The sequence below is a fragment of the Isoptericola hypogeus genome (genome assembly GCF_039531145.1).
GTDB lineage: Bacteria > Actinomycetota > Actinomycetes > Actinomycetales > Cellulomonadaceae > Isoptericola > Isoptericola hypogeus.
In genome coordinates this window covers 1-54,426 of record NZ_BAAAPM010000005.1, presented here as the reverse complement: position 1 = coordinate 54,426, position 54,426 = coordinate 1, and the positions used below count along the sequence as shown (strand labels likewise).

The following is a 54,426-nucleotide window of genomic DNA, read 5'->3' as shown; positions in this document are numbered from 1 at the left end:
GACATGAGCACCTGGCGACGGAGGAAGTCGACGTCGGCGTCGGCGGGGACGATGGGCATCCCCTTGTGGTTCGGGGCGAACGCGCCACCCAGCAGCACGCCGAACACGGCGAGCTGCACGGCGAGGAACGCGCCGGCGACGGCGGGCGGCAGCAGGAGAGCCAGCGCTGCGACGTAGAGGACGAGGCGCGTCAGGAGGAGTGTGACCTCCACTCCGCGGCGGGGCACCGGCCCTCGGCCGAGCACCGTGCGCACGCTCGCCACGTGGAGGTTCAGCCCTTCGAGCGTCAGGAGCGGGAAGAAGAACCAGCCCTGCCGCCGGGCGAACCACCGTCGCCACCCGTGGCGGCTCGCCAGGACGGCGGGCGTGAACGCGATGATCCCGGGCGAGACGTCCGGGTCGTGACCTTCCTGGTTCGGTGCCGTGTGGTGGGCGTCGTGCTTGGCGGTCCACCACCGGTAGCTGAAGCCGACGAAGACGTTCGCCAGGATGCGCGCCGTCCAGTCGTTCCAGGCCCGGGAGCGGAAGATCTGGCGGTGCGCCCCGTCGTGCCCGAGGAACGCCAGCTGGGCCAGGACCACCGCGAGGGCCGCGGCCAGCAGCAGCTGCCACCACGAGTCGCCGACCAGCACGATCCCCGCCCAGACGGCCGCGAACGCGGCGACCGTGGCCAGGAGCCGCACCCAGTAGTACGTGTAGCGCCGCCGGTGCAGACCCGACTCGCGCACGACCTTCGCCAGGACCGAGTAGTCGCGCGTCACCGGGCGGGCGGACGACCGCCCGGAGGCGGACACGGGAGGAACGGGACTGTCGTTCGGAACGGACATGGTCGGCCTCGACCTTCACCGGAGCCCGGGACCTCCGTCGGGCCCGTCGCTCACCTACACCTCGACGGTACGCCCGCAGGCCGTGCTCGGCCGACCGGGCCGCGCGGACTCAGCCGGCCGAGCGCGACGCGGCGTAGTCCGCGTCGGTGACGTGCTCGAGCCAGGTCGTGGTGGCGGCGAGGTCGTCGGCTCCCTCGAGCATCGCGAGGTGCTCCATGAAGGCGTCCGGCGCGGCGCCGTGCCAGTGCTCCTCGCCCGGCGGGCAGTAGACCGTCTCACCGGGGTGCGCCTCGATGACGCTCCCGCCGCGGCTGCCGAACAGCGCGACCCCGGACGTCACGTGCAGCGTCTGGCCGCGGGCGTGCGAGTGCCACGCCGTGCGGGCGCCGGGAGCGAACCGCACCAGAGCGACGGTCATGCGCTGGTCGCCGTCCTGCGGCGCCGCGATCGGGTCGAGCCACACGTCGCCGGTGAACATCTCCGGCGGGTTCTTGGTGGTGGCGGCCCTGGGAAGCTTCTGCATCAGCGCTCTTCTCCTCGGTTCGTCGTGCTTGCGGCCGTCTCTTCGGCCCGTGTGGCGGCCCACGACGCGAGCAGCTTGAGCCCGTCGTCGGACGGAGACCCGGGCACGGCGGTGTACACGTTCAGCTGCAGACCGGGGTCGGCGGGCAGCACGAGCGCCTCGTAGTCGAGCTCGAGCGCGCCCACGGCCGGGTGGTGGAAGACTTTGGTGCCCGTGCGGTGCAGCCGCACGTCGTGCGAGGCCCACAGCCGGCGGAAGTCCTCGCTGCGGGTCGAGAGTTCCCCGACGAGGGCGGTGAGGTGCTTGTCGTACGGGTTCCTGCCCGCCGCGGCGCGGAGGATCGCGACGGCGTCGTGCGCCAGCCGGTCCGTCTTCTCGCCCCAGAACGCCCGTGCCGCGTCCGGGTCCAGGAACTGGAACCGGGCCGTGTTGACCGGCTTGTTCGCGATCCGCTCGGGCGAGTCGTACAGCGGCGCGTACAGGGCACGGCCCATGAGGTTCGCGCCCAGCACGTCGAGCCGGCCGTTGCGCACGAAGGCGGGTGCGCCGTCCATCGCGTCGAGGATCCGCTGCACCGCCGGCCGCAGCGTGGGCGCGGGCGCGCGACGGGCGCGGGACCGGGCCGCCCCGGAGGCGTTCGCCGCGCGGGCGAGGTCGAACAGGTGCACGCGCTCCGCCTCGTCGAGCTGCAACGCCTCCGCGAGCGCCTCGAGCACCTCCTCGGACACGCCGCCGAGGTTCCCGCGCTCCAGGCACGTGTAGTAGTCGACGCTCACGCCCGCGAGCATCGCCACCTCCTCGCGCCGCAGCCCCGGCACGCGCCGGTTGCCGCCGTACGCGGGCAGGCCGGCCTTGTCGGGCGTGATCCGCGCCCGGCGGGTGGCCAGGAACTCTCGCGTCTCCGCCTTCAGGTCCATGTCCTCGACCGTACGTCCGGCGCCGGAGGCGTGGGAGGTCCTGGCAGTACCCGGGACACGGCGGCCCGGGACGGCCGGGACTCCCGCGACGCGCGGACGGCGCCGATGACGGCGAGGGTGAGGCAGGGCCCCGCGAACGGGGTACCAGCAGGGCCTCCCGAACCCGCCGAACCGTTCCTACCGTGAAGGACATGACGATGAGCGCGAACTCCGACCAGGTCCCCACCCTCACCCTGAACCACGGCGTCGAGATGCCGGCCCTCGGGTACGGCGTCTTCCAGACCCCGCCGGACGAGACCGTCACCGCGGTCGAGGCCGCGCTGGCCACCGGCTACCGGCACATCGACACCGCCGCCGCCTACGGCAACGAGCGCGAGGTCGGCGAGGCGATCCGCCGCTCCGGCGTCGACCGGGCCGACGTCTTCCTCGAGACGAAGATCTGGATCAGCGACTACGGCTACGACGCCACCCTGCACGCGTTCGACAAGTCCGCCGGCAAGCTCGGCGTCGAGGTCATCGACCTGCTGATCCTGCACCAGGCGCTGCCCAGCCGCTTCGACCTCACGGTCGACGCCTACAAGGCCCTCGAGACGCTCCTCGCCGACGGGAAGGTCCGCGCGATCGGCGTCAGCAACTTCATGCCCGAGCACCTCGACGCGCTGCTGGCCAAGACCACCGTCGTGCCCGCCGTCAACCAGGTCGAGATGCACCCCTACTTCCGCCAGCCCGACGTGCTGGCCGCCGATGCCGCCCACGGCATCCTCACCCAGGCGTGGTCGCCCATCGGCGGCATCACGTTCTACCGCGACGGCGAGCACACCAGCACGCTGCAGGACCCGACGATCCTCGGGATCGGCTCGACGCACGGCAAGAGCGCGGCCCAGGTCATGCTGCGCTGGCACCTGCAGCAGGGCCGCTCCGCCATCCCCAAGTCCGTCACCCCCCACCGCATCGCCGAGAACTTCGACGTGCTCGACTTCGAGCTCACCACCGACGAGCTCGCCGCGATCGACGCCCTCGACACCGGCGTGCGCGGCGGCCCCGAGCCCGATGCCATCACGCTCGAGACCTTCGGCCGCGACATCCCCGAGGCCTGAGCCGTGGACTACCGCCCGCTCGGACGTACCGGCGTCCAGGTCAGCCCGCTCACCCTCGGCGCCATGATGTTCGGCCCGTGGGGCAACGACGACCGCCAGGACGCGACGCGGATCATCCACCGCGCCCTCGACGCCGGGATCAACGTCATCGACACCGCGGACGTGTACTCCGCCGGGGTCTCGGAGGAGATCGTCGGCGAGGCGATCGCCGGGCGTCGTGACGACGTGTTCCTCGCGACCAAGTTCTTCATGCCGATGGGTGACGACCCGAACCACCGCGGCGGCTCCCGCCGCTGGGTCGTGCGCGCGGTCGAGGACTCGCTGCGGCGGCTGAAGACCGACCACCTCGACCTGTACCAGGTGCACCGGCCGTCGCCGGACACCGACGTGACCGAGACGCTCGGCGCGCTGACCGACCTCGTGCGGCAGGGCAAGGTCCGCTACATCGGCTCGTCCTCGTACTCGGGGTCGCAGATCGTCGAGGCGCAGTGGGCGTCGCGGGAGCGGAACCTCGAGCGGTTCGTCACCGAGCAGCCGCCGTACTCGATCCTCGTGCGCGGCATCGAGGAGGACGTGCTGCCGGCCGTGCAGCGGCACGGCATGGGCACGTTCACCTACAGCCCGCTCAGCGGCGGCTGGCTGTCGGGCCGGTGGCGCAAGGACTCCGCTGCCGCGCCGACGTCGAGCGCCCGGCCGAGCGCCCGGTTCGACATGAGCAGCCCCGCGAACCAGCGCAAGCTCGACGTCGTCGAGGAGCTCGCCCTGCTCGCCGAGCAGGCGGGGATGACGCTCATCGAGCTGGCGATCGCGTTCGTCATCGACCACCCGGGCGTCACGTCCGCGATCGTCGGGCCGCGCACGATGGCGCAGCTCGAGTCGTACCTGCCCGCCACGGACGTCACGCTCACCCCCGACGTCCTCGACCGGATCGACGAGCTCGTCGCCCCGGGCGTCACCGTCAACCCCGACGACAACAGCTACGGCGCGCACGAGCTGACCCCGGCCGCGCGGCGCCGCTGAACCCACCACGTTCACCAGCACCATCGAGAGGCAACACCCTTCATGCGAGCCACTGTCATGTACGGCGCCGGCGACGTCCGGGTCGAGAACGTCCCGGACCCTGTCCTCGTCGAGCCGACCGACGCGGTCGTCCGCGTCACCCTCGCCTGCGTCTGCGGGTCCGACCTGCACCCCTACCGGTCCATGCCCGCCTCCCAGGACGGTGCGCCGATGGGCCACGAGTTCCTCGGCGTCGTCGAGGAGGTCGGGTCCGAGGTCACCGGCCTCGCCGTGGGCGACCTCGTGATCTCTCCCTTCGCGTACTCCGACAACACGTGCCCGTTCTGCCGCGAGGGCTTCCAGACCGCCTGCCAGCACGGCGGGTGGTACGGCGCGGGCGGCGTCGGCGGCGCGCAGGCGGAGAAGATCCGCGTGCCGCAGGCGTCCGGCACCCTGGTGCCGGTCCCGTCCGACGTCGACGAGGCGCTGCTGCCCTCGCTGCTCACGCTGTCCGACGTGTACCTCACCGGGTACCACGCGGCCTTCATGGGCAAGGTCTCCCCGGGCGAGACCGTCACCGTGATCGGCGACGGCGCCGTGGGCCTGTCCGCCGTCCTCGCCGCCCACCAGATGGGCGCGGACAAGATCATCCTCATGGGCCGGCACGCCGCCCGCACCGACCTCGGCAAGAAGTTCGGCGCGACCGACGTCGTCGCCGAGCGCGGCGCCGACGGCGTCGCCCAGGTGCTCGAGCTCACCGGCGGCGAGGGCTCGCACGTCGTGCTCGAGGCCGTGGGCCACATGCCCGCCTACGAGCAGGCGTACGGCATCGTGCGGCCCGGCGGCGTCATCTCGCGCGTCGGCGTGCCGCAGTACGAGGACGCTCCCGTCGGCTTCGGGTCGCTGTTCGGCAAGAACGCCACCCTCAACGGCGGCCCCGCCCCGGTGCGGGCCTACATCGAGGCGGCGATCCCGCAGGTGCTGAGCGGCGAGATCGACCCCGGCCAGGTGTTCGACGCCGAGGTCTCGCTCGACGACGTCGCCGAGGGCTACCGCCTCATGGACTCCCGCGAGGCCCTCAAGGTGCTGGTGCGGCCGTGACCGCGCCGTCCCGCGACCTGGCGGCCACCGACCCGGAGGTCGTGGCGATCCTCGAGGGCCTCCGCGCCGACGTGCGTCGTGACGCCCCGCTCGACGCCCGCACCGGGCACCTGGTGCGGCTCGCCGCGCTCGTCGCGACGGGCGGACGCCGGATGTTCCGGGAGGCGCTTGGCGGCGCGCTCGCCGACGGCATCACGCCGGTCGAGGTCAAGGAGGTCGTCTACCAGGCGGTCCCGTACGTCGGGACCGGGCGGGCGCTCGACGCCCTGGACCTGGCGAACGACATCCTCGCGGATCGCGGCGTGCAGCTCCCGCTGCGCGCCCAGGCGACGGTGTCGCCGGAGTCGCGGGCCGCCGACGGCCTGGCCGTGCAGAAGGAGATCGTCGGCGGCGACACCGTCGACGCCATGTACGGAGGCGCCCCGGCGGACGAGCAGCACGTGCAGCGGTACCTGTCCGCGCACTGCTTCGGCGACCACTACACGCGCGGCGGCATCGACGTGCCCGCCCGCGAGCTGGTGACCCTCGCCCTGCTCGTCGCGCTCGGCGGCGCGGACCCCCAGGTCGCCGGGCACGTGCGGGCCAACCTGCGGGTCGGCAACGACCGGGGGACGCTGATCGCCGTGCTCACGCACCTGCTGCCCGACGTCGGCTACCCGCGCACGCTCAACGCGCTGCGCGCCCTGGACGAGCTCGCCCCCGCACCGTCCTGACGGCGGCTACGCTGCGGGCCCACGCCCGGGCGAACCTTCCGGCGTGCCGCGCCGCCCGCGCCGTCGGACGATGGCAGCACCCGTCGGAGGTGGCCCGTGATCGGACTCGAGCTGGTGGTCGTCATCGGTGCGGTCATCGTCGTGTGCGGGGTGATCTCGCGCCGCACCGGCGTCGCCGGCCCGATCCTGCTGCTGCTCTCGGGGGCCGCCCTCGGGTTCGCGCCCGCGCTGCGGGACGTGCACCTGCCGTCCGAGCTGGTGCTGCTGGTGCTGCTCCCCCTGCTGCTGTACTGGGAGGCCCTGAACACCTCCTTGCGCGAGATCCGCGCGACGTTCCGCGGGGTGGTGCTGGCCAGCACGCTGCTCGTCGTGGCGACGGCCGCGGCGGTGGCCGCCACCGCGCACGCCCTCGGGATGCCCTGGGGCCCCGCCTGGGTGCTCGGCGCGGCCGTCGCGCCGACGGACGCCACGGCCGTGAGCGCGCTCGCCCGCTCGCTGCCGCGGCGCAACGTCACCGTGCTGCGCGCCGAGTGCCTCGTCAACGACGGCACGGCCCTGGTCGTGTACGGGCTCGCGGTGGGCGTCACGCTCGGCGAGGAGACGCTGACCGCGGGGCACGTGGCCGGGCTCGTGGCCGTCTCCTACTTCGGGGGCATCGCCATCGGCGCGCTCGTCGCCTGGCTCGCCATCCAGGCCCGCCGCGGCGTCCAGGACACGATCCTGACCAACGTGCTGCTGCTGCTCACACCGTTCAGCGCCTACCTGGCCGCGGAGCTCGTCGACGCGTCCGGAGTCCTGGCCGTCGTCGTGGCGGGACTCATCATGAGCCAGGCCGCGCCCCGGGTCGTCAGCGCGGCCACCCGCCGACTGGGGTTCTCGTTCCTCACGCTGTCCACGTACCTCATCAACGCCGCCCTGTTCGTGCTGGTCGGCCTGGAGGCGCACTCGTCGGTCCGCAGCCTGCACAGCACCGATCTCGTCACCGCCCTCGTGGCGATCGTGGTGGTCTACGCCGTGCTCGTCGTGGTGCGGTTCGCGTTCCTCGTGGTGTCGGCCTACACGATCCGGCTCCTGGACCGGCGGCCCTCCCAGCGGCTGCGCCGCGTCTCGAACCGCGCCCGCGTCGTGTCCACGATGGCGGGGTTCCGCGGCGCCGTCTCGCTGGCCGTGGCCCTGTCGGTGCCCGCCACCCTCGACTCCGGCGCCCCGTTCCCCGACCGGGACCTCATCGTCCTCGTCACCGCCGGCGTCGTCGCCATGACGCTCGTCGTGCAGGGTCTGCTGCTGGGCCGGACCGTACGGTGGGCGGCCCTGCCGGACGACGGCGGCGTCGAGCGGGAACTGAACCTCGCCCTGATCACGGCGACTCAGGACGCGTTGGACCACCTTCCCGAGATCGCCGCCACCCTCGGCACGGACCCCCGGGTCGCCGAACGGGTCCGCGGCGAGTACACGGAGCGCCTCGACCTGATGCGCTCCGAGGACGACGCCGACCCTGCCGTCCTGCTCGACGAGCAGAACAGCGAGCTCCGGCTCGCTCTGCTGGCCCGCAAACGGGCCAGCGTCATCCGGCTGCGCGACGCGCAGACGATCGACGACACCGTGCTGCGCCAGATCCAGGCGCACCTCGACGTCGAGGAGCTCCGGCTCTCCCGCGAGGGCCTCGACGAGGAATAGCCCGCCCGCACCCACCTCAACCCCTGGAGACGTCATGACCAGCTGGAACCCTGCCGACCTCGCCGCGATCGACGCCGACGGCGAGCTGCACGTCGCCGCGCACCGCCCCGACGGCACGCTGCGCACGCCGCGCATCGTGTGGCACGTCGTCGTGGACGACGCCCTGTACCTGCGTTCGGTCCGCGGCACCGACGGCGCCTGGTACCGCGGCGTGCAGCGCACGGGCACCGGCGAGATCGACGCCGGCGGCGTCCGCTCCGAGGTGACGTTCACCCGCGACGACGCCCACGACGACGCCATCGACCGCGCCTACCACGCCAAGTACGGCGGCGGCTCGGCCGTGCAGGCGATCACCAGCCCCGCCGCGACGGCGACCACCCTGCGGGTCGAGCCCCGCTGACCTGCCCACGCCAGGAGGCACCACCATGCACACACGCACCCTCGGACAGGGGCTCGAGGTCTCGGCGATCGGCCTCGGGGCCATGGGCATGTCCCAGTCCTACGGCCCGAACCCCGGCGACCGTGACGACATGATCGCCGTCCTGCGCGGGGCGGTCGACCGCGGTGTGACCTTCGTCGACACCGCCGAGGTCTACGGCCCGTACGTCAACGAGGAGCTCGTGGGCGAGGCGTTCGAGCCCGTCCGCGACCAGGTCGTCATCGCCACGAAGTTCGGCTTCGACATCGAGGGCGGGCAGGGCGGCCTCGACAGCCGGCCCGAGCAGATCCGACGCGTCGCGGACGCGTCGCTGCGGCGACTGCGCACCGACCGGATCGACCTGTTCTACCAGCACCGCGTCGACCCCGACGTGCCCATCGAGGACGTCGCCGGCACGGTCGGCGAGCTGGTCGCGGAGGGCAAGGTACGCCACCTGGGCCTGTCGGAGCCGTCCGCCGCGACGATCCGGAGGTGCTGCCCGCGCTCGCCGAGCTCGGCATCGGGTTCGTCCCGTTCAGCCCGCTGGGCAAGGGGTTCCTCACGGGGACCGTCGACACCACGACGGCGTTCGCCGAGGGCGATATCCGCGCCACCATCCCTCGGTTCACGGAGCAGAACCGGGCCGCGAACCAGGCCCTCGTCGACCACGTCCGAGCGCTCGCCGCGTCCAAGGGTGCGACGCCCGGTCAGGTGGCGCTCGCATGGCTGCTCGCCCAGCAGCCGTGGGTCGTGCCGATTCCCGGGACCCGACGGATCGAGCGGGTCGAGGAGAACGCCGACGCGACGGCGGTGCCGCTGTCCGCCGACGAGCTCGCCGACCTCGACGCGCTCACCACCCGCGTGGGCGTGCACGGCGACCGGTACGGCGACCGGCACATGCGGCTCGTCGGGCGCTGACTACGATCGCCGGGTGCCCGACGCCCTGGAACGCCTGTCCGCGCGTCAGCGCGACCTGCTCGGTTGCTGGCTCCCGGGCGTCGGCGTCGTCGAGGACATGAGCTGGGGTCTCGTCGAGACGACGGTGCTGCAGGTCGTCGCCGACGGCGAGCGGTTCGTCGTGAAGGCGGGCGGGGCATCGGACCACCACATCGCCCGCGAGGTCCACGCCCACCGCGAATGGACCGGTCCCTGGCTCGCCCAGGGCCGGGCCGCCCGGCTCCGGTACGCCGACGTCGACGCCAAGCTCCTGGTCACGTCCTACCTGCCGGGCCGGCTGGTGCAGGACCACCCGGCGGCGGCCGGCCCGGACACCTACGCCCAGGCCGGACTCCTGCTCGCCGCCCTTCATGGGCAGAGCGCCGTCGAGGACGCCGGGTACGAGGCGCGGGCGAACGCGAAGGCCGAGCGCTGGCTCGCCGGCGACCACCGCATCACTCCCGACGACGTGGCGCAGCTGCGCGCGCTGATCCGCTCCTGGCCGACCCCGCCCGCCGTCCTCGTCCCCACCCATGGGGACTGGCAGGGCCGCAACTGGCTGGTCGACGACGACGGCACGGTGCGGGTCATCGACCTCGGCCGCGCCGAGCTCCGTCCCGCGATGACGGACCTCGCCCGGCTCGCCGAGCGCGAGTTCCGCCGGTACCCGGGCGCCGAGGAAGCCTTCCTGGCCGGGTACGGGCTCGACCCGCGGACGCCCGAGGAGTGGTTCCGCTCCCGCGTGCGCGAGGCGATCGGCACCGCCGCCTGGGCCCACCGGGTCGGCGACGAGCCCTTCGAGGCCCAGGGTCACCGCATGATCGCGGAGGTGCTGGCCGACGCGTCGCGAGAACGTCGGATGTCCGGGGCCGTCGAGGGCCGAGACGACGACGCCTGAGCTGTCGGCCAAACCGCCTCGGCCTGATGCTCCGGCCCTACGTCGCTCCCGTCTTCCGCCCGGCCTCCGTGCCGGGGCGGCCCACCTCGATGCCACCGTGCAGCGGCTACGTCGGCAACGGCAGACCCCGCAGGCCCCGCCCCAAGACCCCCGAACCGTCACCGAGGTCCTGACGCATCAACCGTCACCGATGTCCTGATGCAGAACTGTCACCGATGTCCTGGGACATCACCAACGTAGGCGGCACCGGGAGCCGCGAGAGCGGCCACCGGAGTCACTGCCGCGACGACGTTCCATCGGGCCCGCGCTCGAGCCGGAAGATCCGCACCACGCGACCGGAGTCTCGCTCGTACGACCGGTACCCCGGCCACTGTGCCTCGATGCTGCGCCACGCGGCCTCGCGCTCGTCGTCGCGGCTGACGAGAACGGCCCGCACGGGGAAGGTGCGACCCCGGACACTGACGGCCGCGTCCGGGTGCGCGAGCAGGTTGTACGTCCACGCCGGGTGCCGGCCCTGCGCGAACGCCGTCCCCGCGACGAGCGCCGAGCCCGCACCCGAGCCCGAGCCCGAGCCCGAGCCCGGACCGACGGGCGTGTACATGAGGTAGGTCGCGCGCGGTTCCCCCGACCGCGCTCCGGTCGTGTGCAGGACCAGCGACGGCACGAGGATCGCGCTGAGCTGCAGGCGGCCGCGGGTGAGCCGGGCGAGCACGCGCTCGACCGGCGGCAGCACGACAGGCCCCGCGGCCCGGAACGCGCGGGTGCGCGTCACCGGCGCGACGACCGAGCGGACGAGCTGCAGCGCCGTGACCATGCTCCATTCTGCGCCGAACCCGGACGGCACCTCAGGAGGCGAGCGGCCACCCCTCGGCGGCCGGGGGCTGCCCGGGGGCGACCGGCGGCGGGGACGGGCGGTCGGCCCGGTGGAGCGTGAACGACAGGACCGCGGCGCGCAGGTCCGCCCACTCGGCGTCGTCCTCGGCCACGCCCCCCGGCGTGCGCTGCGCGACCTCGAGGATCCGCACCAGCAGCGGGATCGCCTGCGACATCGCGCGACGCCGACCCGCGCCGTCCCGCGTGGCCTCCCGGACGACCTGGGTGGCGAGGACCGCCCCGCGCGAGCCCGCGGCGAGGGGCGACGAGTCCGCGAGCCGCAGGGGGACCGGCCCGGCGCGGAGCGACCACCGCGCCCCCGACGGGTCGTGGGCCATGACCACGCGGGGGCCGCGGAGCAGCGACGCGGCGATCACGGTGATGGCGAGCAGCACGGCCGCGCCGCCGAGCGCGAGCGTCCAGCCGAGAGCATCGGGCCGCGACAACCCCTCGGACATCAGCAGACCAGCGCCGATCGCCCACGCCATGGCGCAGCCGCACGCCACCAGGCCGAAGATCAGGGCAGGAGGGCTGTCGCCGGGACGTCGGGCTCTCATACCCCTCATATGTCCGGCGGGCCCCCGATCACTACCCGCGCCGGGGAAGTTTCTGCGTCAGGAGGCCGCCCAGACCCCCAGCTCGTTGCCGCTGGGGTCGAGGAAGTGGAACCGCCGCCCGCCGGGGAACTCGTAGGGACCGCTCACCACCTCGCCGCCCGCGGCGCCGACCGCCGCGAGCGTCGCGTCGAGGTCGTCGGAGAACAGCAGGACGAACGGGCCGCCGCGGCCGAGCTCTGCGGCCTTTGCCAGCCGCAGCCCGCCCGCCTCGGCGGGCGCGGTCTCCGCGCCGGTCCGGATGCCCGCGTACTCGGGGCCGTACGGGACGAACTCCCAGCCGAACGCGGCGGCGTAGAACTCCTGCGCCGCCGCGAGGTCGGTCACCGGAAGCTCGACGTAGTCGATGGTGTGGTGGATGCCGTGCGAGTGCTCGCTCATCCCGCCACGGTGCCACGCCCCTCCGACACCGGCGGTCGGTCGCGCGCGATGACCGCCAGGCGCCCTCCGCCTGCACCGACCACGCCGATCACTGCCAGGACGGCCACCACTCCGGGCGCCTCCGAGAGACCGAGCGCCGCCGACGCCACGACCGCCAACAGCCCTCCGACACCTGCCAGGACTGCGGCCCGGGCACCCGGCGCGACGCCCCTCCTCGCGAGCAGTCGCTCGACGACGAGACCCACGGGCCAGCCGAGCACCCAGAGCACCACCACGATGACCACCCAGGCCACGAAGCACACGTAGGCGGCGGAGAGCGAGTCGTGCCCGGGATCGCCCCGTCCCGACATGGCCACGATGCCCGCGACGACGGCGACCACGGGGATCACCGCGAAGAGGATGGCGCAGGCCCACCCGCACGTGCGGGCGGTCACGGCGGCGGCACGCGACCAGGGCCCGCGGTGTCCGTCGACGGACACCGCCGTCACGTCCGGATCGGCGCTCATGCGCGTACCTGCCGCGCGAGGCCGACGACGTCGTCGACGACCGACCGCACGCCCGGGAGCCCCGCGATCCGCACCAGCCGCGCGACCAGCGGCGCCGCGCGGTCGACGAGCGCCCGGGTCCGCCGCTGCTCCGGTGAGCCGTCGTGCACCCAGAACAGGGTCACGCCCAGCCAGGCCGACCAGAGGAGGTCCGGCAGCTCCTCTCGCAGCGCGGCGGGGACCCGGACGCCCGGACCCTGCACGACCTGCGCGTGCAGGTCCCGGCTGAGGCGCGCGGTCGCCGAGGAGGCGGAGGAGAACGGGCTCTCGGACGCGCCGGGCCGGATCGCGGCGGCGACGAGCTCCGAGCCGAGGTCGTGCGAGGGGTCGAACGCGTCGAGGCCGGCGTGCCACAGGGCGCGCAGCCGCGGCCCGAGGCCGGAGACGCCGTCGAGGGCGGTCGCCGCGCGCCGGGCATGGTCCTCGTTGACCTCGAGGTAGAGCTCCTGGATCAGGTCGCTCTTGGACCCGAACCAGTAGTACGCGACACCGGTCGCGACGCCCGCCTCGGCGGCGATCGCCCGCATCGTCGTCGCCGCGTAGCCGCGGTCACGAAACATCCGCAGGGCGGTGCCGCGCACGAGCTCCCGGGTCGCCCCTTCCGGGCCCGTCACGACACCCGCGCCGTTCTGCCTTCGCCGAATCTGAACATGTTCAGATTCCATCACACCACGGGGCCCGACCGGTAGAGTCGCCCGATGCTCAAGACCCTGCGGCGCGCCCTCGCCGGCCTCTACTGGCGGCTCAGCCGCTGGACGCTGCGCACCGAGCCGGTGCCGCCGCAGGCCGGCGTCCTCGTCGGCGCGCCGCACACGTCCAACTGGGACTTCGTGATCATGCTCGCGATCTCGTGGCGGCTCGGGCTGGACGTGCGCTGGCTGGGCAAGCACACGCTCTTCGCCGGCTGGCGCGGGCCCCTGATGCGGGCGCTCGGCGGCATCCCGGTCGACCGTCGCGACCCGAGCCGCGTCGTCGACGACGTCCTCGCCCGCGTCCGGGCCGGGGAGGTCTTCCATCTGGTCGTCACGCCCGAGGGCACCCGTTCCGGCGACGGCTGGAAGTCCGGCTTCTACCGCATCGCCCGCGCCGCCGACCTGCCCGTGACCCTGGGGTACGTCGACCGCACGACCATGACGACCGGCCTCGGCCCCACGGTCAGCCTCACCGGCGACGTGCGCGCCGACATGGACGTCGTCCGCGCGTTCTACGCCGACAAGGCGGGCCTGCGACCCGAGCTGCGCACCGAGCCGCGCCTGCGCGACGAGGACGCCGGCAGCTGAGGCCTCCCACGGCGGCCGGCTCCCTTTGCGCCTGGTCCACGGCCTCCTAGGCTGCGAACATGCGATGGAACCTCCAGCGCGCCATCGGGCTCGTGGTCCTCGCGGTCTGCTTGATCGCCGGCGGACTGATCTGGCTGGGGATCTCGCTGTCGGAGCCGGTGGAGCCGCACACCGAGGAGGGCGTCCTCTTCGGCGTGTGGCAGGTCATGTACGACACGACGGCGCCGACGCGCCTCCAGCTGGCGATCGCGGTCGCGGCCGCCCTCCTGCTGGCCGCCGTGGTGACGATCGTGGAGTCGCGCATCGCCACCCGGAACCGCCGCACGCTCGACAGCACGCACAAGCCGCTGTCGCCCCACGTCGTCATGGCCGAGACGCGCGGCGTCTTCGCCGGACCCGTGACGATCACCGTGCTCGTGCCGGCGCACAACGAGGAGGCGTCGCTGCCGGAGACGCTGCGCTCCCTCTGGGCGCAGTCCCGGCCGCCGGACCGCGTGATCGTCGTCGCCGACAACTGCACCGACGCCACGCCCGAGCTGGCCGTGACCGGCGGGGCGGAGATCTTCGAGACGGTCGACAACGACAAGAAGAAAGCCGGCGGGCTGAACCAGGTCCTCAGGCAGGTCCTGCCGGGCCTGGGCGACAACGACTGCGTCATGATCATGGACGCCGACACCGTGCTCGACGACGGGTTCCTCGAGGCGGCGGACCACCGCTTCACGAACGACCGCGGGCTGATGGCCGTCGGCGGCCTGTTCTACGGCGAGGAGGGGCACGGCTTCATCGGCCAGTGCCAGCGCAGCGAGTACGTCCGGTACAGCCGCGAGCTGAAGCGGCTGCGCGGGCAGGTCTTCGTCCTCACCGGGACGGCGTCGATCTTCCGGCCGCGCGGCCTGCGCACCGTCGCCGCCAGCCGCGGCGACAGCATCCCCGGCGTGCACGGCGACGTGTACGACACCCTCGCCCTCACGGAGGACAACGAGCTCACGATCGCGCTCAAGTCGCTGGGGGCGCTCCTGGTCTCGCCGCAGGAGTGCACCGTCGTCACGGAGCTCATGCCCTCGTGGGGGACGCTGTGGAACCAGCGCTTGCGCTGGCAGCGCGGCGCCCTGGAGAACATCGGCGCCTACGGCGTCACCCGCGAGACGTTCCGCTACTGGGCCCAGCAGATCGGCATCGGGTACGGCGTCGTCGCGCTGTTCGCCTACCTCCTCGCCATGATCGTCCTGATCCTCGCCACGGACACCTGGGTGTGGTTCACGTTCTGGCTGGTCATCGGCTTCGTCTTCACCCTCGAGCGCGTCGTCACCGTGTGGAGGGGCGGCTGGCGGGCACGGATCCTGGCCGCGCTGCTGCTGCCCGAGCTCGTCTACGCGCTGTTCCTCGACCTGGTCTACGTGCGGAGCATCGTCGACATCTCGCTCGGCCGGCAGGCGGCGTGGAAGCACGTCGAGCACCAGGCCTCCGAGCCCGCGACGGGAGGTGCGTCGTGATCACCGGGATCCTGCTGCCGGCGTCGGTGCTCCAGAGCGACTGGTTCATGGTGCTGTCCACGTTCGTCGCGGTGAACACCGTGATGTACGTGACCCTGGCCATCGCCAAGCTCGTCCCGCGGATGCATCCGTCGTCGTGGTTCCGCAGCCGCAACCAGCGCAGGGAGACCCGCAGCATCCACCCGGACGCGCCGGTCTGACGCCCGTCGGCGGAAGACCCGCCCGTCGACGACGTCTACTCGGCGCCGCCGTCCAGCTCGGCCAGCACCTCCGCGGCGCCCCGCGGCCGGGCGAACCAGTGCCCCTGCCCGATGTCGATGCCGAGGGACTCGGCCAGCTCCACCTGCCGCTCGTCCTCGAGCCCCTCGAGGACCACCGGCTGCCCGAGCTCGTGCAGCGCGCGCACGTTGTGCTCCAGGAGCTTCAGGCCGGGTGCGTGCGTGGTGAGGAAGTCGCGGTCCATCTTCACCCAGTGCCAGCGTCGGCGGGCGACGGCCCGCAGCCGCGACTGGCCGGCCCCGTAGTCGTCGAGCGCGACACCGATGCCGTGGCGCTCCAGGTCGTCGACGACCTCGTACCTCTCGTCCCCCCACGCGTCGTCCCCGCGCTCCGTGACCTCGAGCACGATCTCGGCCTCCGCCGAGCGGGAGCGCTGCACGATCCACTCGAGCGCGCTGCTCTCCCAGGTCAGCTGGTCGGACTCCAGGTTGATCGACACGACGACGCGACGACGCAGGCGGCGGCATGCCTCGTCCGCCATGTCGATCGCCTGTTCCGCGACCTTCCGCGTGACGGCATCCAGCGCGCCGACCCGGCGCGCGGCGGCCACCAGGTCCGGGGGCGGGACGGCGCCCCGCCCCGGGATGTCGCCGCGCAGCAGGGCCTCCCATCCCTGGACGGTGCGCGCGGGCAACGCGACCAGGGGGTGGAAGACCACTGACAGACCGCCGGCGAGGAGTGCCTGGACCGACTCGGAGTCCGTCGGCTCCACCGTGCCCTGCGGGCGCTGCGACTTGCGCTGCCGCACGTCCCGCTCGGCACGGGCCACGATGCGGCCGAGGGACTCGTCCCGGTCCACGGACAGGGTCCGGCCTACGGTCACGCCGAGCACGATCTCCTGCCCGTCGGCGTTCACGGGCTCGCCCAGCAGCTGCTGGAGGGACGCGCACTGCTCGTCGAGGTCCGCCTCGTCACGGACGTCGTGACACACCCCGACGAACTCGTCGCCGCCGAACCGGGCAAACCTCCACCGCCCCGAGAAGGCGTTGAGGCGCTTGCCGACCGCCGCCAGCGCGATGTCCGCCCGCAGGTGGCCATAGGTCTCGTTGATCTGCTTGAAGTAGTCCAGGTCGAAGAAGACGATCCCGAGGATCTCCCCGGGCATCCGGTCCCGGGACTTCCCGGCGAGGATCGACCGCCAGTACTTGTACTCCCACAGGCCCGTGAGGTCGTCGGTGACCGACTCCATGTGGAGCCGGCGCTCCGTGGCGGAGCGCAGGAACGACTCCTTGCCCAGGGCGGCGACGCCGGCGGCGAGCTCCTCGTCGTGCCGGTTGAACCCCGCGTCGCGCGGACGCCGCCGGGCGACCAGCCACCGGTCGGGCAGCACCTGCGCGGACAGCGCCCGTCGCCCCCCGGGCGAGGCCTCCACGGCGACCCCGTCCACGCGGACGTGCTCGGAGACGAGGCGGAGCATCGTGTCCTCGATCTCGTCCTCGGGCCACGGCGTCTCGCTCGCGGCGCGCGTGAGCGCGTCCGCGAGACGGCGCAGGGAGGCGGCCCGGCTGTACTGCCACAGGGCGAGCGCGGCGAACGTCCCGGACAGCAGGACCGCGACGGCCGCCCACGGGTCGCCCGGGTCGTTGTAGAGGATGTTCAGCCCGGCGACCAGGGCGACCGCGTACCCCACGCCCGAGAGGGCCGCCGGGAGCACGCTGGAGGTGATGTCGATCGGCGCCCGTCCCCCACGGTCGAGCAGCGCACGGAGACCCTTCAGCACCACGGCGGCCACGAGGTACTCGAGCAAGCCGGACGCGACCGACCAGCCGAGCGTCCCGGGAGTCCACGGCAGGTCCAGGGTCACGGCGAACTGCCCCGCGACCACCACCATGGCGGCGTGCGGGAGCATCTCCCAGGCGCGGACCCGGAGCGCCACCGGGTAGGACACCACGACCGTCACGGCCCACAGCGGCAGGACCGCGGATGCGTCGTCGTGGACGAACGGGCTGGTGACCACCGCCAGCGAGACGCCCGCCACGACCATGCTGAGCACCCGCGCGACCGCGGGCTTGTCGCTCACCAGAGACATGCCGAGCACGCCCACGGTGCTGAGCAGGGCGAAGACGGTGTACAGGCCGATGTACGGCGGTTCGCCGATCCACCCGACGAATCCCATGACGACGACAGCCGCCGCGGCGGCCATCAAGACCCAGTCGTAGACGCGGGCGGTGAGCCGCCGGTCCCCCCTCATGGCACTCGACCCTAGTGTCCGAGCGGCCTTCCGGCCGGGCGAGCGCAGACCGCGATCCCGGGCGCCCCCTGCGCGACGCCGCTAGGTTCTTCGCATGGATCCCGCGCCCACCCCCTCGCCGCCGGCCACCATCGCCGGGTGGGAGCGCGCCGGTCGCCGGGCCTGGGCGTTCGTCGGCATCGTGCTGGCGTCGCTCGCGGTGTACGTCGGTCTGTCGCTGCTGTCCGGGATCGTGGTGCCGCTGATCGTCGCGGTCGTGGTCGGTGCGCTGTTCGCCCCGCTGGTCGACCGGCTGGCACGGAGGATGCCGCGCGCCGTCGGGGCGGGGATCGTGCTGCTCGCCCTCCTGGCGCTCGCCGCCGTCGTGATCGGCCTCGCGATCGACGGCGTCGTCGACCAGGCCGACGAGATCGGCGAGCAGCTCGCCCGCGGGTTCGACGAGGCGATCGGATGGTTCCAGGGCCTCGGCGTCGGCGGCCTCGACGCCGGACGGGCGACCGAGGGCACCCAGGAGCTCGGCACGTCGCTCATCGGCGGCCTCGCCGCCGGGATCGGCAGCGTCTTCTCCAGCACGGCGGCCTTCGTCGTCGGCCTCTTCGTCGGCGTGTTCCTGCTCTACTTCGTCCTCGCCGACTGGCACGAGCTGTCCGCGTGGACGGCCCGGCACCTCGGCGTCCCCCGGACCGTGGGCACCGACCTGGTCGAGGACACGACGTGGGCGCTACGCCAGTACTTCCTCGCCCTGTCGATCACCAGCCTCGTCGTGTCGGCCCTCGTGGGGATCACCGCGGCCGTGCTGGGGCTTCCGCTCGCGCTGACCATCGCCGTGGTCACGTTCGTGACCTCCTACGTGCCGTTCCTGGGGGCGATCCTCTCCGGCGCGTTCGCCGTGCTCATCGCCCTCGGCTCCGGCGGGCTCACCGACGCGGTCGTCATGCTCGCCGTCGTGCTGATCGCCCAGAACGCCGTGCAGACGCTGCTGCAGACCAAGCTCACGCAGGGCCGGTTGCAGATGCACCCGATCGTCATCCTCGGCTCCACGATCGCCGGCGCCGCCGCGTTCGGTCTGCTCGGCGCCGCGCTGTCCACACCGGTCGTGGCGATCGTCGTGAAGGCGGTCGAGCGGCTCCGGGGCGCCCCCGACGCCAACCCCGGCACCGAGCCGGACGGCGCCGGACACGACCCAGCGCCCGCCGGCGCCTGACCCACGAAGGGCCGGGCGCCGACGGGCGCTGGTCACCGGTCGACCGGGTCGGTCAGCGGCCGTTCAGGCAGAGCTGACGCGGCCCCGCCCGCATCGCCAGGGTCGTCGTGCCGTACGAGCCGTCGAGCCAGAGGGCCTTCGTGCCCTCGTCGGCGGCGACCTGGTACTGCATGCCCGCCGCGCACGTCATCGGGCGGATCTTCCCGCCGGAGGTCGGCACCTGGAAGATGTGCGGGACCGTGACGCCCGGCCAGTCCTCGAAGGTGATGGCCTTGTCGGTGGCGTCGAACTCCCCGAGCAGGGGCGCGTCGTCCGCCTGCTCGTCGACGACGACCTTGGTCCCCGTCCCCTGGAGGTTCGTGGTCCACAGCCCCATCGGGCCGCCGGGGTACTGGTCGACGCCGAGCACCAGCTTGTCGTCCAGCACCACCGGCGCGTACAGCCCCGCGAACGGCACCGGCGAGTTCTCCGGGTCCTCCGACATGATCTCCGGGAGCATCGTCTCGGCCCCGGTCTTCACGTCCCGGACCACGACGTTCTGGTGGTAGGTCACGCCGTCCGGCCACTGCTGCAGGTAGTACAGCTTGCCGTCCTGCACCGAGCCGAAGCCGCTCATCTTGTGGTACGTGTTGTCGACCTGCTGCGCGCTGCCCGGCACGCTCGCGTCGGCGTAGAACTGCTTCGAGCCGAACAACCAGTGCGTCGCGGTCCAGGAGACGAGGTCTCCGTCGACGGAGAGGTTCGTCGGTTCGACGCCCGTCGCCGCGATCCGCTCGGGCTCCCCGCTGCCGTCCACCGGCGCGCGCATGATCGACCTGGCGTTGCCGCCCCACGCCACCCAGACGACCCACTCGCCGTCCGTCTGGGGGTACACGTGGAACTCGCGCTCGCCGGAGTTCACACCCTGCGCGATCTTGATCGGCTCGATGGACCCGTCCGTGCGCCCCGCGTACAGCGAGTACGGCTCGCCCGGCGCGTCGGCCTGCGACATGACCCACCAGCCGCCGCCGGCCGCGGGGCCGGTGCGCTCGACCTGGATGTCGTCCATCAGCCGCTGGGCGTCGCCCTTGGGGAACTTCTCCCACAGGAGCGTGATGCCGTGCGCGGCGAACGACGTGGCGACGGCGAGCCGGTCGCGGGCGCTCAGCCCCAGGTCGCGAGCGGCCTGGACGACGGCCTCGCGGCCCGCGTAGAACCCGTCGGTCGGGGTCATGTACTGCGACAGCGCCGTGTAGACCAGGCGGTCGGCCTTGGCCGCGCCCAGCTTCTCCCGGATGTCCCACAGGGCCCCTGAGAAGATGGTCGAGTCGTAGTGCACGCCGCCGCTGTCGTACTCCCACGTGGCGCCCATGATGTCGGCGGTCGTGCGCCCGTCGTTGAGGTCGCGCAGGGCGCAGTCGCGCGGCGCGGCCGTACGGCACAGGTCCTCGCCCAGCAGCCCGGCCTGCGGGTCGTCCATCGACGTGCCCGAGACGTCGACGTCGACCGCGTTGCCGAAGTAGTCGGCGATCGCCTCGTTCATCGCCCCCGACTGGTACGCGTAGATCAGTCCCGCCGTGTGCTCGATGACGCCGTGCGTCATCTCGTGGCCCACCACGTCGAGGTCCGCCGACAGCGTGCGGTACTCGCTGTCGCCGCTGCCGTACACCATCTTGGTGCCGTCCCAGAAGGCGTTGACGAAGGGGCGGAAGTTGGACGTGACGCCGACGATCGACGTCATGTCCCCTCCCTCGCCGTCGAGCCCGTCGCGGCCCAGCGCGGCGTAGTAGTCGTACACGTGGCCCGCGTTGACGTGCGCGTCGACGGCGCCCGACTCGGTGTCCTCGCCGTCGAACCGGTCGTCCGGCCCGGAGACGACCGGCAGGCTCGCCGGCATCTGGCCCAGCACCTGGAGGACGTCGTAGCCGCGCCCGTCGTAGGTGGAGATCGCGGTGTCGCCGTTGCTGCGGTCCACCATGCTGTAGGTGCCGGCGTCCTCCGTGAGCTGCAGCGGCACCTCCTCGCCGGAGGACGTCACGCCCGTGCCCTCGACCGACGTGGCGGTCTGCATGCCGTCGAAGGCCATCAGCGGCCAGGCGGCGTCCGCGTCGATCATGACCTCCTTGACGACGGGCTGTCCGTCCTCGGGGTCGGTCGCGCTGACCGTCACCTGGTAGGCGAGCACGCCGTCGCCCTGCGGCAGCACGACCAGCCCCTGCGGGTCGGCCTGCACCTCGACGGTGGGCGTCGCGCCCTCGGCGGTCGGCTCGAAGCCCGCGCCGAACGCACGCCCGGCCAGCTCGTCGCGCAGGTACGCCTTCGCCTCCTGAACCGCTCGCGCCTGCGTCACCCCCGCGTCCGTGTCGACGTCGAGGTCCGTGGCGTAGGTGCCGTTGACGCTGAGCACCTCGGTCGAGCCGCCGTCGGAGCGCGTGTGCACGAGGTACTGCCCGCCGAAGACCGGCACGCCGTCGACCGTCTGGCCGAACCGGACGGTCTCGACGGCGTCGTCCGCCGCGGCGCGGCCGCGCGCCGTCGGCGCCTCGCCGGCCGGGGCGTCGACGACCTCGAGGTCGGCGACGTCGATCCCGTAGGTCGCGCGGTTGTCCTCCAGGTAGGAGCGGGCGGCGTCGACCGGGTCGGCCACGGGGACGGACTCGTCGATGCCGGTGACGCGCTGCGGCGCGAGCTCGGTGTCGCTCAGGGTGGTGGGCGCCGGGGCGTCCGGGTCTGCGGCGTGCGCGGGGGCGACGACGGTCAGTGCGGCGACAGCGCACGTGAGGGTCGTCGCGGCCACGAGCCGCGGAAGGGGTCGGGGCACGGGGTACTCCCAGCTCTCGGTGTCGGGCGGGCCGTTCCTCGGACGACGTCGATGTCCTCCGGTGGGCCGATTCAAGGCCCCGGCCGGGCCGGCATCAAGGCCGACACGTGCGCAGATGCGCGCGTGCGGACTTGTGCGCACCGCGCTCGCCCCCGGAGAATCCGCCCGTGCCCACCGCCGCGCCGCCGCCTCCCGCCGACGATCCCGCCGTCCTGTCCCGCCTCGGTCTCGACGACGACATGCTGGCGGTCTACCGGGCGTCGCTGCGCACCGGGGACACTATCGCCGCGGCACTCGCCCTGGACACGGGCATCGGCACCGACCGGGCGGAGGGAGCCCTCGATCGGCTGGCCGCCGCGGGCTTCCTCACCACGTTCGGCGCCGTGGCGCCCCGTGCGGCGCTGCGCACCGTCGTGACGCAGCGCATGGCCGAGCTCGCGGTGCAGCAGGCCGAGCTCCGCACCGTGGACGCCATGGTCGACGGGCTGGCGGACGTGCTCTGGCCGCAGGACGCCCGGCTCCCCGTCCGGGACGCCAGCCTCGTCGTCGGGACGCCGGAGATCGCACGGCTCAGCACCCACATCGTCATGGCGGCCCGGCGGGAGGTCCTGGTCCTCGACACCCCGCCCTACGTCCAGGAGGACGCCGAAGTCGCGGTCGAACCCTCGGCGCACTTCAGCGTCGGGGCGGACGCCGACGTCCAGGCACTGAACCGCGACGTCATCTTCCGTCGGATCGTCGCCCAGGAGGGTCTCGCCCTGCCCGGCCGGGCCGAGGCCATCCGCGACCTGATCGACCAGGGCATGTCGGTGCGCGTGCGCGCGACCCTGCCCTCCAAGCTCGTCGTGGTCGACGGCACCACCGCGCTGCTGCCGCCGTCGGCGACCACGGACGCGACGGCGACGGCCTTGGTGCTGCGCGGCGGCATGCTCGCCCACGTCGTCGTGCCGCTGTTCGAGGCGCTGTGGGCGGACTCGGTCCCGCTCACCGTCGGGGCGGGCGACGTCGTGCGGGGCGAGCCCGACCCGCAGGGCGCGCCGTCGGCCGAGGAGCGCGAGCTCCTCACGATGCTCGCCGCCGGCCTCAAGGACGAGGCGATCGCGCGTCATCTCGACGTGCACGTGGCGACGGCCCGACGGCGGATCTCGGCCCTCCTGGTGCGGCTCGGGGCCGCGACCCGCTTCCAGGCGGGGCTGCAGGCGGCGCGCCGGGGCTGGTTCGTCGACGAGGCGATCGTCTCGGGAGGGGTTCAGCCGAGGTAGGCGCCCGCGGCCAGGTCCTCGAGCAGCGTCGGCCCGGTCGGCTCCCAGCCCAGCAGCTCGCGCGTGACGGCGCTGGACGCGGCGACGTCCGTCCCGAAGAACCCGCCGATCCAGCCGAAGTGCTCGGCCGCGTCCGCCGGGTCGATCGACGCCGTCGGCAGGCCGAGGGTGCGGCCGATCGCCTCCGCGATGTCCCGCGTGGGGATCCCCTGCTCGGCCACGGCGTGCACCACGCTCCCCGCGGGCGCCTTGTCCACCGCCAGCGCGACGGCACGGCCGACGTCGGCGACGTGGGTGGCCGGCCAGCGGTTCGCGCCGTCGCCGACGTAGCCAGCGACGCCGCGCTCGCGCGCCACCTGCACCAGCACCGCGGTGAACCCGTGGTCGCCGGCGCCGTGCACGGTGGGCGGGAAGCGCAGCGCGACCGACGCGACGTCTCGGCCCACGGCGTCGAGCGCGAGGCCCTCGGAGCCGCCCCGCGGCGCGTCCGGCCCGGCGAACGCGGACACGTCCCGCTCGGTCATGACCCGGCCCGGCGCGCCGGCGAGGCCAGACGCGACGAGCAGCCTGCGCCCGCTGCCGGCCAGCTCGTCGAGGAACCCTTCGACGACCCGGCGCTCGGTGCGCCCGGCGCCGGCGTAGTCGCCGAAGTCGTGCTGGAAGGCGAGGTGGACGACGGCGTCGGCGTCGCGGGCGGCGACGCGCAGGCCCGCCACGTCGTCCAGGCCGCCGCGGTGGACGCTCGCGCCCAGGGCCCGGACCCGCTCGGCGGAGGCGTCGGACCGGGCCAGCCCCACCACCTCGTGGCCCGTCTCGACCAGGTGGGGAACGGTGGCGGAACCGATCCACCCCGACGCACCGGTGACGAAGACTCGCATGGGAAGCCCCTTTCGATGTCAGTTGCTGACATCGACCACGGTACACCCGATGACAGTTGCTGTCATCACCTAGACTGTCGCGCTATGGGCAGATGGGAGCCGGACGCGCGAGGACGGCTGGTGAGAGCGGCGCTCGACCTGTACTCCGAGCGCGGCTTCGACGGCACGACGACCGCGGAGATCGCCGCGCGTGCGGGCGTCACCGAGCGAACCTACTTCCGGCACTTCGCCGACAAGCGCGAGGTCCTGTTCGACGGCTCGCACCTGCTCGAGGAGGTGCTGGTGGGCGCCATCGAGGACGCTCCCGAGAACGCCGCCCCGCTGGGCGTCGTGGACGCCGGCGTCGCGACCATGGCGGCCGTGCTCGAGGACCGCCGCGAGTTCGCGGGGCGCCGCGCCGTCGTCGTCGACGCCACCCCGCACCTGCAGGAGCGCGAGCTGCTCAAGCTCGCCTCCCTGCGCGACGCCGCGGCGGGGGCGCTGCGGCGCCGGGGCGTCGCCGAGCCGGCGGCCTCGATGGTCGCAGAGGCCGGAGTCGCCGCGTTCCGGGTGGGCTTCGAGGCCTGGATCGCGACCGGTCAGGACCGCCCCGTCGCCGACCACGTCCGCGAGGCCTCCGCCGCGCTGCGCGAGCAGGCCGCCCGCTAGGCTCACAGCGTGCCCAACTCCCCCGTGAGCATCCCCCTGACCAGCGACGTCACCCTCCGACTGCTGCACCGCGACGACGGCACGGCGCTCGCCGACGCCTACGACCGCAACCGGGAGCACCTCGAGCCGTGGGAGCCCGCGCGGCCGGTGACGTTCTATGCCGCGGAGTACCACGCACGGCAGGTGCCGGTGCAGCTGCTGGAGCACTCGTCCGGGCGGTCGGTCCCGCTGGTCATGGAGCGCGACGGCGAGATCGTCGGGCGGGTGAACCTGTCGGACATCGTGCGCGGCTCGTTCTGCAGCGCCCACCTCGGGTACTGGGTCGACGGCCGGCTCGCCGGGCGCGGCCTCATGACGGCCGCCGTCGAGGCCGCCTGCGCGCACGCCCGCGACGAGCTCGGGCTGCACCGGGTGCAGGCCGCGACGCTGCTGCACAACGAGGCGTCGCAACGGGTGCTCGCCCGCACCGCGTTCGAGCGCATCGGCACCGCGCCCCGGTACCTCAAGATCGCCGGCCAGTGGCAGGACCACGCGCTCTTCCAGCGCATCCTGCACGACTGAGGCGGAGGTGCAGCGCAGGGTGGGGGCCGAGGGACGAGGCACGCGCCCGTAGCGGAACCGCAGCCTCAGGCGTCAGAGAGCACGACTGAGGCGGAGGTGCAGCGCAGGGTGGGGGCCGAGGGACGAGGCACGCGCCCGTAGCGGAACCGCAGCCTCAGGCGTCAGAGAGCACGACTGAGGCGGAGGTGCAGCGACTTCTCCACCCGCTCGCGACGCCGTTTCCGCATGCGCTGCGCCGCCACGTGCGATAGACCGGGACCGTCGGGGGACGCGGACGGGGGAAGCCATGAACACTGACGCCGGGTCGTTGACGATCGCACTGCTCACCGCGTGCTCCGAGCCCGAGCTGGGCATCCGGTCGCGCATCGTGCAGGAGCTGCTCGACGAGGCGAGCGGTGACGCCCACCTCGCGCGCGAGGTCCTCACCACCATGCTCACCGCGTCGGTGATGTCGCTGCAGGCCTACGGCGACGCCACGCACCGCGATCCCCAGGACGTGCTGCGCACGCTCGGCGTCAGCTGGTCGCAGCGCTCGCTCAGCGCCTGACGACCGGCTCCGCTCAGGCGGCCGGGCCGTCCAGGTCCTCGATGCGCGCGACGCTCGGCTCCCGCTCGCCCTGCAGGCGCGCAGCCACGTCCTCCGCGGCGCGCAGAGCCCGCAGCACGTTGCCGCTGGTGAGGGCGCCGAGGTCGGCGTCCGACCAGCCGCGGTCCGCGAGCGCCGCGAGCAGGTTCGGGTACCCGGAGACGTCGGCCAGCTCGTCGGCGAACCCGCCCGCGCCGTCGTAGTCGCCGCCGAGCCCGACGTGCCGGGCGCCCGCGACCTCCCGCACGTGCTCGACGTGCTCGACGACGTCGTCGAGCGTGGTCGGCGGCTTGGGGTTGTCCCGGGCCCACTCGTCGGAGAACGCCGAGAACGCCGCGTGGTCGTTGGGCGCGATCCCGGCCGCCCTCGCGGCCTCCCCGGCCGCCGTCCGCCACGCCCCGACGGCGGGGGTGACGAAGCTGGGCACGAACGTCACCATGCACACGCCGCCGTTGCCGGCGAGGCGGGCGAGGACGTCGTCGGGCACGTTGCGGGGGACGTCGCACACGGCCCGGGCGGAGCTGTGCGAGAAGATCACGGGGGCCTCGGCGACGTCGAGCGCGGCCCGCATCGTCCCCGCCGACACGTGCGACAGGTCGACCAGCATGCCGAGGCGGTTCATCTCCCGCACCACCTCGCGCCCGAAGGCGGACAGGCCGCCGTGCGGGGCAGGGGTGTCGGTCGCCGACTCGGCCCAGGGGTTGTTGTGGTTGTGGGTGAGGGTCATGTACCGGACGCCCACCTCGTACAGCATCCGGAGCGCGCCCATCGAGGAGTCGATCGACTGCCCGCCCTCGGCTCCCATGAGCGACGCGATCCGGCCCTCCGCCCAGGCGCCCACGACGTCGTCCGCGCTCAGCGCGAGGCGGAAGTGCTCCGGCCACCGCGCCGCCAGGCGCCGGACGGCGTCCACCTGCTCGAGCGTCGCCGTGACCGCCGCGCTGCCGGGCAGGTTGGACGGCACGTACACCGACCAGAACTGGGCGCCCACTCCCCCGGCTCGCAGCCGCGGCACGTCGGTGTGGGTGCGGCCCGCCGTGCCGGCCGCCACGTCCAGCCGGGACCAGTCGTACGCGACCTGCTCGCGCGCCTCCCACGGCAGGTCGTTGTGGCCGTCCCAGACGGGGTGCTCACGCAGGAGGGCGGCGATGCGCTCGGTCGTCATCCCGCGACCCTACCGACGTCCGGCGGATCGGTTGACCTCAACCTATCTTGAGGTCCTGGCGTCGCTGCATGACCGGCACGACCAGCATGCTCCGCCGAGCGGTCGCCTGACGGCACGGCTCGTGGGGCCGGCTCCAGCAGGCCTCAGTCGCGGCGCGAGCCGCGCAGGCGGTCGATCTCGCGCCGCTCGCGCTTGGTGGGGCGCCCGGCGCCGCGGTCGCGCAGCCCGACGGCGGCCCGCTCCTCGCGGGCGGGGACCGGCGGGCTGTGGTCCCGGTACGCCTTGACGGCCAGCGGCGCGCCCACCCGCTTGGGCAGCAGCTCGACGACGACGACGTCCCGGTCACGCAGCGTGTCGCGCCAGGTCACGCGGTCGCCGGCCGCCACGTGCGTCGAGGGCTTGGCCACGACGCCGTTGACCCGCACGCGGCCCGCCCGGAGCAGGGCGGCCGACGACGACCGGCTCTTGAACAGCCGGACCGCCCACAGCCACACGTCCACCCGCATCCCGTCAGCCTCTCACGAGGCGGCGCGACGGCTGCTCTCTCCCGGCCCCCTGAGGTCCGCCATGACGGCCTCGGCGGCGGCGAGGTCGCTGCCGAACGGTGTCCGGGGGCGGGTCCCCACGCGCGGCGCCGGCGCACGGCTCGCCGGGAGGTCGGCCGCCGGGCTCACGACCGTCGCGTCGAGGCTCGGGACGTTTCCGCCCCGGCCGGTGAGGTCGTCCGGGTCGGTGATGACCACGGCGCCCTCGACCCTCAGCAACGGGATGCGGAAGAGCCGCGCGAGGAGGCGGACCTCGATGAGCATGGTCGCCCGGCTACTTGCCGAGGGTGATGTCGGCGTACGGGTCGGACGACCGCGACGACGAACCCGACGACCGCGACGACGACCCCGACGACCCCGGCGAGCTGGCCGACGCGCCGTCCGCGTAGAGGTCTCGGAGCCTGGCGACGAACGCCTTCGTGCCCGTCTCGATCTGCGCGTACCGCTCCCGGCCGGCACGAGTGCCGACCACATATCCCAGGCCGAAGAAGACGGCGCGGCCGAGCGCCCTACGACCGATCATCCTGGTCCCCCTGGCCCTCCTGGTCCTGCCGCTTCCGGACGGCGGACGCGACCGCGCTGGCGGCCGTCACCCCAGCCACCGAACCGAGCGCGATCAGTCCCGACTTCACCGCCGTGTCGCCGGATCGCTTCGGCCTGCCGCCCAGCGCCTCCGCGACCCGATCGAGGAACGTCTTCCTGCGGAACAGCTTGATCATGGTGCTCCCGTCCTCCGCTCGCCCTCAGCTGCGGTCGTCGTCCGCGTGCTTGCGGATCGCCGAGACGATCTGCTGCTTGCGCATGGACGTCGTGAGGTCGAGTCCCATCTCGGACCCCAGTGCGAGCAGCTCGCTCTTGGTCCTGTCGTCGAGGTCCAACGGGTCGATGTCGGCGTCGGCACCGAGCTGCCGCCCCTCCGACGCCACCGCGTCCCGTCGCCCGTCGGCCGCCTCGACCCGTCGTCGAGCCTCGCGCGCATCCTCCTCGGCCGCCTCGGCCAGGCGTTCGGCTCGCGCACGGGCCTCGTCGGCCGCCTGGCGGGCGGCCGCCGCCGCCTCCTCGGCCAGCTCGCGGGCCCGCTTCATCTGCTGCCGGGCCCGCTCGATCGCCTGCTCGGCCTCCGCGCGAGCCTTCTCGGCCTCGCCGCGGGCCTGCTCCACGTGCCTGCGGACGTCGGCCTCCGCCGCCTCCACCTGCCGGCCCGTGACCTCCTGGGCCCGGTTCCGCTTCGCGGCCACGTAGTCGTCGGCCTCGCGCTGCGCCTCCGCCACGACCCGGGCGACCTCGTCGTCCGCCTCGTCGCGGGTCTCGGCCAGACGGCGTTCGCCCTCCGCCTCCGCGGCCGACGCGGCGTCCGCGCGTTCCTTCGCGTGCCGGGCCTTGTCATGGGCGACCGTCTCGAGCTCATGTGCCCGCTCCATCGCCGAGTCCACCCGGTCCAGCCGGCCGTCCGAACCGCCGGAGAACGGGTTGGCGTCTGCGAGCGTCGCCGCGGCCCGTTGTCCCGCGGCCTGCACGCTGTCGCCGGCGGACCTGGCAGGGTTCTTGACCCCGGTGTCCAGCGCCCACACGATGTTTCGCGGGAGATCGGTCAGACCGCGCCGAGCCTGACGCCCCAACCACACGACCGGGTTCGACCTCGTCATCGGCTCCTCCTCACCTCGTGCGCTGCCGGTCGAGCGGACAGCTGCCACAGCTCCGCCCCGGGTGCTCGAGGCGCCGCAGTCCGAGACCTCGCGCCGACCCGGGGGACCATCCGCCGCGCCTGCCGGTCACGTCGTGCTGTTTCAGCAGACCGCGGCGGGGCGATGCACGCAATCCGAGGCCCGGCGGGTGTCGGACCCGCGCCGTTGCTAGCGTCAGCCCCATGGCTGACGTGCGCGTCGAGGAGGACCTGCTCGGACCGAAGGAGGTCCCGGCTGAGGCGTACTACGGGATCCACACGGTGCGGGCGGTCGAGAACTTCCCCATCTCCGGGACCACCATCAACGACGTGCCGGAGATGATCCGCGGCATGGTGATGGTCAAGAAGGCGGCCGCCCTGGCGAACCGGGAGCTGCGGGCCATCCAGCGCGACATCTCCGACGCGATCGTCGCCGCGTGCGACGAGGTGCTCGTCGAGGGCCGCTGCCTCGACCAGTTCCCGATCGACGTCTTCCAGGGCGGCGCCGGCACCAGCGTCAACATGAACACCAACGAGGTGATCGCGAACCTCGCGCTCGAGATCGCGGGCTTCCCCCGGGGCCGCTACGACGTCATCAACCCGAACGACCACGTCAACAAGTCGCAGTCCACCAACGACGCGTACCCGACGGGCTTCCGCCTCGCCGTGCACGCCCTCGTGGACACGCTCGTCGTGGCGGTGCGCCGGCTCTCGCGCGCGTTCGACGAGAAGGCGTCGGAGTTCGCCGACGTCGTGAAGATGGGTCGCACCCAGCTGCAGGACGCGGTGCCCATGAGCCTCGGCCAGGAGTTCGCGGGCTTCTCGGTGAACGTCGCCGAGGAGGTCAAGCGCCTCAACGTCGCCGCCGACCTGCTGCTCGAGGTCAACCTCGGCGCCACCGCGATCGGCACCGGGCTCAACACCCCGCCCGGCTACCCGAAGGTGGCGGCCCGGCGCCTCGCCGAGGTGAGCGGCCTGGCCACCGTGCCCGCGGAGAACCTCGTCGAGGCCACCTACGACAACGGCGCGTACCTGGCCGTGCACTCGGCGGTGAAACGCCTGGCGGCCAAGCTGTCGAAGATCTGCAACGACCTGCGCCTGCTGTCGTCCGGGCCCCGGGCCGGGCTGAACGAGATCAACCTGCCCGAGCTGCAGGCCGGGTCGTCGATCATGCCGGCGAAGGTCAACCCGGTGATCCCCGAGGTCGTCAACCAGGTGTGCTTCAAGGTGATGGGCAACGACGTCACCATCACGCACGCCGCCGAGGCCGGCCAGCTGCAGCTCAACGTCATGGAGCCGGTGCTCGCGGAGTCGATGTTCGAGTCGATCCGGCTGCTCACGAACGCGTGCGACGCCCTGCGGACCAAGTGCGTGCTCGGCATCACGGCCAACCCCGAGACCACCCGCGCCCACGTCCTCGGCTCGATCGGCATCGTCACCTACCTCAACGAGGTGATCGGCCACCACCACGGCGACAAGGTGGGCAAGGAGGCCGCGCTGACGAGGCGGTCGGTGCGCGACATCGTCGTCGAGCGGGGCCTGCTCACCGCCGACGAGGTCGACGCCATCCTCACGACGGACAACTTCCTGCACCCCCGGTACACCGGCCGTTTCTACCCCCCGGACGAGCGCGGCATCCCCGCCGTCGGTGAGGAGGGCGAGTCCTCGCGGGTCGTGGAGTCCGACAATGCCGGCGGCGCCCCGTCCGACCCCGAGCCCGACCACCAGCCCGAGGCGAGCTGACCCAGGCGAGCCGGCCGGCGCCACCTCCGGCTCAGACTCGTCGGCTGAGTCAGTCTCCGTCAGCCCCGGCCGGGGCCCGATATCGCAGCGCAACCGCCCCCGACCGGAACTCATGGCGGTCCACGAGCTCGAGCTGGATGCGCTCGCGCAGGCCGGAGAGCAACGTCGGCCCGTGTCCGGCAAGGACCGGCTGCACGAGGAACTCGTACTCGTCGATCAGTCCCAGGTCCGCCAACGCCAGCGGGAGCGTCACGCCACCCACCCACAGACCCTCGCCCGACTCCTGCTTGAGCAGCCGAACCGCTTGTCCCACGTCGCCTCGCACCCGCTCGGCATTCCAGTCGACCCCGCTCAGCGTGCTCGACACGACGTGCTTCTTCGCCCGGTCGATGGCCTCGGCGAACGGGACCTGCCACTCGCCCATCCAGTCGGGCCACGTGCCCGTGGCCGGCTTCCGCCACGCCGACTCCATCATCTCGTAGGTCACCCGGCCGAACAGCAGGGCATCGGCTCGCTCCATCTCAGCGGTCCAGTAGCGCATCGACTCCTCGTCCGGTGGAAGCCCTGCCTCGTGGTGGCAGCAGCCGTCGAGGGTGACGTTGATCGAGTATCGAAGTGGTCTCATCGCGTCGCTCTCCCTTGATGCGCACCCGCGTTCACCGGCCCGTACGTCCGACTACTGTCGGCGCCATCTCTCGTCGGCGCCAGCAGTGGGCGTCAGGGCGTCACGACCGACGTCACCACCCGCGCGTCGGCGACGGTCACCTCGTGCACGTCGCCGGTGACGACCAACGTCGCGCGGGCCGTCGCCGTCCCCGGCAGCTCCCGCTTCTCGGACCGGCGGGCGTTGGTGATGACGCCCCCCGTGGCGTGCGGCACGTCCTCGCCCTCGACGTCGGCGACGGCGGCCACGTGCGACCCGGCCCACACCTCGACGTCGCCGGGCTCGACGACGCGCACCATGCGGCGGTCGTGGAAGGCGAACCGCGCGCTGGGCACCGTGAACGTCACGACCACGGACTCCCCCGGCACGAGCGGCACGCGCCGGTAGGCGAGCAGCTGCGCGACCGGCCTCGTGACGGACCCGACGAGGTCGCGCCCGTAGAGCTGCACGACGTCCGCCCCCGGCGCGGTGCCCGTGTTGGTCACGCGGACGGCCGCGCGGAACGACCCGCCGGCGGCCACCTCCGCGTCGACCTCGAGGTCCGTGTACGCGAACGTCGTGTACGACAGCCCGAACCCGAACGGCCGCAGCGGCGTCGAGTCGGTGGACGTGACGTCGGACGGCCCGCCCAGCACCGGGTGCAGGGAGGAGTAGGGCTGCGCCCCCGCCGACCGCGGCAGCGACACGGGCAGCCGGCCCGACGGGTTCACCGCCCCGGCCACTACCTCGGCCAGGGCCGTGGCGCCCTCCTCGCCCGGGAAGAACGCCTGCAGCACGGCACCGGGCCGGCGGTCGGCGCTCGGCCCCGAGCCTGTCGACTGGTCGAGCGCCCAGCCGATCGCGTAGGGCCGGCCGCCCAGCACGACCATCACGACCGGCGTGCCCGTTGCGAGCACGGCCTCGACCAGGTCCCGCTGCACGCCGGGCAGCTCGAGCGACTCGGCGTCGTTCCCCTCGCCCACGGTGCCGCGGCCGAACAGGCCCGCGTGGTCGCCCACGACGACGACGGCAAGGTCCGCCGACGCGGCCGCCGCCACGGCGTCCGCGATGCCCGACGTGTCCTCGCCCTCGACGTCGCACCCGGCGGCGTGCACGAGCTCGGGCTCCGGCAGTCCCGCGGCCCGGAAGGCCCCGCCGAGCGACTCGTAGACGGTGGGGATCTCGAAACCCTTCGGGACGCCGGGGTGGTGGGCCAGCACGTGGTTGGCGAACGAGTAGCAGCCCATGAGCGCGTCGCTGCGGTGCGCGTTCGGCCCGACGACGGCGACGCGCGCCGGCGGCGCCGTCCAGCGCGTCACCGGCAGCAGGCCGTCGTTGGTCAGCAGGATCACGGACTCCTCGGCGAGGCGCCGGGCGACGGCGCGGTGCGCGGGCGAGTCGAGGTCGACGACGTCGGGCGGCTCGCCGGCGAACGCGTCGTCGTCCAGCAGCCCCAGCTCCTCCTTCTGGGCGAGCGCGCGCAGCACGGCCCGGTCCACGTACGCCTCGTCGACGCGGCCGTCGCGGACGGCGGCCGCGAGCGGCTCCAGGTAGGCGTCGCCGCCCGGCAGCTCGACGTCGATCCCGGCCTCGAGCGCCAGCCGGGCAGCCTCCGCCCGGTCGGCGGCGACGCCGTGCATGACCTCGAGGAACGCGATCGCGAAGTAGTCCGCCACGACGACGCCGTCGAAGCCCCACCGCTCGCGCAGCACGCCCGTGAGGTACGTGGGGTCGGACGCCATCGGCACGCCGTCGATCTCCGTGTACGCGTTCATCACCGACCGCACGCCGCCGTCGAGCACCGCCATCTCGAACGGGGGCAGGAAGACGTCGGCGACCTCGCGCGGACCGGCGTGCACGGGCGCGTGGTTGCGCCCCGCGACCGAGCCCGAGTAGCCGACGAAGTGCTTGAGCGTCGCGTGCACCCCGGCGTCCTGCAGCCCCTGCACGTACGCCGTCCCGACCGTCCCGACAAGGTACGGGTCCTCGCCGATGCACTCGTCCACGCGCCCCCAGCGCGGGTCCCGCACGACGTCGAGCACGGGCGCGAGCCCCTGGTGGATGCCGAGCTCGCGCATGGAGCCGCCGATGAGGCGGCCCATCTCGGCCACCAGTTCGGGGTCGAACGACGCACCCCAGGCGAGCGGCGTCGGGAACGTCGCCGCCTTCCACGCGGCGAGGCCGGTCAGGCACTCCTCGTGCACGAGCGCGGGGACGCCCAGGCGGGTCTCGCGCCGCAGCCGGCGCTGCTCGGACCACAGCCACGCGGCGCGCTCGGCCGGGTCGACCGGCCGCGTGCCGTACACCCGGGTGTAGTGCCCGATGCCGTGCCGGGTCACCTCCGCGAGCTGGTCGGCGCCGCCCGAGCCGGCGGTCATCTCGCCCGCCATCGGGGCGACGACCTCGCCGCCCTTGTCGAGCCAGAAGCCGACGAGCTGCGCCAGCTTCTCCTCCAGCGTCATCCGGGCGTGCAGCGCGCGGACGCGGTCGGACACGTCGGGCATCGCGGCGGGCATCACGGGCATCGCGGGGGCCGTCGCGGGCGGCACGGTCTGGGTCACGGAGTCTCCTTGGCTCATCCCTTCACGGCTCCCTGCAGGCCGTTCACGATGCGCTTCTGCATCGCGAGGAAGAACACCAGCGCAGGGATCATCGCCAGCGTCGTGAAGGCGAACACGCCCGCGGTGTCGGACGAGTGCTCCGACGAGAAGTCGGCGACACCGAGCGGCAGCGTCTTCATGTCGCCCTGCAGCAGGAGCAGCGGCAACAGGTAGGCGTTCCAGGACCCGACGAAGGCCAGCACCCCGACGGTCACCATGCCCGGGCCCGACAGCGGCAGCAGGATCCGCCAGAAGAACCCGATCCGGCTGGTGCCGTCGAGCTGCGCCGCCTCCTCGAGCTCCTTGGGCAGGGCCTTGATGAAGGGGCGCAGGATGACCACCGTCATCGGCAGCGCGAACGCCGCCTGCGGCAGCGCCACGCCCCACCACGTGTTGCCGAGCCCGAAGTTCTGCGTGAGGAGGATGAACAGGGGGACGACGGCGACGGTGGCGGGGAAGAGCAGCCCGGCGACGAACACCATGAACAGCGCCTCACGGCCCTTGAACGAGTACCGCGCCAGCGGGTAGGCGGCCATCACCCCGAAGACGACGACGATCGCGGTGGTGATGACGCCGATCACCACCGAGTTGAGGGTGTACTGCCAGAACGACGGGTTGGTGATGACCCCGGTGTAGTTGGTGAGGATCCACGGGTCGGGCAGCGACGCCGGCGCCTCGGCGAGCTGGGCGTTGCTGCGGAAGCCCCCCAGCACGCCGTAGACGACGGGGCCGAGGGTCGCGCAGACCACCACGAAGGCCACCGCGTAGACGACGGGGTTGCCGCCCTGGAACCTCCCCGCGCTGCCCCGGCGGCGCCCGGTCGTCCGGGTCGTGGTCGTGGCTGGCGTCTGGGTCGACGTGGTCATCACGCCACCTCCTTGGCGTCTCGGCGCAGGATGAGTCGCTGGTAGAGCACCGCCATGACGAGCGCGATCAGGAAGAGGATCACGGAGGCGGCGCCGGCGATGCCGAAGTTGGCGCTCCGGGTGCCCTCGTTGACGAGGAAGATCGCCATCGTGCTGGTGGCGTTGGCCGGGCCACCCTTGGTCAGGATCCAGACCATGTCGAAGAGCTGGAGCGACCCGATCATGGACAGGAAGCCCCAGGTCCGGATGGTGGGGCCGAGCAGCGGGATGGTGATCTTGCGCTGCACCTGCCACCAGGAGGCGCCGTCGAGCTGGGCAGCCTCGTAGAGCTCGTCGGGGACGCCCTGCAACCCCGCGAGGAAGAGGATGACGGCCAGGCCGAGGTACTTCCATGTCAGGATCGCCAGGACGGTCCACAGTGCGAGGTCCGGGTCCCCGAGCCAGCCCTGGGCGGGCGGCTCCAGGCCGACGGCCCGCAGGAGCGTGTCGAGCACGCCGTACTGGGGCTGCAGGAGCTGGAACCAGACGACGCCCGCGACGACCTCGGCGAGGACGTACGGCACGAAGATGATCGTGCGGAGGGCGCCCTGGCCCCACATCCTGCGGTTGAGCAGGAGGGCGATCGCCAGCCCCAGCGGCAGCTGGACGGCGATCGAGGCCACGACGATGACGAGGTTGTTGACCAGCGAGCCCACGAACACGTCGTCGGTGAGCACCGACACGTAGTTCGCGAGCCCGACGAAGTCCACCATGGGGCCTCGGCCGTTCCACCGGTAGCCGGACATCTGGACGGCCGTGATGACCGGCCAGACCACGAAGAGGACGATCATCGCGAGGGCCGGGGCCACGAAGAACGTGATCTCGAGACGCTTGCGGAGTGTCGAGTCCGTCGCCCGCCGACCCCCAGCCGAAGACCCGGCTGCCGGGCGACCCTGACGGGTCGCGCCGGCAGCCGGACCGGAGGAGGTGGCAGGCGGTGCGGCGGCCGTCGTGACCGCTGCGTCGTCTGCCATGTCGATCACCCCTGCGCCGCCGCGGCTTCTTCGATGGCGTCGACGACGTCCTGCGGGCCCGCCTCTCCGGCGAACATGAGCGCGATCGCGTCGTTCATCGCGTTGCCGACGGACTGGCCGAGCCGCGTGTCGAGGTAGAGCTGGGTCTCGCCGCCGCCGTCGCGCACCGGGATCAGCTGCGCGAGCGTCTCGTTGGACAGCGAGCCGGTCGCGGCGGGGTTGGTCGGCAGCCCCATGTCCAGCTCGGCGAAGCCCTGCTGGACCTCGTCCGAGAGCAGGTACTCCGCGAAGTCGACGGCGACGTCCGCGGCGTCGTTCGACACCGCCCACGCGTCACCGCCGCCCATCTGGTCGGTCGGCGCGCCGGCCTGGCCGTCGAAGGTCGGGAAGGCGAACCAGCCCATCCAGTCCGGGACCTGCTGGTCCTCGCGCAGGCCGCCCACGACGCCGGGCTCCCAGTGGCCGGCGAGCTCCATGCCGACCTTCTCGGTGGCGAGCAGGCCGGAGGCCGACGTCGGGCCCTCCTGCGCACCGGTGCCCAGGAAGCCCGGGTTGAACGGCTCCTTGGCGAGGATGTCCTGGACGTTCTCGCCCGCCTTGACGAAGCACGGGTCGGAGTAGTCGCCGGAGTCGATGGCCGCCTCGACGGTGTCGAACGCGCACTCGCGCACGACGCCGTAGTACCAGTAGTGCGCCGCCGGCCACTTGTCGCCGGCACCCACGGAGAGCGGGTCGACCCCCGCCGCCTTGAGCTTGTCGACGTACCCGTAGAACTCGTCGATCGTCGGGCTCGGCGACACCTCGTCGATGCCGGCCTGGGCGAAGAGGTCCTTGTTGTACCAGAACCCGACGATGCCCATGGAGAACGGCAGGGCGTACACCTTGTCGTCGACCTCGTACTGGCCGGAGAAGGCGGAGATCTTCTCGATCGTGTCGGACGCGTCGTCGGTGAGGTCGCGCAGCAGGCCGGCGTCGACGTCGTTCTGCAGCTCGCCGCCGCCACGGCTCATGAAGACGTCCGGGATGCCGCTCCCGGCCTGCATGGCGGCCTGCAGCTTGGTCACCATGTCCTCGTGCTGCATGGCCTCGACCTCGACGGTCACGCCCTCGTGCGCCGCCTCGAAGTCGGCCGCGACCTTGTCGTAGTACTCCTTGCCCTCGCCGGTGTTGGAGTTGTGCCACCACGTGATGGTGCTGTCGTCCGCGCTGGCGCCGTCGTCCGACCCCGGGGCGGTGCCCTGGCCGGCGCAGGCGGCGCCCAGGAGGGCGACGGCGGTGCCGAGCGCGACCGCCGTCGCGCCGCGCATGATCCTCGTCCTGGTCATCATCGATCCCTTGTCTTCGTCGACGGGCGCGGCAGCGGTGCTGCCGCGAGGTGGGGAAGGTGCTCGACCACGAGCCTCGCAGCGCGGAGCGCCGTTCGTCAATCGTTTTCGATAACGATTTCGACACCGCACGGCGCGGGCGCCGATGGCGCATACTGTCGACTCGTGAACACCGCCGCCGATCCCCCGATCCCCGGGCGTCCCGCGCCCGCCGTCGGGCGGGTCACCATCACCGACGTCGCGCGCGCCGCGGGCGTCTCCGTCGCGACGGTGTCCAAGGTCGTGAACAACCGGTACGGCGTCGCGCCCGCCACCGCCACTCGCGTGCTCGCGGTCGTGGAGGAGCTCGGCTACGAGTCCTCCCTGGTGGCGCGCAGCCTTCGTAGCGGCCGCACCGGCGTCATCGGCGTGCTCGTCGCCGAGTTCGAGCCCTTCTCCACGGAGCTCCTCAAGGGCATCTCCACCGCCGTCGACGGCACGGGGTACGAGCTGCTCGCCTACGCCGGGCGCACCGACGGCGGCGCCGCAGGAGGGTGGGAGCGGCGATCCCTGTCCCGGCTCGCCGGGACCCTCGTCGACGCGGCGATCGTCGTGACGCCCACCGTCGTCATGTCCGCCGACGTGCCCATCCCCGTCGTCGCCGTCGACCCGCACACCGGGCCGGAGGGCACCCCCACCGTCGACACCGACAACGCCGGGGGCGCGCGGCAGGCCGTCGAGCACCTGATCGGGCTGGGCCACCGCCGCATCGCCCACCTGGGCGGCCGCCCCGACCTGGAGTCCGCCCGGCTGCGCGAGCTGGGCTACCGGCAGGCGCTCGAGGCCGCCGGCATCCCGGTCGACCCCGCCCTCGTGCGGGTGGGCGGGTACCGGCCCGACCTCGCGGACGCGCCCACCCACGAGCTGCTCGACCCCGCCGGCGGCGAGCGGCCCACCGCCGTCTTCGCCGCGAACGACCTCTCCGCGATCCACGTCATGGAGGTGGCCGCCCAGCTGGGCCTGCGCGTCCCGCAGGACCTGTCCGTCGTCGGCTTCGACAACGTGCCCGAGTCGTGGGGCAGCGCCCCGCCCCTGACCACCGTGGCGCAGCCCATGCACCGCATGGGCGCCGAGGCGCTGCGCCTGGTGCTCGGCCTGCTCGACGGCACGACCAGCGAGCGCCACCTGCGGCTGCCGACCCGGCTGGTGGTCCGGTCCAGCACCGCGCCCCCGCCGGGGTAGGCCTCAGCGCGCGCGGCCGTGCCGGTGCTCGGGCGGTCGCGGGCCGCGGCGGGCGAGGTACCGGGAGCGCAGCCGCACGAGGACGAACCACAGCACGAGCAGCCCGATGACGACGAGCACTGCGTCGGACAGGATGCCGCTCCACTGCTCCAGCACGGGCTCGATGGCGGGCCCGAAGGCGTAGCCGAGCCCCACCCAGAGGCCGTTCCACACCCCCGACCCGATCGCCGTGTACAGCGTGAACGACCAGAACGGCATGCGCTCGATCCCGGCGGGGATGGAGATGAAGCTGCGCACCAGGGGCACGCAGCGCCCCAGGAGCACGGCCACCCGGCCCCACCTCGCGAAGAACGCCTCCGCCTTGTCGAAGTCCTCGCCGTCCATGAGCGGGACGGCCGCCACGATCGCGCGCGTGCGGTCCCGGCCCAGCGCGCGCCCGAGACCCCACCACACCCACGCGCCGACCACGGCGCCGACGGTGGCGGCGAGGATCGCGAGCCAGGCGTTCATCTGGCCGGCGTAGGCGAGGAACCCGGCCGCCGGCAGCACGGCCTCCGACGGGATGGGCGGCACGAACGTCTCGATGAGGACGGCGGCCCCCACGCCCACCTCGCCGAGCGTGTCCATGAGGCCGAGCACCCAGCCGATGAAGCCGTCGTAGCCCTGCGCGGGGTCGGTCGTCGTGTCGGACGCCGCGCTCGCGAGCAGCAGCGCGCTCACCCGGACACCGCCGCGTCGCGGGCGGCGTCGCGGGCGGCGTCGAGCGCCGCCCGGGCGGCTGCGACACCCGCCGGGTCGGTGACGTCGTAGCCGCCCTCGCCACCGCCCCCGGGTCCGCCGTCGGCGACGACGGTGCGCCTGGCCGACAGGTGCACGGCGTCCACGCCCGCGGCGACGAGGGCCGCGACGTCGTCGGTCCGTACGCCGCCGCCGGCCATGATCTCGACGCCGAGCGCCGGGCGGCGGGCGGCCAGCGCGCGCAGGACCGCGAGACCGTCGCCGGCCCGCGCCGCGCCGCCCGACGTGAGCACCCGGCGCACGCCGGCGCCCGCGAGGGCGTCGAGCAGCCCGACCGGGTCGGCGACCTGGTCGATCGCGCGGTGGAAGGTCACCTCGGCGCCGCCCGCGGCGTCGACCAGGGCCCGAAGCGCGGCGGCGTCCAGCCCGCCGTCGGCCGCGAGCGCCCCGACGACCACGCCGTCGGCGCCGGCGTCGAGCACGGCGCGCACGTCGCGGACCTGGACGTCGAGCTCGGCGGGCGTGAAGACGAACCCGCCGGGCCGGGGGCGGACCAGCACGTGCACGCCGACCCCGGAGCCGCGCAGGGCCTCGGCGACGGCGGCGACCGTCCCGGTGGAGGGCGTGAGCCCGCCCGTGCCCGCGAGGGCCGCGCACAGCTCGATCCGGTCGGCCCCGCCCTCGGCGGCGGCCAGCGCGCCGGCGACGTCCTGGACGGCGATCTCGAGGGCGACGGGTCGGGCTGATCGGGAGGACTCGGGGACGGACTCGGTCGACGGGTCGGCAGTCACGGCCGGAAGTCTACGGGGCGGGAGTGCGCGAGTCCGGGGCAGGATGTGACGGGTCCGTGTGCCGCCGTCGTGGCAGGATCGGCCGGTGCCGTCCTACCGCGTGAGCCTCGCCGTCGGCCTGCTGCAGCCCGGCGTCGACCCCGCCGACGTGCTCCCCGCCGCGGCCGACGCCGCCCGGGAGCTCACCACCGTCGAGGCCTACGACGTCGGCGTCGTGCGCGGACGGGCCCGCATCACCGTCCGGTTCGATGCGCCGGACGACGCCGCGGCGCACCGCGTCGCCGACGCCGTGCAGGAACGCGTGGACGCCCTGGCCGACACGTTCGGCGGGCAGCTCACCCGCCGCTGGGGCAACCGCTGGCACGCGGCATGACGACGCCGGCCGAGCCTGCCGGGAGGATGTCCCGACGAGCTCGGCCGGCGAGGGTCCGGCTCACTGGCCGAACGACTCCAGCAGCGTGCGCCGCTCGGCGTCGGTGAGGTTGGTGCTCACGAGCGTGGCCTTGACCCCGTGGAGCCGCTCGCCCAGGCGGTCGGGGTCGATCGGTTCGGTCACGACGAACAGCGCCGACGTGCCCGGCACGATCTCCTTCTTCATCGTCTCGACGTCCTTCGCGGTGATGCCGACGTCCGACAGCGACCTCGTGATGCCGGCGATCGCCGCGCCGGCCGCCGCGCCGAGGACCGGCAGGAAGAACAGCGCGCCGAGCAGCAGCCCCCACACCGCGCCCCAGCCGGTGGCCTTGGCCGTGTCGTCGTGCGAGCCGTGGGTGTCCGGCTTCTTCGCGTCCTCCGGCCAGCTCACCACCGCGTGGTCGACGATCTTCACGAGACCGTCGGCCTCGCCGCCCTTGAGGGCCTTGAAGGCGCGGTCCGCCGCGCCGGGGTCGTCGAACTTCCAGACCGTGAAATTCGCCATGTGTCCCTCCCGAGGAGCCCGGGCCCGTTCCCGGCTGCACCGCATCGTGGCACCGGGGTCTGCGCACCGCCACCGCAGCGTCCACCAGACGCCGCCCCCTCGGCGACCGGCCCCGCGGCTGGCTACCGTAGGGACCGCCGTCGTACCGCCCGCCGCGGGACGCCTCCGTCCGCACGAAGGAAGAGCACGCATGAGCACCTCCCCCGTCGACCCCACCACCACCCCCGCCTGGGGCGAGCTCTACACCCACTACCAGGAGTTCCGGGGCGACCTGCGCGAGTGGTTCGCCGCCGACCCCGGCCGGGCCGACCGGATGAGCCACACCGCGGGCGACCTGCACGTGGACCTGTCGAAGAACCTCGCCACGGACGGCACCTTCGAGCTGCTGACCCGGCTGGCGCGCGAGGTCCACCTGCCGGAGCGCATCGAGGCGATGTTCACCGGCGAGCACATCAACGTCACCGAGGACCGCGCCGTGCTGCACACGGCGCTGCGCCGCGAGCCGGGCACGCAGCCGCCGCTGGTCGTGGACGGTCAGGACGTCGACGCCGACGTCGCGGCCGAGCTCGACAAGCTGAGCGCGTTCGCCGACGACGTGCGCTCGGGCGCGTGGACGGGCGTCACGGGCAAGCCGGTGCGCACGGTCGTGAACATCGGCATCGGCGGCTCCGACCTCGGGCCCGTCATGGTCTACGAGGCGCTGAAGCCGTACCTCCAGGACGGGCTCGAGGTCCGGTTCGTCTCGAACATCGACCCCACCGACGTCGCGCAGAAGACGGCGGGCCTGGACCCCGAGACCACGCTGTTCATCGTCGCCTCCAAGACGTTCGGCACGCTCGAGACGCTGACGAACGCCCGGCTCGCGCGCGCCTGGATGTGGGAGCGGCTGCAGGAGCAGGGCGCGATCGAGGACGACGCCGACGCGAAGCAGGCAGCCGTGCGGGCGCACTTCGTCGCCGTCTCGACGGCCCTCGACAAGGTGGCGGCGTTCGGCATCGACCCGGGCAACGCGTTCGGCTTCTGGGACTGGGTCGGAGGCCGCTACTCGGTGGACTCGGCGATCGGCACGTCCCTGGCGATCGCGTTCGGGCCCGACGCGTTCCGCGAGCTGCTGGCCGGCTTCCGCGCGATGGACGAGCACTTCCGCACCGCCCCGCTGGAGCGCAACGTGCCCGCCCTCATGGGGCTGCTCAACGTCTGGTACGTCAACTTCCTCGGCGCGCACACGCATGCCGTCCTGCCGTACGCGCAGCAGCTGCACCGCTTCCCGGCCTACCTCCAGCAGCTGACGATGGAGTCCAACGGCAAGTCGGTGCGCTGGGACGGCTCGCACGTGACGACGCAGACCGGCGAGGTCTTCTGGGGCGAGCCCGGCACCAACGGGCAGCACGCGTTCTACCAGCTGATCCACCAGGGCACGCGGCTCATCCCCGCGGACTTCATCGCCGTCGCCAACCCCGCGTACCCGCTCGCGGACTCGGGCACCCCTTCGACAGGCGAAGGACCGCGCGACGTGCACGAGCTCTTCCTCGCGAACTTCTTCGCCCAGACCAAGGCCCTCGCCTTCGGCAAGACGGCGGACGAGGTGCGCGCGGAGGGCACCACCGAGGACCTCGTGAGCGCGCGGACGTTCTCCGGGAACCGCCCGACGACGTCGATCCTCGCCCCGGCGCTCACGCCGTCGGTGCTCGGCCAGCTCGTCGCGCTGTACGAGCACCTCACGTTCACGCAGGGCGTGGTGTGGGGCATCGACTCCTTCGACCAGTGGGGTGTGGAGCTCGGGAAGAAGCTGGCCCTCGAGGTCGCGCCCGCCGTCTCCGGGGACGAGGCCGCCCTGGACGCGCAGGACGCCTCGACCCAGGCGCTGATCCGGTACTACCGGTCCCACCGCGCCTGAGCCACTCACCGAGATCGAGGTCTCCGTCGCGAGATCGACCCACGGTGGGTCGATCTCGCCGCGGCTACCTCGATCTCGCGGATCACTCCCCGCTGGGGACCTTGTCCTTGACGTCGTCGTACTCCGCGGAGCCCGGCAGCTCGCCGGGCGCGTAGATCAGCCGCACGACGCCGGTCGGGAACGCCTCCGACCGCAGCAGGCGCAGCGGGTAGATCGGCTCGCCCTCGTCGAACAGGCGCTCGCCGTGCCGCGCCGCGACCGGGTGCACGAGCAGCCGCAGCTCGTCGAGCAGACCCGCGGCCAGCAGCTGGCGCACCACCGACAGCGAGCCGGGGACCAGCACCTTCTCGACGCCGTCCTCCGCCTTGAGCGCGGCGACGGCGGCCGGGAGGTCGCCGTCGAGGCGCTCGACGTGCCGCCACCCGAGATCCTGGTCCCCGCGGGTGGCCACGACCTTGCGCATGTCCCCGAGCCGCCGCGCGAACGCCGCGTCCTCCTCGCCGGCCAGCTCCCGCTCGGGCCACGCGCCCACGAAGCTGTCGTACGTCACGCGGCCGATCAGCAGCAGGTCGGTGTCGCGGTAGTCGTCGTCGACGGCGGCAGACATGTGGTCGTCGAAGTACGGGAAGTGCCAGGCCTCGTCGATCTCGGCCACGCCGTCGAGCGAGATGAACAGGGTGGAGACGACGGTCGCCATGCTGGGCTCCTCGGGTCGTTGGAGGGGTGTCGTCGCTGCTGACCCATCGTCGCTGTCCTCGATCACCGTCGCAGGCCGAGCGCCACCGTCGCGCCCACCGCCACGTGCTCGGCGACCAGGAGGCCCATGACCGCGGTTCCCGCGGCCCCGACCGGCCCCGCCAGCGACACCAGCAGCACGACGGCGCACAGCACGAGCCACGCGCGCCCGCCGCCGCCGGGCAGCCGGCGCAGCAGCGCCCGCACGCCCCACCCGACGAGGCCCACGACCAGCGCCGCGACGACCACGTCCACGAGCCCCACCGTTCGCGTGCCCGTCCCGACCCTGACGACCAGCTCGATCCCCGACGTCCGCGAGACCGCCCACACGACGGCCGCCACCACCGCGGCGACCAGCGGGACGGCCCACGCCGGCGTCGGCCGGCGGAAGAACCCGCCCGGGCGCCCCGGGCCGCGACCCGCCGGCCGCCCCGTCGTCCGTGCGTCCGGCGTCGCCGTCGTTGCGGTCCTCCGTGCGTGCGTCGTCCGTGCGTCCGTCGTGCGCGTCATCGTCCCGCTCCTTCCGCCCCGGCACCCTGCCGGCGCACGTCCACCGTCGGGCAGCCGGTGCCCGCACCGCCTCGGCCGGACGGAGCGTCGACCCCCGACCTTTGGTCGGTGTCGCCGCGCGGGCGTCCCGTCTAGCGTCGCGGACATGACCACGCACCTGACGGCCGAGGGCCCCGCGGCCGGGCGCGTCGCGCTCGCCGGCGACCTGTGCCCCCCGCCCGCCGTCGAGGGCCCGCCGCCGATCCCGCGCGGCGTCCTCCTGGCCGCCTGGGTGCTCGTCGCCGCGCTGACGGCGGCCGCGACGGCCGCCGTCGCGGGCTCGGTGCCGACACGCGGCACCACGGGCGTGACGACCCTGGTACCCGCGGGCGTCGACGTCGCCGTGGGTGTCGCGGCCGTCGCGCTCGTCCCGCTGCTCTTCACCCGGCGCGGCGTGCCCGCCGCCGTCGCGCTCGCCGTGCTGGCCGCCGTCTCCGGGGCCGCCACCCCGGCCTCGACCGTCGCCACGCTGCAGGTCGCGCGGTGGTACCCCGTGCGCACGGCGGTCGCTGTCGCCGCCGCCGGGGTCGCCGGGCACGCCGTGCAGGCGCTCTGGCGGCCGGTCGGGCTGCCGCTGGGCTGGTGGCTGCTCTGCGTCGTCGCGGTGCACGCGGCGCTGCTGGGGTGGGGCGCGTACGGCCAGGAGCGGGCCGCGCTGCTGTGGTCGCTGCGCGACCGGGCGCGGCGGGCGGAGGAGGAGCAGGACCGCCGGGTCGCCGAGGCACGCGTCGCGGAACGCACCCGGATCGCCCGCGAGATGCACGACACCCTCGCCCACCGGCTCTCGCTCCTCGCCGCGACCGCGGGCGCCCTCGAGTTCCGCCCCGACGCGCCGCCCGAGCGGCTCGCCGAGGCCGCGGGCCGGGTCCGCGCCGGGACGAGCGAGGCTCTGGAGGACCTGCGGCAGGTGGTCCGGCTGCTGCGTGCGGCACCGGACGACCTCGGCCCGCTGCCCGGGCTCGACGACGTCGCGCGGCTGGTCGAGGAGTCCCGCGCCGCCGGGCAGGTGGTCTCCTACGAGCGCCACGGTTCGGCCGCGCCGCCGCGCCCCGTCACCGTCGCCGCGTTCCGCACCGTCCAGGAGGGGCTGACCAACGCCCGCCGGCACGCCCCCGGCTCGCGGGTGTCCGTCGTCGTGGACACCGGCGACGGCGAGCTTCGGGTGGTCGTCGCCGACGAGGGCGCGCACCCGGCGGCGGCGCCGGCGTCGTCGGACGGCAGCGGGACAGGCCTGGTCGGGCTGCGCGAGCGGGTCGCGCTGCTGGGCGGGAGCCTCGACGCGGGGCCGCGCGGCACGGGGTTCGCGCTGGACGTGCGGCTACCGTGGGCGTGATGGAGCCCTCCGGCGGCGTGCGCCTCGCGATCGTGGACGACGACGCGATGGTCCGCGCCGGCCTGCGCCTCATGCTCGACGGGGCGGACGGGATCCGGGTGGTGGGCGAGGCCGCGGACGGGGCCGAGGTCCCCGGGCTGCTCGACGCCCACCCCGCCGACGTCGTGCTGATGGACCTGCGGATGCCCGGCACGGGCGGCATCGCCGCGACGCGGCGGGTGCGGGCCCGGCCCTCGCCCCCTGCCGTCGTCGTGCTGACCACGTTCGACACCGCCGAGGAGGTGTCCGGGGCCCTGCGCGCGGGCGCGGCCGGCTACCTGCTCAAGGACATGCCCCCCGACCGGATCGCGGCGGCCGTCCGTGCCGCCGCGGAGGGAGAGCCGGTGCTGGCCCCCGACGTCGCGCGGCGGCTCATGGACGCGGTCGCCGGCTCCGGGGGCGCGCGGCAGCGGGCGCGGGAGGCGCTCGCAGCGCTCACCGAGCGCGAGCGGGATGTCGCCCTCGAGCTGGGCCGTGGCGCGTCGAACGCGGACATCGCCGCCCGGCTCTACCTCAGCGTGCCCACCGTCAAGGCCCATGTCTCGAGCGTGCTGCTCAAGCTCGGCGTCGAGAACCGGACCCGGGTCGCGCTGCTCGTGCACGACGCCGGGGCCGACTGAGCCCGGCGTCAGCCCCCGACGCGCGCGTCGTCCCGCGCGGCCTTCTCCTCCGCCGCCGCGTCGGGGTCCCCCCGCCGTCAGGTGCCGTCGTACCCCGTCGATGTCGTGACCGCGGGCTTCCTCGCATCCCCAGCGCCCTCGCCGTCGCCCTCGCCGGGCCGCGGCGCCAGTCCCAGGAACTCGGCGACGCGCTCCGACGCCGGGCTGCGCAGCAGCACGTCCGGCGCGTCGACCTGGAGCAGCCGGCCGGCGTCCATCACGGCCACCCGGTCGGCGACGGTGAACGCCTCGTCGTGGTCGTGCGTGACGAAGACGGCGGTGGTGCCCGTGGCCCGCAGCGTCTCGCGCACGTCGACGGCGAGCCGCTCGCGCAGGCGACGGTCCAGGGCGGACAGCGGCTCGTCCAGCAGCAGCAGCCGGGGGCGCGGGGCGAGCGAGCGCGCGAGGGCCACCCGCTGCTTCTGGCCGCCCGAGAGCGTCGCGACGGACCGTTGCGCGTAGCCGGCCAGCCCCACGGCGTCGAGCAGCTCGGCGACGCGCTCCGCCCGCTCCGCCCTCGGCACCCCTTGGGCCTCGAGCCCGTAGGCCACGTTGCGCCCGACGTCGCGGTGCGGGAAGAGCTGGCCGTCCTGGAAGAGCAGGCCGAACCCGCGGCGGTGCACGGGCACCCCGGCGAGGTCCTCGCCGTCGAAGGCGACGCTGCCGCCGGCGAGCGGCTCCAAGCCCGCGACGGCGCGCAGCAGCGACGACTTGCCGCAGCCGCTCGGCCCCAGCAGGGCGACGATCTCCCCGGCCGTGACGTCGAGCGACACGCGGTCCACCGCGACGGCCCCTTGACGGCGCCGGGACGCGCCGTACCGCACCACGGCGTCACGCACGGCCAGCCCGGCGCGCGGTATCTCGACGTGCTCCATCAGATCTCCCCACCGGCCGCGTCACCGCGCAGCCTCTCCGCAAGCATCATGACCGTCGCCGTCAGCACCGCCAGCACCACCGACGCCGCGAGCGCCATCCCGTAGTTCTCCGCTCCAGGCCGCCCGATGAGCCGGTAGATCACGACGGGCAGCGTCGCGGCGTCGGGTCGCGCCAGGAACGACGTCGCCCCGAACTCCCCGAGCGAGACCGCGAACGCGAACCCGATCGCGAGGCCGAGCGAGCGCGTCGCCATCGACCCGTCGACGTCGCGCAATACCCGGCCGGGAGCCGCGCCCAGCACGGCGGCGGCCTCGCGCAGTCGCGGGTCGATCGCCCGCAGCACCGGCAGCAGGGTCCGCACCACCAGCGGGATCGCGACCACCGCCTGCGCGATCGGCACGAGCAGCCCCGAGGTGCGCAGGTCGACGTCGAACCCCAGCGGCCTGTCGAGCGTGATGAGGAACCCGAACCCGACCGTCACGGCCGAGACCCCCAGCGGCAGCATGAACGCCGCGTCGAGCACGCCGACCGCCCGCCGCGCCCCGGGCGACCGCGGGCGCCGCGACACGACCAGCGCCACGAGCCCGCCGACCACGACGGCGACCGTCGCGGCCAGCGCGGCGGTGCGCAGCGAGTTCCCCAGCGCCTCCCAGACCGTGACGGACAGCGTGTTGCGCCCGCCCGTCGTACCGAGCGCCACGTAGTTGTCGAGCCCCCACGCCCCGTCGGGGCCGCGGAACGACCGCGCCACGAGCCCCGCCATCGGCAGCACGAGCAGCCCGAGCACGACGACGGCGGTCGCGGCCGCGGGCAGGAGGTCGGCGGCGGCCCGCAGCCGCAGCGGGTGCGACGCCGTCCGGTCGCTCGTGAGGTGCAGCGCCCGCTCGCGGCGCGTCCGCGCCCGGGCGCCCACGGCCAGCGCGGCCCCCACGACCACGAGCTGCAGCACGGACAGCACGGCCGCCGAGCGCAGGTCGAGGAACTGCGTGGTCCGCACCCAGATCTCGGTCTCGATCGTGCCGTACCCGACGCCGCCGAGGACCAGCACGACCCCGAACGCCGTCGCGCAGAACAGGAACACCACGGCGGCCGACGACGCGATCGCCGGCCCCAGCGCCGGCAGCGTCACCGTGCGGAACGCCCGCCAGGGGGTGGCGCCCAGCGCCCGGGCGGCCTGCTCGGCCCGCGGGTCGAGCCGCTCCCACAGCCCGCCCACCGTGCGCACCACGACGGCGTAGTTGAAGAAGACCAGCGCCACGACGATCGCCGCGAACGACTCCTCGAGGCCCATCCACCCGAGCAGCCCGCCGGGGGCGAACAACGCCCGGAACGCGACCCCCACGACGACGGTCGGCAGCACGAACGGCACCGTGACGAGGCCGCGCACCAGCGTGCGCCCCGGGAACCGGCAGCGGTACAGCACGTACGCGCCGGGCAGCCCGAGCAGCACGGACAGCGCCGTGCCCACCGTAGCCTGCGCCAGCGTCTGCCCGACGAGCCGCCACGTGCGCGGCCGGGACAGCACCTCGGCGAAGCCGGACAGGTCGAGCACGCGCCCGCCCGCGCCGTCGTCGGCGAAGAACCCCTGCACGACCAGCGCCACGACCGGCCAGGCGAAGAAGATGCCGAGGAACGCCAGCGGCACGGCGACCGCGACGCCCCACCCGAGCCGGCCCCGCCACAGGTCCAGGCGCGCCCCCGCGACGCGGGCGCTCACCCGGTGCGCCCTGTCGGGTGAGACCGCACCTCCGCTGCGGGCGGGTGCCTCGTCCCTCGGCCCCCACCCTGCGCTGCGCCTCCGCCTCACCCTGTGCGCTCTGTCGGGTGAGACTGCGCCTCCGCTGCGGGCGGGTGCCTCGTCCCTCGGCCCCCACCCTGCGCTGCGCCTCCGCCTCACCCGATGACCGTGGCCGTCCACTGCTCGATCCACTCGTCGCGGTGGGTGTCGACGTCGGCCGGCGGCACCTGGAACGGGTCGTCGGCCAGCGGCGCGAACTCCTGCCATGCGGCCGGCAGCTCGACGTCCGGGTCGGCCGGGTACATGTACATCTGCCCGGGCACGTCCGCCTGGAAGGCCTCGGAGACCAGGAAGTCGACCAGCTGCTGCGCGCCGTCGGGGTTCTCGGCCCCGGCCAGGACGCCCGCGTACTCGACCTGCCGGAAGCAGGTGTCCAGCATGGCGCTCGTCGTCGAGGAGCCCCCGTCCTCGCTCACCGTGAACGCCGGCGACGTCGCGTACGACAGCGCGATCGGCCGCTGTCCGCCCTCGCCCGCGCCCGAGAAGTCGACGTAGTACGCGTCCTCCCAGCTCTCGGACACCTTGAGTCCGTTGTCGCGCAGGTCGGCCCAGTAGTCCTCCCAGCCGTCCGTGCCGAACGCCCCGACGGTCGCGAGCAGGAAGGCCAGCCCGGGCGACGACGTGGCGGGGTTCGTGACGACCGTGAGATCCGCGTACTCGGGCTTCGTGAGGTCCTCGAGCGTCGTGGGCGGCGCCACGTCGTGCTCGGCGAACCAGCCGTCGTCGAGGTTCAGGCACACGTCGCCGACGTCGACGGGCGTCAGCGTGCCCGCGAGCTCGTCCGGGGCGTACGCGGCGACCTGCGGGTCCAGGTCCGCCGGCTGGTACGGCTCGAGGACGCCGGCGTCGACCGCCCGCGTCGCGTACGTGTTGTCGACGCCGAACACGACGTCGCCGAGCGGCGCGTCCTTCGTCAGCACGAGCTGGTTGACGAGCGTGCCCGCGTCCCCGGGGGCCACCTGCTCGACCGTCAGCCCGCTGCTCGCCTCGAACTCGGCCAGCACCTCGTCCGAGACCGCGAACGAGTCGTGCGTGACGAGGGTGACGACGCCGGGCGTCCCACCCCCGTCCGCCGCGTCGCCGGACGGATCGCCGTCCCCGCCGCCGCAGGCCGCCAGCAGCGGCAGCAGTGCCGCGACCGCGGCTCCCGCGCCCAGGCGCGTCGAGACGTTCGTCATGGTTCCTCCTCAGCCGTCGAGAAGGGGGTCCTGCGTGGCGTCCCGCACCCTCTCGAGGGCGCGCGGGACGCCACGCAGGGATCGAGATGCCCGACTTCCTCCACCGGTGCTAACCGGATCAGGTTCGAGGGTCTGCGGTGGCCCGCACTCTCAGCGCCCGGGAGGCGCTCCCCTGTCGTTTCCCGTCGAGCCTACCCGCCCTCGCCGCGCTACGGTGGTGGCCTTCGGCACACCCGGCTGCCCGTCGCTGACGTGCGTCGACGTGTTCCGGATCGCAGACATCCGAGTCGAACCAGGGAGGCCCCGTGGCAGACGACGAGCAGCCGCTCGCGGTCAAGGTGGGCACCGTCGTGCTGACGGTCGCCGCAGGATGGATCGCGCAGAAGCTCGTGGGCGTCATCTGGGAGAAGGCGACGGGCAGCTCCGCCCCCACCGACCTGGACGACGACGAGCTGTCGGTCGCGCGAGCGGTGACGTTCGCCGCCGTCTCGGGCGGGGTCGCCGTGCTCGCCAAGCGCCTGGCGCGCCAGGGCGCCGTGCGGGCGGGTGCCCGCTACCTGTCCCCGAAGGGCTGAGAGCCGGCCGGCGGGTCAGCGGCCGGCGCGGGGACGACGGCGCGCGAGCTGCGCGTCGTGCCCGTGCGGCCGGTCCACCGGGTGCACGGTCGCGAGCGCGCGGCTGAGCCGCGCCGCGGCGTCCTCGCCCGGCAGCGCGGCCTCGACCACCGACCGGGCGCCGGCCGGCCGGTCCGGGTCGGGGTGCTCGGGTGATCCCTGCGCGAGCGCCTGCATCATCTGGACGCCCGCCGTCTGGGCGGAGACGCCCACCTGCGCCCCGGCGTCGCCGAGCACCTCCGTCGCGACGGACTCGTCGACCCCGCACACCGCCATGATCGCGCCCTTGGCGCGCTCGGCCGCAGCCGCCGCCACGAACGCCCGGGAGACGGCGCGCTGCGCCTCGCGCTCCAGCGCCTCGCGCGCCACCGGGCTGGCGTCGATGACGTACCCCACGACCTGCGTCGTGCGACCGTCGTCGCCCGGCCGACCCTGCCCGGTGACGACGACGGTGCGCGTGCGACCGTGGTCGTCGACGATGCGGTGGGCGCCGGCGAACGGGCGTCCGCCGCCCAGCGCGACCGTCGCCGTCCGGGAGAGCCGCTCGCGGTCGTCGGGATGCATGTGCGCCCGCAGGACCTCGGGCCCCGGCTCGATCGCGCCGGGCTCCCGTCCGAAGATCAGGTAGACCTCGTCGGACCACCACCACGCGCCGGTCGCGGCCTCCACGCGGTAGCGGCCCACCAGCAGCTGGGTCCCGGCACCGAGGAGCTCGGCGAGCGCGACGAGCTCCCGTCGCGCCGGGCCACCGGCCGCGGACGACGTCGACGCTGACATGGCATCCCTCCCAGCACGCTCGCACCCGGGCTCACCGTGGTGCTGACCACGCTACCGGGACAGCACGACACCGCCACCGCGACGGTGTCGTCAGGTCGCGGTGGCGGTGCCGGGGATCGTGCCGGGGCCGACAGGCGGTCCCGGTGCGGAGCCCGCGCAGCTCAGGCGGGGGCCTCCTCCTTCGCGGCGCGGGCCACCCGGCGGGCCTCGGTCGCCGCCTCCGCCACCGCCTTGCGGTGCTCGCGGACGGAGTGCACCACGGCGGCCGCCCAGGCGAGCGCGATCAACGCGTAGATCGTGTTGATCACGCCCGGCGAGAGGGAGACGAAGTCGCTGGTGACGAGCGTGCGCGTGTTGGTGAAGATGATGATGCCGCCGACGAGCGAGCCGAGCACCCGGGGCGGGAAGATCCGCACGAGGTACGCGGCGATCGGCGCCGCGATGAGCCCGCCGATGAGCAGGGCCACGACCCAGGCGAAGTCGATCCCGGCGGTGCCGAGCCCGACCAGGAAGCCGAGGCTCGCCGCGACCGCGACGAAGAACTCGCTGGTGTCGATCGAACCGATCACCTTGCGCGGCTCCATGCGCCCGCTCGCCAGGATGGCCGGCGTGCCCACCGGCCCCCAGCCGCCGCCACCGGTGGCGTCCATGAAGCCGGCGACCAGGCCGAGCGGGGTGAGGAAACGCTTGCGGAGCGGCTGACCGAGCTTGTCGGTGCGCAGGCCACGGAAGGTGAAGCGCAGCAGCACGTACACGCCGAGCCCCAGCAGCAGCAGCGACATGAGCGGCTTCGCGATCTCCGTCGAGAGCCAGGAGAGGAACGTCGCACCCGCGAACGCCCCGATGGCGCCGGGCACGCCGATCTTCAGGACGACCTTCCAGTCCACGTTGCCGAAGCGCCAGTGCGACGCGCCCGAGGCGAGCGTCGTGCCGATCTCGGCGAGGTGGACGGTGGCGCTGGCCGCGGCGGGGTTGGTCCCGATCGCCAGGAGCAGGGTCGTGGACGTGACGCCGTAGGCCATGCCGAGGCTGCCGTCGACGAGCTGGGCTCCGAGGCCCACGAGAGCGAGGAGCACGAGTGTCCGCACGGGCGGGATCCCTCCGTCGGCGCGGCAGCCCTTCTGCCGCGGTCGATGTCAAAGTTATCCCATCGGACCGATCGGATTCAAGGGTTAAGAACGCCGGTCCCGCGACGCGAGACGGCGCGAGCGCCGTCAGGTCCGCGGGACAGCGGTCAGGGGTTCTCCCAGGCGGCCTCGTCGGAGGTCAGGACGCGGACGACGTCGGGCAGGCTCCCCGCCGCCAGGTCCGCGAGCGTGACCTGCTCGAGCACGGCGCGCACGTTGACGCGGAGCGCCACCCACACGTGCAGCAGAGACGCCGCGGCACCCGTGTACTCCAGGTCCGAGGGGCGCGCGTCCCGAACGAAGACGAGCGGGCCGTCGACGGCGCGCACCACGTCGGCCACCGTCACCTTGTCCGCCGGGCGGGCGAGCACGTAGCCGCCGCCGGCCCCCCGCCTGCTCGCGACGATGCCCTCGCGGCGCAGGTCGCTGAGGATCGCCTCGAGGAACCGGTGCGGCACCTGCTGCGCGCGGGCGAGCGCCTCGGCGGGCACCGGCTGACCACCCGACGCCGCGGCGAGCTCCGCGGAGGCCCGCACCGCGTAGTCGGCCTTGGCGGAGATCCTCATCGGCCGGAAGCCTCGTTCGCGTGGGCGGGCGCGGCACCGTCCGCGGGAGCGAGGATCGGCCCCGCCGCGCGGGCCGACCCCGCGAAGGATCCGGTCAGCGGCAGCTCGGGCAGGATCACGGCCTGGGCGGCGTGGTACACGTCGGGCTTGCCCACCCAGGTGCGCCCGGACGGCCGGTTGTCGGTGTCGAGCTCGTGGAACCACGACCCGCGACGGTGATCCACGAGGTTGGCGTCGATCCACGTCCACCAGCCGCCCGCGAGGTCGGCGTACCGGGCGTCGCCCGTGACCGTGCCCAGCGCGTCCGCGGCGGCCACAGCCTCCGCGGCCACCCAGTGGAAGCGCCGCGGCTCCACGGGCCGGCCCTCCCAGTCCGTCGTGTAGACGAAGCCGCCACCCTCGGGGTCCCAGCCGTCCTCGACCGCCCGGTCGAACAGGGCCCGCGCCACCTCGGTGCGGCGACCGGACGTCCCGGCGGCGACGTCCACCTGCAGGAGCAGGCGGGCCCACTCGAGCCCGTGCCCCGGCGTCGCACCGTAGGGCTTGAACGGGTCGTGGGGGCGGTCCGCGTTGTACTCGAGCAGCACGTTCCAGCCCGCGTCGAAGTGCTCGGGGATGCGCCAGCCGTTGTCCGCGGCCCAGCCGGCAACCCGGTCGGCGATCGACTCGGCGCGCACGAGCCACTCGCCGTCCCCGGTCGCGTCGTGCGCGGCGAGCAGGGCCTCGACCGCGTGCATGTTGGCGTTCACCCCACGGTAGGGGTCGATGTCGCGCCAGTCCCTCGACCGGGTGTCGAGGTGCAGCCGGTGCTCCGCCTCCCAGAACCGCTCGTCGAGCGTGCGCAGCGCGTCGTCGAGCAGCGCGGGCGCACCGGCGACGCCCGCGACCGTCCCGGTCGAGCCGGCCAGCACCACGAACGCGTGCGAGTACGCCGCCTTGGTCCCGTCGAGGTCGCCCTGCCCGGGGCCGCGGGACGTGAGCCATCCGCCGTGGTCGGGGTCGGCGAGAACGGTACGCAGCCCCTCGATCGCCCGGGCCGCGGGCTCAGGAGCCTCTGGCAGTCCCAGCAGGACGCCGAGCCCGAGGACGTGCGCCATGCGGCAGCCGATCCAGGTCTCCACCGCGTGCGAGCGATCAGGGCGTCCGTCGTCGTCGAGCCACCACGCGGCGCCGTCGTCGCGGACCGAGGTGCCCGCCAGATGGACCAGCTCCGTGAAGTGGCTACGGCGCCACGCAGAGGTGGGGCCGGCAGATGAGGGGGTTGCAGTCACCCCGGCAGCCTACCGAGCGCTGGGGCGGCCCCACCACGGGGAGGCGGGGGTGCCGGTGGGTGGCGCCGGGTGCC

Annotated in this window: 56 protein-coding genes, 1 pseudogene and 1 riboswitch (1 of these 58 only partly in view); of the genes and pseudogenes, 23 read left to right on the top strand and 34 right to left on the bottom strand. The window is 73.8% G+C overall.

The annotated features are described in order from the left end of the window. The 3 genes from ABD254_RS12905 to ABD254_RS12895 all read right to left on the bottom strand — a co-directional run. On the bottom strand, positions 1–827 hold the 5' portion of the coding sequence (locus ABD254_RS12905; protein ID WP_425553781.1) for a fatty acid desaturase family protein. It extends 268 nt beyond the left edge of the window; the window shows 827 of its 1,095 coding nt (coding positions 1–827); the start codon lies at positions 825–827; its stop codon lies beyond the left edge, outside the window. Positions 828–936: 109 nt separating this feature from the next. Next, a complete protein-coding gene (locus ABD254_RS12900; protein WP_344248834.1) occupies positions 937–1,350 on the bottom strand; it encodes a (R)-mandelonitrile lyase in 414 nt (137 codons plus the stop codon). Next, positions 1,350–2,267, bottom strand: coding sequence for a helix-turn-helix transcriptional regulator (locus ABD254_RS12895; RefSeq protein ID WP_344248833.1), 918 nt, complete (start codon positions 2,265–2,267; stop codon positions 1,350–1,352). The genes ABD254_RS12900 and ABD254_RS12895 overlap by 1 nt, the downstream gene beginning before the upstream one ends. A gap of 197 nt (positions 2,268–2,464) precedes the next feature. On the opposite strand from ABD254_RS12895, the gene ABD254_RS12890 reads away from it, so the two are divergent. The 8 genes and pseudogenes from ABD254_RS12890 (at position 2,465) to ABD254_RS12855 (ending at position 10,106) form a co-directional block, all read left to right on the top strand. Further along, positions 2,465–3,364 (top strand): aldo/keto reductase, encoded by a 900-nt coding sequence (locus ABD254_RS12890; protein WP_344248832.1) that lies wholly within the window; start codon positions 2,465–2,467, stop codon positions 3,362–3,364. A 3-nt stretch (positions 3,365–3,367) separates the two neighbouring features. After that, positions 3,368–4,384, top strand: coding sequence for an aldo/keto reductase (locus ABD254_RS12885; RefSeq protein WP_344248831.1), 1,017 nt, complete (start codon positions 3,368–3,370; stop codon positions 4,382–4,384). Positions 4,385–4,426: 42 nt separating this feature from the next. Continuing rightward, positions 4,427–5,464, top strand: coding sequence for a zinc-binding dehydrogenase (locus ABD254_RS12880; RefSeq protein ID WP_344248830.1), 1,038 nt, complete (start codon positions 4,427–4,429; stop codon positions 5,462–5,464). Beyond that, the gene (locus tag ABD254_RS12875) at positions 5,461–6,177 is read left to right on the top strand and encodes a carboxymuconolactone decarboxylase family protein (RefSeq protein WP_344248829.1); all 717 of its coding nucleotides are present in this window, start codon (positions 5,461–5,463) and stop codon (positions 6,175–6,177) included. The genes ABD254_RS12880 and ABD254_RS12875 overlap by 4 nt, the downstream gene beginning before the upstream one ends. A gap of 96 nt (positions 6,178–6,273) precedes the next feature. Next, positions 6,274–7,854: a Na+/H+ antiporter gene (locus tag ABD254_RS12870; RefSeq protein WP_344248828.1), complete on the top strand. Its 1,581-nt coding sequence runs from the start codon at positions 6,274–6,276 to the stop codon at positions 7,852–7,854. Between the two features lie 34 nt (positions 7,855–7,888). Continuing rightward, complete coding sequence (locus ABD254_RS12865; RefSeq protein ID WP_344248827.1) at positions 7,889–8,254, top strand: DUF2255 family protein; 366 nt, start codon at positions 7,889–7,891, stop codon at positions 8,252–8,254. 25 nt (positions 8,255–8,279) lie between these two features. Next, a pseudogene (locus ABD254_RS12860) lies at positions 8,280–9,190 on the top strand (aldo/keto reductase). A gap of 13 nt (positions 9,191–9,203) precedes the next feature. Then, positions 9,204–10,106: a phosphotransferase family protein gene (locus tag ABD254_RS12855; protein WP_344248826.1), complete on the top strand. Its 903-nt coding sequence runs from the start codon at positions 9,204–9,206 to the stop codon at positions 10,104–10,106. Between the two features lie 274 nt (positions 10,107–10,380). On the opposite strand, the gene ABD254_RS12850 is transcribed toward ABD254_RS12855, so the two are convergent. Genes ABD254_RS12850 through ABD254_RS12830 form a run of 5 tightly spaced genes read right to left on the bottom strand, consistent with a single transcriptional unit; the run spans position 10,381 to position 13,133 of the window. Continuing rightward, entirely contained in the window at positions 10,381–10,920 is a 540-nt protein-coding gene (locus tag ABD254_RS12850) for a nitroreductase family deazaflavin-dependent oxidoreductase (RefSeq protein ID WP_344248825.1), read from the bottom strand. A gap of 31 nt (positions 10,921–10,951) precedes the next feature. Continuing rightward, the gene (locus tag ABD254_RS12845; protein WP_344248824.1) at positions 10,952–11,536 is read right to left on the bottom strand and encodes a hypothetical protein; all 585 of its coding nucleotides are present in this window, start codon (positions 11,534–11,536) and stop codon (positions 10,952–10,954) included. Positions 11,537–11,593: 57 nt separating this feature from the next. Then, the gene (locus tag ABD254_RS12840; protein ID WP_344248823.1) at positions 11,594–11,974 is read right to left on the bottom strand and encodes a VOC family protein; all 381 of its coding nucleotides are present in this window, start codon (positions 11,972–11,974) and stop codon (positions 11,594–11,596) included. Further along, on the bottom strand, positions 11,971–12,480 hold the full coding sequence (locus ABD254_RS12835) for a hypothetical protein (RefSeq protein WP_344248822.1): 510 nt from the start codon (positions 12,478–12,480) through the stop codon (positions 11,971–11,973). The genes ABD254_RS12840 and ABD254_RS12835 overlap by 4 nt, the downstream gene beginning before the upstream one ends. After that, the gene (locus tag ABD254_RS12830) at positions 12,477–13,133 is read right to left on the bottom strand and encodes a TetR/AcrR family transcriptional regulator (RefSeq protein ID WP_344248821.1); all 657 of its coding nucleotides are present in this window, start codon (positions 13,131–13,133) and stop codon (positions 12,477–12,479) included. Before ABD254_RS12830 ends, ABD254_RS12835 begins: the two co-directional genes overlap by 4 nt. An 84-nt stretch (positions 13,134–13,217) precedes the next feature. Between ABD254_RS12830 and ABD254_RS12825 the strand changes: the two genes are divergently transcribed. The 3 genes from ABD254_RS12825 to ABD254_RS12815 are packed head-to-tail and all read left to right on the top strand — an operon-like array spanning position 13,218 to position 15,492. Continuing rightward, positions 13,218–13,799 carry a 1-acyl-sn-glycerol-3-phosphate acyltransferase gene (locus ABD254_RS12825; RefSeq protein ID WP_344248820.1) on the top strand — a complete coding sequence of 194 codons (582 nt, stop codon included), beginning with the start codon at positions 13,218–13,220 and terminating at the stop codon, positions 13,797–13,799. A 59-nt stretch (positions 13,800–13,858) separates the two neighbouring features. Further along, complete coding sequence (locus tag ABD254_RS12820) at positions 13,859–15,292, top strand: glycosyltransferase family 2 protein (RefSeq protein WP_344248819.1); 1,434 nt, start codon at positions 13,859–13,861, stop codon at positions 15,290–15,292. Beyond that, positions 15,289–15,492 (top strand): hypothetical protein, encoded by a 204-nt coding sequence (locus ABD254_RS12815; protein ID WP_344248818.1) that lies wholly within the window; start codon positions 15,289–15,291, stop codon positions 15,490–15,492. The genes ABD254_RS12820 and ABD254_RS12815 overlap by 4 nt, the downstream gene beginning before the upstream one ends. 35 nt (positions 15,493–15,527) lie before the next feature. Here ABD254_RS12815 and ABD254_RS12810 read toward each other — a convergent pair whose 3' ends face one another. Further along, the gene (locus ABD254_RS12810; RefSeq protein ID WP_344248817.1) at positions 15,528–17,762 is read right to left on the bottom strand and encodes an EAL domain-containing protein; all 2,235 of its coding nucleotides are present in this window, start codon (positions 17,760–17,762) and stop codon (positions 15,528–15,530) included. Between the two features lie 94 nt (positions 17,763–17,856). On the opposite strand from ABD254_RS12810, the gene ABD254_RS12805 reads away from it, so the two are divergent. Continuing rightward, positions 17,857–18,966: an AI-2E family transporter gene (locus tag ABD254_RS12805; protein ID WP_344248816.1), complete on the top strand. Its 1,110-nt coding sequence runs from the start codon at positions 17,857–17,859 to the stop codon at positions 18,964–18,966. 52 nt (positions 18,967–19,018) lie between these two features. On the opposite strand, the gene ABD254_RS12800 is transcribed toward ABD254_RS12805, so the two are convergent. Further along, positions 19,019–21,766: a M4 family metallopeptidase gene (locus ABD254_RS12800; protein WP_344248815.1), complete on the bottom strand. Its 2,748-nt coding sequence runs from the start codon at positions 21,764–21,766 to the stop codon at positions 19,019–19,021. 167 nt (positions 21,767–21,933) lie between these two features. On the opposite strand from ABD254_RS12800, the gene ABD254_RS12795 reads away from it, so the two are divergent. Further along, a complete protein-coding gene (locus tag ABD254_RS12795) occupies positions 21,934–23,028 on the top strand; it encodes a hypothetical protein (protein ID WP_344248814.1) in 1,095 nt (364 codons plus the stop codon). Here the strand turns inward: ABD254_RS12795 and ABD254_RS12790 are convergent. Next, positions 23,016–23,906, bottom strand: coding sequence for an SDR family oxidoreductase (locus ABD254_RS12790; RefSeq protein ID WP_344248813.1), 891 nt, complete (start codon positions 23,904–23,906; stop codon positions 23,016–23,018). The two genes, ABD254_RS12795 and ABD254_RS12790, sit on opposite strands and share 13 nt — an antisense overlap. Before the next feature lie 120 nt (positions 23,907–24,026). Between ABD254_RS12790 and ABD254_RS12785 the strand changes: the two genes are divergently transcribed. The 3 genes from ABD254_RS12785 to ABD254_RS12775 all read left to right on the top strand — a co-directional run bounded on the left by ABD254_RS12785 (position 24,027) and on the right by ABD254_RS12775 (position 25,662). Next, positions 24,027–24,554 (top strand): TetR/AcrR family transcriptional regulator, encoded by a 528-nt coding sequence (locus ABD254_RS12785; protein ID WP_344248812.1) that lies wholly within the window; start codon positions 24,027–24,029, stop codon positions 24,552–24,554. 9 nt (positions 24,555–24,563) lie between these two features. Further along, positions 24,564–25,115 (top strand): GNAT family N-acetyltransferase, encoded by a 552-nt coding sequence (locus ABD254_RS12780; protein WP_344248811.1) that lies wholly within the window; start codon positions 24,564–24,566, stop codon positions 25,113–25,115. A 286-nt stretch (positions 25,116–25,401) separates the two neighbouring features. After that, entirely contained in the window at positions 25,402–25,662 is a 261-nt protein-coding gene (locus ABD254_RS12775; protein WP_344248810.1) for a hypothetical protein, read from the top strand. A gap of 13 nt (positions 25,663–25,675) precedes the next feature. On the opposite strand, the gene ABD254_RS12770 is transcribed toward ABD254_RS12775, so the two are convergent. The 6 genes from ABD254_RS12770 to ABD254_RS12745 all read right to left on the bottom strand — a co-directional run bounded on the left by ABD254_RS12770 (position 25,676) and on the right by ABD254_RS12745 (position 29,057). After that, positions 25,676–26,866, bottom strand: a complete 1,191-nt coding sequence (locus ABD254_RS12770) for a dipeptidase (protein ID WP_344248809.1) — start codon at positions 26,864–26,866, stop codon at positions 25,676–25,678. A gap of 143 nt (positions 26,867–27,009) precedes the next feature. Continuing rightward, positions 27,010–27,372, bottom strand: coding sequence for an RNA-binding S4 domain-containing protein (locus tag ABD254_RS12765; protein ID WP_344248808.1), 363 nt, complete (start codon positions 27,370–27,372; stop codon positions 27,010–27,012). 12 nt (positions 27,373–27,384) lie between these two features. Further along, positions 27,385–27,675 carry a hypothetical protein gene (locus ABD254_RS12760; protein ID WP_344248807.1) on the bottom strand — a complete coding sequence of 97 codons (291 nt, stop codon included), beginning with the start codon at positions 27,673–27,675 and terminating at the stop codon, positions 27,385–27,387. Between the two features lie 10 nt (positions 27,676–27,685). Then, on the bottom strand, positions 27,686–27,934 hold the full coding sequence (locus ABD254_RS12755; protein ID WP_344248806.1) for a hypothetical protein: 249 nt from the start codon (positions 27,932–27,934) through the stop codon (positions 27,686–27,688). Then, on the bottom strand, positions 27,921–28,130 hold the full coding sequence (locus tag ABD254_RS12750; RefSeq protein ID WP_344248805.1) for a hypothetical protein: 210 nt from the start codon (positions 28,128–28,130) through the stop codon (positions 27,921–27,923). The genes ABD254_RS12755 and ABD254_RS12750 overlap by 14 nt, the downstream gene beginning before the upstream one ends. 24 nt (positions 28,131–28,154) lie before the next feature. Beyond that, the gene (locus ABD254_RS12745; RefSeq protein WP_344248804.1) at positions 28,155–29,057 is read right to left on the bottom strand and encodes a Rho termination factor N-terminal domain-containing protein; all 903 of its coding nucleotides are present in this window, start codon (positions 29,055–29,057) and stop codon (positions 28,155–28,157) included. A 221-nt stretch (positions 29,058–29,278) separates the two neighbouring features. Between ABD254_RS12745 and aspA the strand changes: the two genes are divergently transcribed. Continuing rightward, a complete protein-coding gene (aspA, locus tag ABD254_RS12740; protein ID WP_425553777.1) occupies positions 29,279–30,817 on the top strand; it encodes an aspartate ammonia-lyase in 1,539 nt (512 codons plus the stop codon). 49 nt (positions 30,818–30,866) lie between these two features. On the opposite strand, the gene ABD254_RS12735 is transcribed toward aspA, so the two are convergent. The 5 genes from ABD254_RS12735 to ABD254_RS12715 form a co-directional block, all read right to left on the bottom strand. Next, a complete protein-coding gene (locus ABD254_RS12735; protein WP_344248803.1) occupies positions 30,867–31,442 on the bottom strand; it encodes a dihydrofolate reductase family protein in 576 nt (191 codons plus the stop codon). A 92-nt stretch (positions 31,443–31,534) separates the two neighbouring features. Further along, positions 31,535–34,039 (bottom strand): beta-xylosidase/alpha-l-arabinosidase, encoded by a 2,505-nt coding sequence (locus ABD254_RS12730; protein ID WP_425553776.1) that lies wholly within the window; start codon positions 34,037–34,039, stop codon positions 31,535–31,537. Further along, entirely contained in the window at positions 34,036–34,926 is an 891-nt protein-coding gene (locus tag ABD254_RS12725; protein ID WP_344248802.1) for a carbohydrate ABC transporter permease, read from the bottom strand. Before ABD254_RS12725 ends, ABD254_RS12730 begins: the two co-directional genes overlap by 4 nt. Continuing rightward, positions 34,926–35,939, bottom strand: a complete 1,014-nt coding sequence (locus tag ABD254_RS12720) for a carbohydrate ABC transporter permease (RefSeq protein ID WP_344248801.1) — start codon at positions 35,937–35,939, stop codon at positions 34,926–34,928. The genes ABD254_RS12725 and ABD254_RS12720 overlap by 1 nt, the downstream gene beginning before the upstream one ends. Positions 35,940–35,944: 5 nt before the next feature. Then, positions 35,945–37,264, bottom strand: coding sequence for an extracellular solute-binding protein (locus tag ABD254_RS12715; protein WP_344248800.1), 1,320 nt, complete (start codon positions 37,262–37,264; stop codon positions 35,945–35,947). Positions 37,265–37,429: 165 nt separating this feature from the next. Between ABD254_RS12715 and ABD254_RS12710 the strand changes: the two genes are divergently transcribed. Beyond that, on the top strand, positions 37,430–38,485 hold the full coding sequence (locus tag ABD254_RS12710; protein ID WP_344248799.1) for a LacI family DNA-binding transcriptional regulator: 1,056 nt from the start codon (positions 37,430–37,432) through the stop codon (positions 38,483–38,485). A 3-nt stretch (positions 38,486–38,488) separates the two neighbouring features. Here ABD254_RS12710 and ABD254_RS12705 read toward each other — a convergent pair whose 3' ends face one another. Together ABD254_RS12705 and ABD254_RS12700 are read right to left on the bottom strand one after the other, a co-directional pair. Further along, complete coding sequence (locus ABD254_RS12705; protein ID WP_425553775.1) at positions 38,489–39,205, bottom strand: DedA family protein; 717 nt, start codon at positions 39,203–39,205, stop codon at positions 38,489–38,491. Continuing rightward, positions 39,202–40,014 carry a copper homeostasis protein CutC gene (locus ABD254_RS12700; RefSeq protein ID WP_344248798.1) on the bottom strand — a complete coding sequence of 271 codons (813 nt, stop codon included), beginning with the start codon at positions 40,012–40,014 and terminating at the stop codon, positions 39,202–39,204. Before ABD254_RS12700 ends, ABD254_RS12705 begins: the two co-directional genes overlap by 4 nt. 85 nt (positions 40,015–40,099) lie before the next feature. On the opposite strand from ABD254_RS12700, the gene ABD254_RS12695 reads away from it, so the two are divergent. Then, a complete protein-coding gene (locus ABD254_RS12695; protein ID WP_344248797.1) occupies positions 40,100–40,387 on the top strand; it encodes a hypothetical protein in 288 nt (95 codons plus the stop codon). 60 nt (positions 40,388–40,447) lie between these two features. Here the strand turns inward: ABD254_RS12695 and ABD254_RS12690 are convergent, their stop codons facing one another. Beyond that, positions 40,448–40,933: a DUF1269 domain-containing protein gene (locus tag ABD254_RS12690; RefSeq protein WP_344248796.1), complete on the bottom strand. Its 486-nt coding sequence runs from the start codon at positions 40,931–40,933 to the stop codon at positions 40,448–40,450. Between the two features lie 190 nt (positions 40,934–41,123). On the opposite strand from ABD254_RS12690, the gene pgi reads away from it, so the two are divergent. Further along, complete coding sequence (gene pgi, locus ABD254_RS12685; protein ID WP_344248795.1) at positions 41,124–42,830, top strand: glucose-6-phosphate isomerase; 1,707 nt, start codon at positions 41,124–41,126, stop codon at positions 42,828–42,830. Between the two features lie 82 nt (positions 42,831–42,912). Here pgi and ABD254_RS12680 read toward each other — a convergent pair whose 3' ends face one another. Beyond that, a complete protein-coding gene (locus ABD254_RS12680) occupies positions 42,913–43,527 on the bottom strand; it encodes a dihydrofolate reductase family protein (protein WP_344248794.1) in 615 nt (204 codons plus the stop codon). A gap of 62 nt (positions 43,528–43,589) precedes the next feature. Then, positions 43,590–44,075: a DUF6069 family protein gene (locus ABD254_RS12675; RefSeq protein ID WP_344248793.1), complete on the bottom strand. Its 486-nt coding sequence runs from the start codon at positions 44,073–44,075 to the stop codon at positions 43,590–43,592. A 145-nt stretch (positions 44,076–44,220) separates the two neighbouring features. On the opposite strand from ABD254_RS12675, the gene ABD254_RS12670 reads away from it, so the two are divergent. After that, a complete protein-coding gene (locus ABD254_RS12670; RefSeq protein ID WP_344248792.1) occupies positions 44,221–45,447 on the top strand; it encodes a sensor histidine kinase in 1,227 nt (408 codons plus the stop codon). Further along, a complete protein-coding gene (locus tag ABD254_RS12665; protein WP_344248791.1) occupies positions 45,447–46,106 on the top strand; it encodes a response regulator transcription factor in 660 nt (219 codons plus the stop codon). The genes ABD254_RS12670 and ABD254_RS12665 overlap by 1 nt, the downstream gene beginning before the upstream one ends. Before the next feature lie 77 nt (positions 46,107–46,183). On the opposite strand, the gene ABD254_RS12660 is transcribed toward ABD254_RS12665, so the two are convergent. The 3 genes from ABD254_RS12660 to ABD254_RS12650 form a co-directional block, all read right to left on the bottom strand. Further along, positions 46,184–47,020: an ABC transporter ATP-binding protein gene (locus ABD254_RS12660; RefSeq protein ID WP_425553773.1), complete on the bottom strand. Its 837-nt coding sequence runs from the start codon at positions 47,018–47,020 to the stop codon at positions 46,184–46,186. Then, positions 47,020–48,738 (bottom strand): ABC transporter permease, encoded by a 1,719-nt coding sequence (locus ABD254_RS12655; protein ID WP_344248790.1) that lies wholly within the window; start codon positions 48,736–48,738, stop codon positions 47,020–47,022. The genes ABD254_RS12660 and ABD254_RS12655 overlap by 1 nt, the downstream gene beginning before the upstream one ends. Positions 48,739–48,914: 176 nt before the next feature. Further along, positions 48,915–49,997: a thiamine ABC transporter substrate-binding protein gene (locus ABD254_RS12650; protein WP_344248789.1), complete on the bottom strand. Its 1,083-nt coding sequence runs from the start codon at positions 49,995–49,997 to the stop codon at positions 48,915–48,917. Between the two features lie 78 nt (positions 49,998–50,075). Beyond that, positions 50,076–50,181: riboswitch (TPP riboswitch) on the bottom strand. A gap of 121 nt (positions 50,182–50,302) precedes the next feature. On the opposite strand from ABD254_RS12650, the gene ABD254_RS12645 reads away from it, so the two are divergent. Then, entirely contained in the window at positions 50,303–50,572 is a 270-nt protein-coding gene (locus tag ABD254_RS12645; protein ID WP_344248788.1) for a DUF4235 domain-containing protein, read from the top strand. A 15-nt stretch (positions 50,573–50,587) separates the two neighbouring features. Here the strand turns inward: ABD254_RS12645 and ABD254_RS12640 are convergent, their stop codons facing one another. The 4 genes from ABD254_RS12640 to ABD254_RS12625 form a co-directional block, all read right to left on the bottom strand. Continuing rightward, positions 50,588–51,388, bottom strand: coding sequence for a PAS domain-containing protein (locus ABD254_RS12640; RefSeq protein WP_344248787.1), 801 nt, complete (start codon positions 51,386–51,388; stop codon positions 50,588–50,590). Positions 51,389–51,549: 161 nt separating this feature from the next. After that, the gene (locus ABD254_RS12635; RefSeq protein ID WP_344248786.1) at positions 51,550–52,476 is read right to left on the bottom strand and encodes a sulfite exporter TauE/SafE family protein; all 927 of its coding nucleotides are present in this window, start codon (positions 52,474–52,476) and stop codon (positions 51,550–51,552) included. A 146-nt stretch (positions 52,477–52,622) separates the two neighbouring features. After that, a complete protein-coding gene (locus ABD254_RS12630; RefSeq protein WP_344248785.1) occupies positions 52,623–53,081 on the bottom strand; it encodes an RrF2 family transcriptional regulator in 459 nt (152 codons plus the stop codon). Next, positions 53,078–54,352: an AGE family epimerase/isomerase gene (locus ABD254_RS12625; RefSeq protein WP_344248784.1), complete on the bottom strand. Its 1,275-nt coding sequence runs from the start codon at positions 54,350–54,352 to the stop codon at positions 53,078–53,080. Before ABD254_RS12625 ends, ABD254_RS12630 begins: the two co-directional genes overlap by 4 nt. Positions 54,353–54,426 lie beyond the last annotated feature (74 nt).

What these genes read in the sequence shown, in the direction of transcription:
- ABD254_RS12790 (WP_344248813.1), bottom strand. Translation starts at nt 23,906, where the DNA reads ATGCGAGTCTTCGTCACCGGTGCGTCGGGGTGGATCGGTTCCGCCACC.
- ABD254_RS12895 (WP_344248833.1), bottom strand. Translation starts at nt 2,267, where the DNA reads ATGGACCTGAAGGCGGAGACGCGAGAGTTCCTGGCCACCCGCCGGGCG.
- ABD254_RS12750 (WP_344248805.1), bottom strand. Translation starts at nt 28,130, where the DNA reads ATGATCAAGCTGTTCCGCAGGAAGACGTTCCTCGATCGGGTCGCGGAG.
- ABD254_RS12760 (WP_344248807.1), bottom strand. Translation starts at nt 27,675, where the DNA reads ATGCTCATCGAGGTCCGCCTCCTCGCGCGGCTCTTCCGCATCCCGTTG.
- ABD254_RS12865 (WP_344248827.1), top strand. Translation starts at nt 7,889, where the DNA reads ATGACCAGCTGGAACCCTGCCGACCTCGCCGCGATCGACGCCGACGGC.
- ABD254_RS12825 (WP_344248820.1), top strand. Translation starts at nt 13,218, where the DNA reads ATGCTCAAGACCCTGCGGCGCGCCCTCGCCGGCCTCTACTGGCGGCTC.
- ABD254_RS12845 (WP_344248824.1), bottom strand. Translation starts at nt 11,536, where the DNA reads ATGAGAGCCCGACGTCCCGGCGACAGCCCTCCTGCCCTGATCTTCGGC.
- ABD254_RS12805 (WP_344248816.1), top strand. Translation starts at nt 17,857, where the DNA reads ATGGATCCCGCGCCCACCCCCTCGCCGCCGGCCACCATCGCCGGGTGG.
- ABD254_RS12690 (WP_344248796.1), bottom strand. Translation starts at nt 40,933, where the DNA reads ATGGCGAATTTCACGGTCTGGAAGTTCGACGACCCCGGCGCGGCGGAC.
- ABD254_RS12640 (WP_344248787.1), bottom strand. Translation starts at nt 51,388, where the DNA reads ATGTCAGCGTCGACGTCGTCCGCGGCCGGTGGCCCGGCGCGACGGGAG.
- ABD254_RS12820 (WP_344248819.1), top strand. Translation starts at nt 13,859, where the DNA reads ATGCGATGGAACCTCCAGCGCGCCATCGGGCTCGTGGTCCTCGCGGTC.
- ABD254_RS12900 (WP_344248834.1), bottom strand. Translation starts at nt 1,350, where the DNA reads ATGCAGAAGCTTCCCAGGGCCGCCACCACCAAGAACCCGCCGGAGATG.
- ABD254_RS12660 (WP_425553773.1), bottom strand. Translation starts at nt 47,020, where the DNA reads ATGGAGCACGTCGAGATACCGCGCGCCGGGCTGGCCGTGCGTGACGCC.
- ABD254_RS12840 (WP_344248823.1), bottom strand. Translation starts at nt 11,974, where the DNA reads ATGAGCGAGCACTCGCACGGCATCCACCACACCATCGACTACGTCGAG.
- ABD254_RS12680 (WP_344248794.1), bottom strand. Translation starts at nt 43,527, where the DNA reads ATGGCGACCGTCGTCTCCACCCTGTTCATCTCGCTCGACGGCGTGGCC.
- ABD254_RS12835 (WP_344248822.1), bottom strand. Translation starts at nt 12,480, where the DNA reads ATGAGCGCCGATCCGGACGTGACGGCGGTGTCCGTCGACGGACACCGC.
- pgi (WP_344248795.1), top strand. Translation starts at nt 41,124, where the DNA reads ATGAGCACCTCCCCCGTCGACCCCACCACCACCCCCGCCTGGGGCGAG.
- ABD254_RS12675 (WP_344248793.1), bottom strand. Translation starts at nt 44,075, where the DNA reads ATGACGCGCACGACGGACGCACGGACGACGCACGCACGGAGGACCGCA.
- aspA (WP_425553777.1), top strand. Translation starts at nt 29,279, where the DNA reads ATGGCTGACGTGCGCGTCGAGGAGGACCTGCTCGGACCGAAGGAGGTC.
- ABD254_RS12770 (WP_344248809.1), bottom strand. Translation starts at nt 26,866, where the DNA reads ATGACGACCGAGCGCATCGCCGCCCTCCTGCGTGAGCACCCCGTCTGG.
- ABD254_RS12630 (WP_344248785.1), bottom strand. Translation starts at nt 53,081, where the DNA reads ATGAGGATCTCCGCCAAGGCCGACTACGCGGTGCGGGCCTCCGCGGAG.
- ABD254_RS12725 (WP_344248802.1), bottom strand. Translation starts at nt 34,926, where the DNA reads ATGACCACGTCGACCCAGACGCCAGCCACGACCACGACCCGGACGACC.
- ABD254_RS12880 (WP_344248830.1), top strand. Translation starts at nt 4,427, where the DNA reads ATGCGAGCCACTGTCATGTACGGCGCCGGCGACGTCCGGGTCGAGAAC.
- ABD254_RS12755 (WP_344248806.1), bottom strand. Translation starts at nt 27,934, where the DNA reads ATGATCGGTCGTAGGGCGCTCGGCCGCGCCGTCTTCTTCGGCCTGGGA.
- ABD254_RS12665 (WP_344248791.1), top strand. Translation starts at nt 45,447, where the DNA reads ATGGAGCCCTCCGGCGGCGTGCGCCTCGCGATCGTGGACGACGACGCG.
- ABD254_RS12890 (WP_344248832.1), top strand. Translation starts at nt 2,465, where the DNA reads ATGAGCGCGAACTCCGACCAGGTCCCCACCCTCACCCTGAACCACGGC.
- ABD254_RS12775 (WP_344248810.1), top strand. Translation starts at nt 25,402, where the DNA reads ATGAACACTGACGCCGGGTCGTTGACGATCGCACTGCTCACCGCGTGC.
- ABD254_RS12730 (WP_425553776.1), bottom strand. Translation starts at nt 34,039, where the DNA reads ATGAGCCAAGGAGACTCCGTGACCCAGACCGTGCCGCCCGCGACGGCC.
- ABD254_RS12650 (WP_344248789.1), bottom strand. Translation starts at nt 49,997, where the DNA reads ATGACGAACGTCTCGACGCGCCTGGGCGCGGGAGCCGCGGTCGCGGCA.
- ABD254_RS12745 (WP_344248804.1), bottom strand. Translation starts at nt 29,057, where the DNA reads ATGACGAGGTCGAACCCGGTCGTGTGGTTGGGGCGTCAGGCTCGGCGC.
- ABD254_RS12810 (WP_344248817.1), bottom strand. Translation starts at nt 17,762, where the DNA reads ATGAGGGGGGACCGGCGGCTCACCGCCCGCGTCTACGACTGGGTCTTG.
- ABD254_RS12765 (WP_344248808.1), bottom strand. Translation starts at nt 27,372, where the DNA reads ATGCGGGTGGACGTGTGGCTGTGGGCGGTCCGGCTGTTCAAGAGCCGG.
- ABD254_RS12735 (WP_344248803.1), bottom strand. Translation starts at nt 31,442, where the DNA reads ATGAGACCACTTCGATACTCGATCAACGTCACCCTCGACGGCTGCTGC.
- ABD254_RS12850 (WP_344248825.1), bottom strand. Translation starts at nt 10,920, where the DNA reads ATGGTCACGGCGCTGCAGCTCGTCCGCTCGGTCGTCGCGCCGGTGACG.
- ABD254_RS12720 (WP_344248801.1), bottom strand. Translation starts at nt 35,939, where the DNA reads ATGGCAGACGACGCAGCGGTCACGACGGCCGCCGCACCGCCTGCCACC.
- ABD254_RS12670 (WP_344248792.1), top strand. Translation starts at nt 44,221, where the DNA reads ATGACCACGCACCTGACGGCCGAGGGCCCCGCGGCCGGGCGCGTCGCG.
- ABD254_RS12715 (WP_344248800.1), bottom strand. Translation starts at nt 37,264, where the DNA reads ATGACCAGGACGAGGATCATGCGCGGCGCGACGGCGGTCGCGCTCGGC.